Origin of the sequence: Flavobacterium sp. (genome assembly GCF_040402835.1) — a bacterium.
In the GTDB taxonomy this organism is placed as follows: Bacteria; Bacteroidota; Bacteroidia; order Flavobacteriales; family Flavobacteriaceae; genus Flavobacterium.
In genome coordinates this window covers 1-57,671 of the sequence record NZ_JBBALW010000015.1, presented here as the reverse complement: position 1 = coordinate 57,671, position 57,671 = coordinate 1, and the positions used below count along the sequence as shown (strand labels likewise).

At 33.4% G+C, this 57,671-nt stretch carries 55 protein-coding genes (1 of these 55 running past the window's edge); 36 read left to right on the top strand and 19 right to left on the bottom strand.

From position 1 onward, the window contains the following. The 3 genes in view from nusB to yajC are tightly spaced (at most 26 nt apart) and all read left to right on the top strand, a layout consistent with a single transcriptional unit that may run on beyond the window. Window positions 1-133: the end of a transcription antitermination factor NusB gene (gene nusB / locus AC9UEH_RS06840; protein WP_509530010.1), read on the top strand. The gene continues 779 nt to the left of window position 1, outside the view; only the last 133 of its 912 coding nucleotides appear in the window; the start codon falls outside the window, past its left edge; it ends in the stop codon at window positions 131-133. Window positions 134-147: 14 nt separating this feature from the next. Continuing rightward, window positions 148-627 carry a DUF1573 domain-containing protein gene (locus tag AC9UEH_RS06835; protein WP_509529969.1) on the top strand — a complete coding sequence of 160 codons (480 nt, stop codon included), beginning with the start codon at window positions 148-150 and terminating at the stop codon, window positions 625-627. Between the two features lie 26 nt (window positions 628-653). After that, entirely contained in the window at window positions 654-926 is a 273-nt protein-coding gene (yajC, locus tag AC9UEH_RS06830) for a preprotein translocase subunit YajC (RefSeq protein ID WP_509529966.1), read from the top strand. A 64-nt stretch (window positions 927-990) separates the two neighbouring features. Here the strand turns inward: yajC and pepT are convergent, their stop codons facing one another. From pepT to AC9UEH_RS06810, 4 genes are all read right to left on the bottom strand, one after another. Beyond that, window positions 991-2,256, bottom strand: a complete 1,266-nt coding sequence (pepT, locus tag AC9UEH_RS06825) for a peptidase T (RefSeq protein ID WP_509529964.1) — start codon at window positions 2,254-2,256, stop codon at window positions 991-993. A 139-nt stretch (window positions 2,257-2,395) separates the two neighbouring features. Further along, window positions 2,396-2,785 carry a peptide-methionine (R)-S-oxide reductase MsrB gene (gene msrB / locus AC9UEH_RS06820; protein ID WP_509529961.1) on the bottom strand — a complete coding sequence of 130 codons (390 nt, stop codon included), beginning with the start codon at window positions 2,783-2,785 and terminating at the stop codon, window positions 2,396-2,398. Continuing rightward, complete coding sequence (gene msrB / locus AC9UEH_RS06815) at window positions 2,785-3,255, bottom strand: peptide-methionine (R)-S-oxide reductase MsrB (RefSeq protein WP_509529958.1); 471 nt, start codon at window positions 3,253-3,255, stop codon at window positions 2,785-2,787. Before msrB (AC9UEH_RS06815) ends, msrB (AC9UEH_RS06820) begins: the two co-directional genes overlap by 1 nt. A gap of 11 nt (window positions 3,256-3,266) precedes the next feature. Next, complete coding sequence (locus tag AC9UEH_RS06810; RefSeq protein ID WP_509529956.1) at window positions 3,267-4,121, bottom strand: alpha/beta fold hydrolase; 855 nt, start codon at window positions 4,119-4,121, stop codon at window positions 3,267-3,269. A 192-nt stretch (window positions 4,122-4,313) separates the two neighbouring features. Here AC9UEH_RS06810 and AC9UEH_RS06805 point away from each other — a divergent pair, with 192 nt between their 5' ends. From AC9UEH_RS06805 to AC9UEH_RS06775, 7 genes are all read left to right on the top strand, one after another. Next, a complete protein-coding gene (locus AC9UEH_RS06805; RefSeq protein ID WP_509529953.1) occupies window positions 4,314-5,129 on the top strand; it encodes a M48 family metallopeptidase in 816 nt (271 codons plus the stop codon). A gap of 59 nt (window positions 5,130-5,188) precedes the next feature. Beyond that, window positions 5,189-6,511, top strand: coding sequence for an MFS transporter (locus tag AC9UEH_RS06800; protein ID WP_509529950.1), 1,323 nt, complete (start codon window positions 5,189-5,191; stop codon window positions 6,509-6,511). A 42-nt stretch (window positions 6,512-6,553) separates the two neighbouring features. After that, the gene (locus AC9UEH_RS06795; protein ID WP_509529947.1) at window positions 6,554-7,081 is read left to right on the top strand and encodes a lipocalin-like domain-containing protein; all 528 of its coding nucleotides are present in this window, start codon (window positions 6,554-6,556) and stop codon (window positions 7,079-7,081) included. 212 nt (window positions 7,082-7,293) lie between these two features. Beyond that, entirely contained in the window at window positions 7,294-9,744 is a 2,451-nt protein-coding gene (gene lon, locus AC9UEH_RS06790; protein ID WP_509529944.1) for an endopeptidase La, read from the top strand. An 84-nt stretch (window positions 9,745-9,828) separates the two neighbouring features. After that, a complete protein-coding gene (porQ, locus tag AC9UEH_RS06785) occupies window positions 9,829-10,851 on the top strand; it encodes a type IX secretion system protein PorQ (RefSeq protein WP_509529941.1) in 1,023 nt (340 codons plus the stop codon). A 3-nt stretch (window positions 10,852-10,854) separates the two neighbouring features. Continuing rightward, entirely contained in the window at window positions 10,855-11,538 is a 684-nt protein-coding gene (gene cmk / locus AC9UEH_RS06780) for a (d)CMP kinase (protein ID WP_509529938.1), read from the top strand. Window positions 11,539-11,631: 93 nt separating this feature from the next. Beyond that, window positions 11,632-12,951, top strand: a complete 1,320-nt coding sequence (locus AC9UEH_RS06775) for a nucleoside permease (RefSeq protein ID WP_509529935.1) — start codon at window positions 11,632-11,634, stop codon at window positions 12,949-12,951. A gap of 280 nt (window positions 12,952-13,231) precedes the next feature. Here the strand turns inward: AC9UEH_RS06775 and AC9UEH_RS06770 are convergent, their stop codons facing one another. Beyond that, a complete protein-coding gene (locus AC9UEH_RS06770; protein ID WP_509529932.1) occupies window positions 13,232-14,245 on the bottom strand; it encodes a glutamine synthetase beta-grasp domain-containing protein in 1,014 nt (337 codons plus the stop codon). A gap of 253 nt (window positions 14,246-14,498) precedes the next feature. Between AC9UEH_RS06770 and AC9UEH_RS06765 the strand changes: the two genes are divergently transcribed. The 5 genes from AC9UEH_RS06765 to AC9UEH_RS06745 all read left to right on the top strand — a co-directional run bounded on the left by AC9UEH_RS06765 (window position 14,499) and on the right by AC9UEH_RS06745 (window position 19,855). After that, window positions 14,499-16,688, top strand: coding sequence for a glutamine synthetase III family protein (locus tag AC9UEH_RS06765; RefSeq protein ID WP_509529929.1), 2,190 nt, complete (start codon window positions 14,499-14,501; stop codon window positions 16,686-16,688). Window positions 16,689-16,921: 233 nt separating this feature from the next. Continuing rightward, complete coding sequence (locus AC9UEH_RS06760; protein ID WP_509529926.1) at window positions 16,922-17,719, top strand: OmpA family protein; 798 nt, start codon at window positions 16,922-16,924, stop codon at window positions 17,717-17,719. Between the two features lie 80 nt (window positions 17,720-17,799). Further along, a complete protein-coding gene (locus AC9UEH_RS06755) occupies window positions 17,800-18,978 on the top strand; it encodes an AIR synthase related protein (protein WP_509529924.1) in 1,179 nt (392 codons plus the stop codon). Between the two features lie 61 nt (window positions 18,979-19,039). After that, window positions 19,040-19,393, top strand: coding sequence for a hypothetical protein (locus AC9UEH_RS06750; protein WP_509529922.1), 354 nt, complete (start codon window positions 19,040-19,042; stop codon window positions 19,391-19,393). Between the two features lie 24 nt (window positions 19,394-19,417). Next, window positions 19,418-19,855, top strand: coding sequence for a hypothetical protein (locus AC9UEH_RS06745; RefSeq protein ID WP_509529920.1), 438 nt, complete (start codon window positions 19,418-19,420; stop codon window positions 19,853-19,855). Window positions 19,856-19,926: 71 nt separating this feature from the next. Here AC9UEH_RS06745 and AC9UEH_RS06740 read toward each other — a convergent pair whose 3' ends face one another. The 7 genes from AC9UEH_RS06740 to AC9UEH_RS06710 all read right to left on the bottom strand — a co-directional run bounded on the left by AC9UEH_RS06740 (window position 19,927) and on the right by AC9UEH_RS06710 (window position 25,581). Beyond that, window positions 19,927-21,159, bottom strand: coding sequence for a peptidylprolyl isomerase (locus tag AC9UEH_RS06740; protein ID WP_509529918.1), 1,233 nt, complete (start codon window positions 21,157-21,159; stop codon window positions 19,927-19,929). Between the two features lie 74 nt (window positions 21,160-21,233). After that, entirely contained in the window at window positions 21,234-22,355 is a 1,122-nt protein-coding gene (locus AC9UEH_RS06735) for a peptidylprolyl isomerase (RefSeq protein WP_509529915.1), read from the bottom strand. A gap of 116 nt (window positions 22,356-22,471) precedes the next feature. Further along, on the bottom strand, window positions 22,472-23,035 hold the full coding sequence (gldI, locus tag AC9UEH_RS06730) for a gliding motility-associated peptidyl-prolyl isomerase GldI (RefSeq protein ID WP_509529913.1): 564 nt from the start codon (window positions 23,033-23,035) through the stop codon (window positions 22,472-22,474). Further along, window positions 23,022-24,041: a DHH family phosphoesterase gene (locus AC9UEH_RS06725; protein ID WP_509529910.1), complete on the bottom strand. Its 1,020-nt coding sequence runs from the start codon at window positions 24,039-24,041 to the stop codon at window positions 23,022-23,024. The genes gldI and AC9UEH_RS06725 overlap by 14 nt, the downstream gene beginning before the upstream one ends. A gap of 59 nt (window positions 24,042-24,100) precedes the next feature. After that, the gene (gene crcB, locus AC9UEH_RS06720) at window positions 24,101-24,472 is read right to left on the bottom strand and encodes a fluoride efflux transporter CrcB (RefSeq protein WP_509529908.1); all 372 of its coding nucleotides are present in this window, start codon (window positions 24,470-24,472) and stop codon (window positions 24,101-24,103) included. Window positions 24,473-24,479: 7 nt separating this feature from the next. Further along, entirely contained in the window at window positions 24,480-24,872 is a 393-nt protein-coding gene (locus AC9UEH_RS06715; RefSeq protein ID WP_509529906.1) for an ExbD/TolR family protein, read from the bottom strand. Between the two features lies 1 nt (window position 24,873). Continuing rightward, complete coding sequence (locus AC9UEH_RS06710; protein WP_509529904.1) at window positions 24,874-25,581, bottom strand: MotA/TolQ/ExbB proton channel family protein; 708 nt, start codon at window positions 25,579-25,581, stop codon at window positions 24,874-24,876. A 205-nt stretch (window positions 25,582-25,786) separates the two neighbouring features. Between AC9UEH_RS06710 and guaA the strand changes: the two genes are divergently transcribed. The 19 genes from guaA (at window position 25,787) to pafA (ending at window position 45,293) form a co-directional block, all read left to right on the top strand. After that, on the top strand, window positions 25,787-27,316 hold the full coding sequence (gene guaA / locus AC9UEH_RS06705) for a glutamine-hydrolyzing GMP synthase (RefSeq protein WP_509529902.1): 1,530 nt from the start codon (window positions 25,787-25,789) through the stop codon (window positions 27,314-27,316). A 32-nt stretch (window positions 27,317-27,348) separates the two neighbouring features. Further along, window positions 27,349-29,088, top strand: coding sequence for a LysM peptidoglycan-binding domain-containing protein (locus AC9UEH_RS06700; RefSeq protein WP_509529899.1), 1,740 nt, complete (start codon window positions 27,349-27,351; stop codon window positions 29,086-29,088). Continuing rightward, window positions 29,088-29,489, top strand: coding sequence for an OsmC family protein (locus AC9UEH_RS06695; RefSeq protein ID WP_509529897.1), 402 nt, complete (start codon window positions 29,088-29,090; stop codon window positions 29,487-29,489). The genes AC9UEH_RS06700 and AC9UEH_RS06695 overlap by 1 nt, the downstream gene beginning before the upstream one ends. A gap of 2 nt (window positions 29,490-29,491) precedes the next feature. Further along, the gene (locus tag AC9UEH_RS06690) at window positions 29,492-29,722 is read left to right on the top strand and encodes a DUF3820 family protein (protein WP_509530007.1); all 231 of its coding nucleotides are present in this window, start codon (window positions 29,492-29,494) and stop codon (window positions 29,720-29,722) included. Between the two features lie 57 nt (window positions 29,723-29,779). Then, the gene (locus AC9UEH_RS06685) at window positions 29,780-30,886 is read left to right on the top strand and encodes an AraC family transcriptional regulator (protein WP_509529895.1); all 1,107 of its coding nucleotides are present in this window, start codon (window positions 29,780-29,782) and stop codon (window positions 30,884-30,886) included. Window positions 30,887-31,000: 114 nt separating this feature from the next. Then, complete coding sequence (locus tag AC9UEH_RS06680; protein ID WP_509529892.1) at window positions 31,001-31,669, top strand: outer membrane beta-barrel protein; 669 nt, start codon at window positions 31,001-31,003, stop codon at window positions 31,667-31,669. Continuing rightward, window positions 31,666-32,142, top strand: coding sequence for a hypothetical protein (locus AC9UEH_RS06675; RefSeq protein WP_509529890.1), 477 nt, complete (start codon window positions 31,666-31,668; stop codon window positions 32,140-32,142). Before AC9UEH_RS06680 ends, AC9UEH_RS06675 begins: the two co-directional genes overlap by 4 nt. Before the next feature lie 22 nt (window positions 32,143-32,164). After that, window positions 32,165-32,635, top strand: a complete 471-nt coding sequence (locus tag AC9UEH_RS06670) for a hypothetical protein (protein ID WP_509529888.1) — start codon at window positions 32,165-32,167, stop codon at window positions 32,633-32,635. Between the two features lie 46 nt (window positions 32,636-32,681). Continuing rightward, window positions 32,682-33,287 (top strand): Riean_0653 family protein, encoded by a 606-nt coding sequence (locus AC9UEH_RS06665; protein WP_509529886.1) that lies wholly within the window; start codon window positions 32,682-32,684, stop codon window positions 33,285-33,287. A gap of 40 nt (window positions 33,288-33,327) precedes the next feature. Then, window positions 33,328-34,017, top strand: coding sequence for a hypothetical protein (locus AC9UEH_RS06660; RefSeq protein ID WP_509529884.1), 690 nt, complete (start codon window positions 33,328-33,330; stop codon window positions 34,015-34,017). 38 nt (window positions 34,018-34,055) lie between these two features. Then, the gene (locus tag AC9UEH_RS06655; RefSeq protein ID WP_509529881.1) at window positions 34,056-34,670 is read left to right on the top strand and encodes a Riean_0653 family protein; all 615 of its coding nucleotides are present in this window, start codon (window positions 34,056-34,058) and stop codon (window positions 34,668-34,670) included. Window positions 34,671-34,903: 233 nt separating this feature from the next. After that, a complete protein-coding gene (gene pyrG / locus AC9UEH_RS06650; protein ID WP_509529878.1) occupies window positions 34,904-36,517 on the top strand; it encodes a CTP synthase in 1,614 nt (537 codons plus the stop codon). 44 nt (window positions 36,518-36,561) lie between these two features. Next, window positions 36,562-38,463, top strand: a complete 1,902-nt coding sequence (yidC, locus tag AC9UEH_RS06645; RefSeq protein ID WP_509529876.1) for a membrane protein insertase YidC — start codon at window positions 36,562-36,564, stop codon at window positions 38,461-38,463. Between the two features lie 105 nt (window positions 38,464-38,568). Next, complete coding sequence (locus AC9UEH_RS06640; RefSeq protein ID WP_509529874.1) at window positions 38,569-39,285, top strand: toxin-antitoxin system YwqK family antitoxin; 717 nt, start codon at window positions 38,569-38,571, stop codon at window positions 39,283-39,285. A gap of 98 nt (window positions 39,286-39,383) precedes the next feature. Beyond that, the gene (gene mnmA / locus AC9UEH_RS06635) at window positions 39,384-40,571 is read left to right on the top strand and encodes a tRNA 2-thiouridine(34) synthase MnmA (protein WP_509529872.1); all 1,188 of its coding nucleotides are present in this window, start codon (window positions 39,384-39,386) and stop codon (window positions 40,569-40,571) included. Window positions 40,572-40,595: 24 nt separating this feature from the next. Further along, window positions 40,596-42,209 (top strand): S8 family serine peptidase, encoded by a 1,614-nt coding sequence (locus tag AC9UEH_RS06630; protein WP_509529870.1) that lies wholly within the window; start codon window positions 40,596-40,598, stop codon window positions 42,207-42,209. Window positions 42,210-42,242: 33 nt separating this feature from the next. Further along, window positions 42,243-43,181: an NAD(P)H-dependent flavin oxidoreductase gene (locus AC9UEH_RS06625; RefSeq protein ID WP_509529867.1), complete on the top strand. Its 939-nt coding sequence runs from the start codon at window positions 42,243-42,245 to the stop codon at window positions 43,179-43,181. A 43-nt stretch (window positions 43,182-43,224) separates the two neighbouring features. Then, on the top strand, window positions 43,225-43,662 hold the full coding sequence (locus AC9UEH_RS06620; protein ID WP_509529865.1) for a hypothetical protein: 438 nt from the start codon (window positions 43,225-43,227) through the stop codon (window positions 43,660-43,662). Between the two features lie 20 nt (window positions 43,663-43,682). Beyond that, entirely contained in the window at window positions 43,683-45,293 is a 1,611-nt protein-coding gene (pafA, locus tag AC9UEH_RS06615; protein WP_509529863.1) for an alkaline phosphatase PafA, read from the top strand. Window positions 45,294-45,365: 72 nt separating this feature from the next. Here pafA and lysA read toward each other — a convergent pair whose 3' ends face one another. From lysA to gltB, 3 genes are all read right to left on the bottom strand, one after another. Next, complete coding sequence (gene lysA / locus AC9UEH_RS06610; RefSeq protein WP_509529861.1) at window positions 45,366-46,568, bottom strand: diaminopimelate decarboxylase; 1,203 nt, start codon at window positions 46,566-46,568, stop codon at window positions 45,366-45,368. A gap of 104 nt (window positions 46,569-46,672) precedes the next feature. Beyond that, a complete protein-coding gene (locus tag AC9UEH_RS06605; protein ID WP_509529858.1) occupies window positions 46,673-48,127 on the bottom strand; it encodes a glutamate synthase subunit beta in 1,455 nt (484 codons plus the stop codon). Window positions 48,128-48,194: 67 nt separating this feature from the next. Beyond that, complete coding sequence (gltB, locus tag AC9UEH_RS06600; RefSeq protein ID WP_509529855.1) at window positions 48,195-52,715, bottom strand: glutamate synthase large subunit; 4,521 nt, start codon at window positions 52,713-52,715, stop codon at window positions 48,195-48,197. A 414-nt stretch (window positions 52,716-53,129) separates the two neighbouring features. Between gltB and sucC the strand changes: the two genes are divergently transcribed. After that, window positions 53,130-54,323 (top strand): ADP-forming succinate--CoA ligase subunit beta, encoded by a 1,194-nt coding sequence (gene sucC, locus AC9UEH_RS06595; RefSeq protein ID WP_509529853.1) that lies wholly within the window; start codon window positions 53,130-53,132, stop codon window positions 54,321-54,323. A gap of 55 nt (window positions 54,324-54,378) precedes the next feature. Here the strand turns inward: sucC and AC9UEH_RS06590 are convergent, their stop codons facing one another. Then, entirely contained in the window at window positions 54,379-54,810 is a 432-nt protein-coding gene (locus tag AC9UEH_RS06590; RefSeq protein ID WP_509530004.1) for a DUF1456 family protein, read from the bottom strand. Window positions 54,811-54,960: 150 nt separating this feature from the next. Here AC9UEH_RS06590 and AC9UEH_RS06585 point away from each other — a divergent pair, with 150 nt between their 5' ends. Beyond that, the gene (locus AC9UEH_RS06585; protein ID WP_509529851.1) at window positions 54,961-55,674 is read left to right on the top strand and encodes a class I SAM-dependent methyltransferase; all 714 of its coding nucleotides are present in this window, start codon (window positions 54,961-54,963) and stop codon (window positions 55,672-55,674) included. On the opposite strand, the gene AC9UEH_RS06580 is transcribed toward AC9UEH_RS06585, so the two are convergent. From AC9UEH_RS06580 to AC9UEH_RS06570, 3 genes are all read right to left on the bottom strand, one after another. Then, on the bottom strand, window positions 55,671-56,474 hold the full coding sequence (locus tag AC9UEH_RS06580; RefSeq protein ID WP_509529849.1) for an alpha/beta hydrolase: 804 nt from the start codon (window positions 56,472-56,474) through the stop codon (window positions 55,671-55,673). The two genes, AC9UEH_RS06585 and AC9UEH_RS06580, sit on opposite strands and share 4 nt — an antisense overlap. 411 nt (window positions 56,475-56,885) lie before the next feature. Beyond that, window positions 56,886-57,281, bottom strand: a complete 396-nt coding sequence (locus tag AC9UEH_RS06575) for a hypothetical protein (RefSeq protein WP_509529847.1) — start codon at window positions 57,279-57,281, stop codon at window positions 56,886-56,888. Window positions 57,282-57,445: 164 nt separating this feature from the next. Further along, a complete protein-coding gene (locus tag AC9UEH_RS06570; protein ID WP_509529844.1) occupies window positions 57,446-57,586 on the bottom strand; it encodes a T9SS type A sorting domain-containing protein in 141 nt (46 codons plus the stop codon). Between the last annotated feature and the right edge of the window lie 85 nt (window positions 57,587-57,671).

Genomic DNA, 57,671 nt, shown 5'->3' with positions numbered 1-57,671 from the left:
CGAATATTTAGAAATTGCAAAGGAGTATTCTACACCAAAAAGTAGTATTTTTATAAACGGAATTTTAGATAATTTGGTTAAAGAATTTGAGAATAGTAATAAATTGAATAAAATCGGGAGAGGTTTAATGTAAAAATTTATAAAATCATGAATAAAAAAGTTGTTTTAGTTGCTGTAATTGTATCCTTTATGTTTTTAGGATCTTGCAAAAAGAAAGAAGAAGTAAATTCAGAAATACAAAATTCTTCAATATCAAATTCGACTTCAATTGGTATTCCAGAGCAAGAAAAAAGAGTACTTCCTGCAGACGGTAAATATCCTGTGATGACATTTAAAGAAACAGAACATGATTTTGGGTCGATTGCTGCGGGTTCAAAAGTGAATTATTCATTCCAATTTAAAAACACCGGAGAAGCTGATTTAATTATTACTAGAGCGGTGGGTTCTTGCGGTTGCACCATTCCAGAATATCCAAAAACACCAATAAAAGCAGGGGAATCTGCAAAAATTGATGTGTCGTTCAATTCTACTGGCAAACATGGAATCCAACAAAAATCGGTTACCATTTCTACAAATACCAAAGCAGGAGTTGAGTCATTAATAATAAAAGCTTCAATAAAAGAGTAATTAACAATTTAAAAATAAAAATAATTATGGGACAAATACAACAATTCTTACCGTTTATTTTAATGTTCGTGGTTATCTATTTCTTTATGATTAGACCACAACAAAAAAGAGCGAAATTGGAAAAACAATTTGAAAGCGACTTGAAAGTAGGTGACAGAATCATTACAAAAAGTGGAATTCACGGAAAAATTTCTGAATTAAGCGAAACTACAATTGTTATTGAAACTATGTCTGGGAAATTGAAAATGGAGCGTTCTTCGTTATCAATGGAAATGAGTGCTTCTTTGAACAAGAAATAAGCTGATAATTTTATACTAAAAAGCCCCAAATTGGGGCTTTTTATGTTTTGTAAAAATCTAAAAATTATTTTTTTGCTTTTTCTTTACTGAAATCTGTGGTTGCTGTTAATTGGGCAATTTTAATAATTACATCAACTGCTTTTTGCATACTTTCAACTGGAACATATTCATATTTTCCGTGAAAATTGTGTCCCCCAGCAAATATATTCGGACACGGTAATCCCATATACGATAATTGAGAGCCGTCAGTTCCACCACGAATAGGCTTGATTAACGGTTTTATTCCTAATTCTCGCATCGCTTTTTCGGCAATATCAACAATATATTTTACAGGCGTAACCTTTTCCTTCATATTGAAATATTGGTCTTTTACTTCTGCAATGCAAATATCCACACCAAATTGTTTAGCGAATTTCTTGTTGATTTTTTTAGCAATGGCATGAATTACTTCTTTGCGTTTTTTGAATTTACTTGCGCTATGGTCTCTAATGATAAGTTCTAAAACAGTTTCTTCGATGCTCCCTTTCAAGTGGTGAACGTGGAAAAATCCTTCGTAACCTTTCGTTTCTTGTGGTGTTTCACCTTTTGGTAATTGGTTGATGAAATCATTAGCAATCAACATTGAATTAATCATTTTTCCTTTGGCATAACCAGGATGAACGCTTTTTCCTTTGAAAGTAATTTTTGCACCTGCAGCGTTAAAATTTTCATATTCTAATTCCCCAATCTGGCTTCCGTCCATTGTATATGCCCATTCGGCTCCAAATTTTGCCACGTCAAATTTATGAGCACCACGACCAATTTCTTCATCTGGTGTAAACCCAATTCTAATTTTTCCGTGTTTGATATCAGGATTTTTAACTAAGAATTCCATTGCCGTAACAATCTCTGTAATTCCCGCTTTGTCATCAGCACCAAGCAAAGTCAATCCATCAGTTGTGATTAATGTTTGTCCTTTATAGAGTAATAAATCTTTGAAATAATTTGGCGACAAAACGATATTTTGTTCTTTATTTAGAATGATATCTCCACCATCATAATTAGGAATTATTTGAGGATTTACATTTGCTCCCGTAAAATCTGGAGTAGTATCAAAATGAGATACAAACCCAATTATTGGAACTTCATGCTTAACATTACTTGGCAAAGTAGCCATTATATTGGCATTTTCATCAATGGTAACTTCTTCCAAACCAATTGCTTTTAATTCTTCAACCAATTTATTTGCTAAAACCCACTGCTTTTCTGTGCTTGGAGTAGTTGTAGAATTTGGATCTGATTCAGTGTCAATAATTACGTAACTAATGAAACGGTCTATAATATGTTGCATAATATTTCTTTTAATGAGTCGCAAATATACTGATTATTTAGGAATTCATTAAAAGTGTGTTATTAAAAGGAAGTATAGAATTTTTCAATTAAAATAAAATAATATAAAGATTTTAAATGTAAAAATTAATTGATTATTTCTACTTAATAAAATCTACAGACAACGAATTCACACAATAACGTTGCCCAGTTTTTGTTGGTCCATCATCGAAAACATGTCCTAAATGCCCGCCACAATTGGCACAAACAATTTCTGTACGAATCATTCCGTGGGTAGCATCTTTTATATACGTTACTTTTCCAGGTATCGATTCATCGAAGGAAGGCCAGCCGCAATGGCCGTCAAACTTAGAATTGCTTTCAAATAATGGTTCGCCGCAACCGCCACAACAATAGGTTCCTTTTTCGAAATGGAGGTTGTATTTTCCTGAATGTGGAAATTCTGTACCTTTTTGGCGAAGGATTTTAAAGCGTTCTAAACCCAATTGGTCTTTCCACTCTTGTTCCGATTTTTCTATTGATGCACTCATTATTTTGAAGGTATAAATTTAACAGATACAGAATTTGTACAAAAACGTTGCCCAGTTTTGGTAGGTCCGTCATCAAAAACATGACCTAAATGACCGCCACATTTTGCGCAATTGACTTCAGTTCGGGACATACCAAAACTTGAATCGGTTATATATGTTACAGAACCTTTTATGGCTTTATCAAAAGAAGGCCAGCCACAATCTGAATGGAATTTTGCATCGGAATAAAAAAGTAAATTTTTACAGGCGGCGCAAACGTAGATTCCTTTATCAAAAGTATTTACATATTTTCCTGAAAATGGGCGTTCTGTTCCTTTTTCACGAAGCACTTCAAATTGTTCGGGTGTTAATTCTTTTTTCCATTGCGCATCTGATTTCTGAATTTCAAGTTTTGCATTTTTTGTTTTATCTTGCCCTTGACAGGAAAAAAGTGTAAATGTTAGTAGTAAGGTAAATAGCTGGTTTTTCATTTAATTAGGAATTATATGTTAATAAATTCGACAGTTTTCTCAATAACAAAAGGATTTCCAAGAATTTTTCGGTGTCCCAAATGTTTTGTAATTAATAATTCTCCATTTTTTAAATTATCGTGAATGTTTATGGAAGTAGTCACAGGAACTTCATAATCGTTTTCATCGTGAATTACAAGTACAGGAATTTCAACTGTTTTGGCAGCACTATGAGCGGAATAATTTTCCATTGGCTCGTTATATTTTTTTTCAAAATGCTGTTGCAAATGGGAGCTAAATTCAGATTTAAGTTCCAATTTCGTCACAAAATCATCCAAAATATCTTTCACCTTATCGCCACTTCCAATGATTGTTAATCGGTTAATTTTCAATCCTTTTTTTATTGCATTAAGCAAAGTCATTCCACCTAAAGAATGTCCAACAGCAGCTTCAAAAGGTCCAAACTGCTTATCAATTTCTAATATTGAAGCAATAAATTCGGTCATAATTGTAGTATTTCCTGATGATTTTCCGTGCGCAGGAGCATCAAAACTAATGGTTGAAAACCCTTCTTTCACAAATGCTTCTGCAAATTTAACCAATTGTGTTCCACGTCCCGACCATCCGTGAACAAGCAATATCTTTTTCTCACTTTTACCATATTGGTACACTACAATTTCTTTGTTAACATCAGGAATTAATATTCTTTTTTGAATACTGTTTTTATCAATTTCCAACTCTCTTTTGGGAACTTTGTGTTTTATTGGGGTAGTAAATAATCTTGCCAAATATAAAGTGGTTAGTTTAATTGAAAAAAATTGAAGGATTTTTCCAATGTAAATAATGACTTTTGGAACTTTCAAATGTTGCTTTTTATTGGAATTCAATACTTTTAATTTAATTATATTTAATAATGCAATTTATGGTATTATTTTTATTTTAAGGTAGTACATCTATTAAATTATTCATAAAATAGTTTAGTAGTTTTATACAATATTAACTCAAGCATTTTAATTTTACAGCATTATAAGAAAAGATATATTCGTAACTTTGAATTTCTATTTTAAAATCAAATTACTATGAAAAAGGGCTTTGTCTTATTTGTTATTGCCATGTCTATTCTTAATTCATGCGCCAAAAATCCATTTACAGGTAAAAACACATTGAATTTTGTTTCCAATAGTGAATTGTTTCCAACTTCTTTTCAACAATACGGTACTTTTTTGAAAGATAATAAAGTGGTTGTTGGAACTACAGATGCTAAACGAGTTGAAACTGTTGGTCTGAAAATTAAAATGGCTGCCGAAAAATATTTAGATGCTAACGGATTTAAAGACTATTTAAAGGATTATTCTTGGGAATATAAATTAGTTGAAAGTAAAGAAGTCAATGCTTGGTGTTTGCCAGGTGGAAAAATAGTATTCTATTCTGCCATTTTGTCAATTTGTAAAGATGACGCTGGAATGGCAACCGTAATGGGGCACGAAGTAGCACACGCATTGGCAAATCATGGTGCGCAACGAATGAGTGCAGGGATATTACAACAAGCTGGAGCAGGGATTGTAGGAATTGCAACAGACTCAAAAAGCAGTCAAGAAAAACAAATTTGGATGACCGCTTACGGGGGAGTTACGCAATATGGAGCGATGCTGCCTTTTAGCAGAAGTCATGAAAGTGAAGCAGATAAAATCGGGTTAATTTTAATGGCAATTGCAGGTTATGATCCAACTACAGCAGTCGCTTTTTGGGAAAGAATGTCAGCAAATTCAGGAGGTAAAGCACAACCAGAATTTTTAAGCACCCACCCATCCGATGCAACCCGAATTGAAAAATTGAAAAGTTTAATCCCAGAAGCTAAAATTGAAGCTGCAAAATTTGGTGTTGTTTTTAAATAAAAAATACTATCTTCGGTGCTGTCTTTAAGACTATTATACCTAATACCTATCGATTATTTATGGCAAATCTTGAAAAAGGAAATTCAAAATTACTGAATGCTTGGGCTTTCTACGATTGGGCAAATTCCGTTTATAGCTTGGTAATTGCATCTGCAATTTTTCCTATTTTTTATGGCGCACTATTCAAAATCAGAGGCGTTTCCTATATTGATGTATTTGGAACAACTCTCAAAAGTACGGCGCTAATTAGTTTTGTAACGGCAGCTGCCTTTTTATTGGTCGCTTTTATTTCGCCATTGTTATCTGGTATCGCCGATTATGTTGGAAACAAAAAGAATTTTATGAAATTCTTCTGCTATTTGGGTGCACTTTCGTGTATTGCAATGTATTGGTTTTCATTGGAACATATTTATTATAGCCTAATCGCTTATTTCTTTGGATTAGTTGGTTTTTGGGGAAGTTTGGTTTTTTATAATTCCTATTTGCCCGACATTGCTTTTCCAGAACAACAAGATAGAATCAGTGCCAAAGGGTTTTCAATTGGATATATTGGAAGCGTTTTATTGTTAATCATTAACTTGGCAATGGTTATGAAACCTGAGTTTTTCGGAATAACGGGAACTGCGGGTGAAGCAAGTATGAAAGCCATGCGCTACTCGTTTGTGATGGTTGGAATTTGGTGGATTGGCTTCAGTCAATATACGTATTACTATTTACCTAAAGGAAATAAAGGTCATAAAGTTACAAAAGCAGTAGTTTTTAATGGATTTCACGAACTTAAAAAAGTTTGGTATTTGTTAGAACACAACGTTCAATTAAAACGATTTTTAGGTAGTTTCTTCGTTTATGGAATGGCGGTTCAAACAGTTATGATAATTGCAGTTTACTTTGGAGAGCAAGAAATTTCTTGGAAGTCCGACAGTGAAAAAACGACGGGTTTAATAATTAGTATATTAGTAATTCAATTGATTGCAATTTTGGGTGCCAATTTAACTTCAAAAGCATCAGAAAAATTTGGAAACATTACCACTTTAATATTATTAAATTGCATTTGGGCAGTTTTATGCGTGGTTGCATTTTTTGTAACTTCACCAATAGAATTTTATATGACAGCAGGTTTTGTCGGTTTGGTAATGGGAGGTGTTCAAGCCCTTTCTCGTTCTACCTATTCTAAGATGCTGCCCGTAACAGACGACACAGCTTCTTTTTTCAGTTTTTATGATGTTTCAGAAAAAATAGGAATTGTAATTGGAATGTGTCTTTATGGAATTATCGACCAAGTAACAGGTAGTCCAAGGTATTCAATTGTATTTTTAGGATTGTTTTTTGTTATGGGAATTATTTTATTATCGAGGGTTCCAAAAAAAATTATTAAAGCATAATAAATTAAATTATATTTACAAAAAATTAAATTATACTAAAAAATGAATTCAATAAAACTCTCTTTAGCAATACTATCTTGTTCCGCTTTAGTAACTTTTACCTCTTGTAACATTGAGCCTTTGGATAAAGATTTACTCGGAAACATTATAAATCCAGCAAGTGTAGCAGGATCCTACAGAATGACTGCTTTTAATACAGGAATCCCAACTGATTTAAATAACGATGGTGCCGCGTCAACTAATCAAATGCTAGAAACATCTTGTTTTAATGATAATATTTTGACTATAAATCCTAATGCCACTTTTACTTCAACTTCAAAAGGAGTAGATGTAAGTGCATCAGCAACTTTAGTTTGTTTATCTAATCCAAATATTACAGGTACTTGGGTGCTAAACGGAACGGTGTTAAAATTGATTTATATGAAAGGAAATGTAGAAATAACAGATTTGTATTCTGTATCTGGAAATACCTTGACACATAGTGTACCTCTTGGTCAAATAGTAAGTACTACCTCAACAAATGCAGCTGTATTTTTAAATTCTAGCTATTATTTTGTTTATACAAAATAACTTCTCTTTCAAATTAAAAAAAAGCTATCTTTCTAAGATGGCTTTTTTTTAATGAAACGGCACAAAGATTGCTTTAGTAATGTGGTAATTTAAATGTTTTAAATAAACAATTATTTTACAATTTTTTCTATAAATGGTTTCTTAACAGAAATTATAACCCTTTGAAATCTAGCTATTTATAATCATAATATCAAAACGACTTAATTTATACTATGTCAAATCCTAAAATAATTACTATTGACAATTTGTCACTTCAAGAATTTGATTCCGAAGCAGAATTAATTCCGCTTTTAACACCAGAAGACGAAGAAGAGATGAATAATGAAGAATTACCAGATTCATTAGCTATTCTACCTTTGCGGAACACTGTTTTGTACCCTGGAGTGGTAATTCCAATTACTGCTGGAAGAGATAAATCTATAAAGTTGATTAATGATGCCAATGCAGCAGGAAAAGACATTGGCGTAGTTTCTCAAATAAATGAAGAAGACGAAGATCCATCACAAAACGATATTCATTCCATTGGAACGGTTGCAAAAATACTTCGGGTTCTAAAAATGCCTGATGGTAATATTACCGTAATTTTACAAGGTAAAAAACGTTTTGAAATTGACACCGTTATTTCCCAAGCTCCATATATTACAGCAACCGTAAAAAATATCGTAGAAACACGTCCCGCCAAAAAAGACAAAGAGTTTACCGTTATTATTGATTCTATTAAAGAATTGGCAATCCAAATTATTAAGGAAAGTCCAAATATTCCAACCGAAGCGACTTTTGCAATTAAGAATATTGAAAGTAAATCATTCTTAATCAATTTTGTATCTTCCAATATGAATTTGTCTGTAAAAGAAAAACAAGAGCTCTTAAATATTAAAGATTTAAAAGAGAGAGCTTTAGAAACTTTACGATTCATGAACATTGAACTTCAAAAATTGGAGTTAAAAAATGATATTCAGTCGAAAGTTCGCTTTGATTTAGACCAACAACAACGAGAATATTTTTTGCACCAGCAAATGAAAACCATTCAGGAAGAATTGGGTGGCGCTTCTCAAGAAGAGGAAGTTGAGGAAATGATTGAAAAAGCAACACTCAAAAAATGGGATGAGGTTACAAAAAAACACTTCGAAAAAGAATTGACAAAAATGCGCCGCATGAACCCACAAGCGCCCGATTTTGGCATTCAAAGAAACTATTTAGAATTGTTTTTAGAGTTGCCTTGGAATGAATATTCTAAAGATAATTTCGATTTAAAAAGAGCACAAAAAATACTTGATCGCGACCATTTTGGTTTAGAAGATGTAAAGAAAAGAATGATAGAACATTTGGCAGTTTTGAAATTGCGAAATGATATGAAATCACCAATTATCTGTTTGACAGGACCTCCAGGAGTTGGTAAAACATCCATCGGAAAATCAGTTGCAGAAGCTTTAGGAAGAAAATATGTGAGAATTTCCCTTGGTGGTTTGCGTGATGAAGCAGAAATTCGTGGACATAGAAAAACCTATATCGGTGCGATGTCAGGACGTATTATTCAAAGTTTGAAAAAAGCGGGAACCTCAAATCCTGTTTTTGTATTGGATGAAATCGACAAATTAGCGATGGGAAATCAAGGCGATCCTTCTTCGGCATTATTGGAAGTTTTAGATCCCGAGCAAAACAACGCTTTCTATGATAATTTCCTTGAAATGGGATATGATTTATCAAAAGTAATGTTCATTGCAACGTCTAATAATATGGCAACTATTCAACCAGCATTGCGCGATAGAATGGAAATCATAAAAATGTCTGGCTATACAATTGAAGAAAAAACTGAAATTGCACGCCAACATTTATTTCCGCGTCAATTGAAGGAACACGGTTTGACTTTAAAAGATTTGACGATTGGAAAAAAACAATTGGAGAAAATTGTGGAAGGATATACCCGTGAATCTGGTGTTCGTGGATTAGAAGCTAAAATTGCTCAGGTTATCAGAAATGCTGCCAAATCCATTGCGATGGAAGAGGAGTACAACAAAAAAGTTACAGATTTGGATATCGTTCAAGTTTTGGGCGTTCCAAGATTAGAAAGAGATAAATATGAAAATAATGACGTTGCAGGCGTAGTAACTGGTTTGGCTTGGACAAGCGTTGGCGGTGATATTCTATTCATTGAGTCCTTGATTTCCAAAGGAAAAGGAATGATGACAATTACTGGAAATCTTGGAATAGTAATGAAAGAATCAGCAACTATTGCATTGGAATATATAAAATCAAACGCTGAAATTTTCGGAATTGACTCTGAAATGCTATCCAAGTACAATATTCATTTGCACGTTCCTGAAGGGGCAACACCAAAAGATGGTCCAAGTGCTGGAATTGCAATGTTAACGTCTTTAGTCTCTTTATTTACTCAAAAACGAGTTAAGAAAAGTCTTGCTATGACTGGTGAAATTACCCTAAGAGGTAAAGTTTTACCCGTTGGAGGAATTAAAGAAAAAATATTGGCAGCCAAAAGAGCCAACATTAAAGAAATTGTTTTGTGTCACGAAAACAAGAGTGATATTGATGAAATTAAACCTCAATATTTAGAGGGATTGACGTTTCATTACGTAAAAGAAATGAGCGAGGTTTTAGCAATTGCTTTAACCGACCAGAAAGTCAAAAACGCTAAAGTTTTATAATTCAAAAACGGCTAAGAAATTAGCCGTTTTTTTTATTAAAAATAATATCTTCGCATTTGCGTTATATAAGCAGAAAATTCAAACATGTTTAAAAACCAATTATATTTAAGCTTCCTTCTTTTTTGTTCCATAACTTACGGTCAAATAGGTGGGCAATCGGTATATCAGTTTTTAAATTTGGTAACTTCGCCACGTCAGGCGGCATTGGGAGGGAAAACAATTACAATTTATGATGACGATGTCAACCAAGCCAATTTTAATCCTGCAACAATAAATTCAGAAATGGACAATCATCTGGCTATGAATTATGGAAGTTATTTTGGAGAAGTAACCTATGGAACCGCTTCCTATGCTTATACATTTGATCGTCATTTGCAAACTTTTCAAGTGGGTGTAAATTATGTTAATTATGGAAAATTTCAAGGAACAGATGAAACTGGAAATGCCACTTCTGATTTTACAGGAAGTGAAATGGCACTGTCTTTAGGATATTCTTTTATGATTCCTAATGTTCCTGTTCACTTTGGTGCCAATGCAAAATTAATTTCATCCACCTTAGAAAGTTATAATTCTTTTGGTGGTGCCGTTGATTTGGGTGCGCTATTTATTGACGAACGAAACGATGTAAATTGGGCTTTGGTTGTCAGAAATATTGGCACACAATTTACTTCCTATTCTGGTACAAATGAAAAGTTACCAATGGAAGTATTGATAGGAGTTTCTCAAGAAGTTGAAAACGTGCCCATTCGTTGGCACTTAACATTAGAAAATTTACAACAGTGGAACATTGCTTTTTCAAATCCTGCACGTGCTATTGGTTCAATAGATGGCGGTTCGACACCTGAGAAAGTTTCGTTTTTTAATAATGCTTTACGTCATTTAATCATTGGCGTTGAATTATTTCCAAAGAAAAGTTTTAATGTTCGTTTGGGATATAATTTCAGAAGAGGCGAGGAGTTGAGTATTTTAGAGCAACGTAATTTCTCAGGAATTTCTGTTGGATTCGGATTAAAATTCAATAATCTAAAATTCAATTATTCGTATTCTCGTTATACATTAGCAGCGAATACAAGTTTATTTGGTTTAACTATTAACTTTCAAGAATAGATTTTGGATAAAAAAATTACTATTGCGATAGACGGTTTTTCGTCAACAGGAAAAAGTACTTTGGCAAAACAATTGGCAAAACATTTAGGCTATGTTTACGTCGATACTGGGGCAATGTATCGTGCCGTTGCTTATTTTGCAATGCAAAACGGATTTATAAAATCTGATTTTTTCGATAAAAACGGCTTGATTGAAAGTTTACCAAATATAAAATTACACTTCCAATTCAACCCTGAATTGGGATTTGCAGAAATGTTTTTGAACGATGTAAATATTGAGAAAAAAATTCGGACGATTGAAGTTTCTAATTACGTGAGTAAAGTGGCTGAAGTTTCCGAAGTTCGAGCCAAATTAGTTGAGCAACAACAGGAAATGGGAAAAAACAAAGGCATTGTGATGGACGGAAGAGACATTGCTACAGTGGTTTTTCCGGATGCCGAACTCAAGATTTTTATGACTGCAAGTGCGCAAACTCGGGCACAAAGACGCTTTGACGAATTGCAACAAAAAGGCGATGCTGTTTCTTTTGACGAAGTTTTAAAAAATGTTGAAGAGCGCGATTATATAGATACGCACAGAGACGATTCCCCATTATTAAAAGATAAAAATGCCATTGAAATTGATAATTCTTTCCTCACTCGAGAAGAACAATTTGATAAAGTTTTAGCTTTAGTGCATACCATTTAATATTTTTAGATAATAACTCCAATTATTATTTGAATATATTAATTTATTGTTAGATTTACATTTGAAAAAATTCTCAAATCTAAATTTAATTCTATGAATATTAAAAATCAGCTTACTTTAATGAACTTTTTCCAGCTCTTTGTGTGGGGTGCATGGCTCACTACATTAGCTAGTTATGGTTTTGGTTTTAAGAAATGGACTGGACAAGATTTTGGGATTGTTTTTTCTACACTTGGGATAGCTTCAATTATTATGCCTGCAATATCTGGTATTATTGCAGATAAATTCATGAATTTAGAAAAACTGTATGGTTTACATCATATTTTATACGGATTATCCTTACTTGTAATTCCTCACATAGATAATGCTTCTACATTTTTTTGGGTGATGTTGCTTGCAATGGTTTTTTATATGCCAACGCTTTCTTTGTCAAATGCACTTTCTTATACAATATTAAAGAATAATAATTACGATGTTGTAAAAGTATATCCACCAATTAGAGTTTTTGGAACTATTGGATTTATTGTGGCTATGTGGGTTACAAATTTGATAAGTGATCCTGAATCACCTCTAGAATTTGGTTTAAAAGTTGGAAATAAGCTGTCACAATTTACTGGAATGGCGATTCAATGCAATCAATTTTATATTGCAGCTTTATTTGCAATTTTATTAGGTATTTATTCAATGACTTTGCCTAAATGTCCTCCCAAAAATGAAATAGATACAGAAAATGCTACTTTAGCTGAAAAATTAGGGTTGCAAGGATTTAAATTGTTTAAGCAAACTAAATTAGCTACTTTTTTTGTTTTTAGTGTTTTTTTAGGTGCTGCTCTACAATTGACCAATATGTATGGAGAAACGTATATTAAAGATTTTAAAAATTTCCCAGAATTTGCCAATACTTTTGCAGTTCAATCTGCTAATATTGTTCTGTCCATTTCTCAAATTTCAGAAACCATTTTTATATTGGCAATCCCTTTTTTCTTGAAGAGATATGGAATTAAAAGGGTTATGCTTTTTAGTTTAATAGCCTGGGTTCTTCGGTTTGGTTTTTTTGCATATGGAGACCCAATTAATAGTTTGTGGATGATTTTAATGTCGAACATTGTTTATGGATTTGCCTTTGATTTTTTTAATATCTCTGGCTCATTATTCATTGAAACGACTACAGATTCTAAAATTCGTTCCTCTGCTCAAGGATTGTTTATGATGATGACCAATGGTTTTGGGGCAGTTTTAGGAAGTTTATCTAGTGGATATTTAATTGATAATTATTTCACACATAAAGGTATTAAAGATTGGCATAACATTTGGCTAACATTTGCAGTTTATGCCGCCGTAATAGCAGTTGCTTTCGCCATTTTCTTTAAGCACAAACACAATCCTGAAGAAATTACAGAAATCAATCATTAATCAAAAATACTCCTCTATAAACCCGATAGCCATAAAGGTATCGGGTTTTTCATTTCAATTTTTTTTTGGGCATGCCCCTTCGTAAAAACTTCGGGTCAGGTCGTTCGCTTCAATCTCTGTTCCACTTCGCTCCACAAAGGATTTCCGCTGCCACCCTGACCGAGTTTAGACAGATTGCCACGTTCCTCGCAATGACGTAAATGAGGGCGCGCCCAAATAAAAAAAGTGCCTTCATTTCTGAAAGCACTTTTGATTGTTGTAGTTGTTGTAGTAGTATTTATTATAATGCGGATTTAACGGTTTTTATGATTCTAGCAGCAATTTTGTAAGGATCGCCATTAGATGCTGGTCGTCTGTCTTCTAACCAACCTTTCCATCCTTTTTGAACGGTCATTAAAGGTATACGGATGGAACATCCTCTGTCTGAAACCCCGTAAGAGAAATCGTGAATCGATGCAGTTTCGTGTTTTCCTGTCAAACGTAAATCGTTATAAGCACCGTAAACCGCGATGTGTTCTGCTGTTACTGGGCGGAATGCTTCACATATTTTTTCGTAGGTTGCTTGGTCTCCACACGTTCTCAAAACCTCATTAGAGAAATTGGCGTGCATTCCTGAACCATTCCAATCGGTGTCTCCCAACGGTTTTGGGTGGTATTCTATATAATAACCGTATTTTTCGGTTAAACGATCTAATAAATAACGGGCAACCCAAATTTCGTCACCTGCTTTTTTAGCTCCTTGAGCAAACAATTGGAATTCCCATTGTCCGCAAGCAACTTCTTGATTAATTCCTTCAAAGTTAATTCCTGCGGCGATACATAAATCGGCATGTTCTTCAACTAAAGCTCTTCCGTGCGTGTTTTTTCCACCTACCGAACAGTAGTACATTCCTTGTGGTGCTGGGTAACCTCCAATTGGGAATCCTAAAGGCAATAAAGTTTTGGTATCCATAATGAAATATTCTTGCTCAAATCCGAACCAGAAATCTCCGTCATCGTCAATAGTTGCTCTGCCGTTAGAGGCATGTGGCGTACCATCTGCATTCATAACTTCGGTCATTACTAAATAGCCATTGATGCGAGTTGGGTCTGGGTAGATTGCAACAGGAACTAACAAACAGTCTGAAGATCCGCCTTCGGCTTGTTTTGTTGAGGAACCATCAAAAGACCAATTTCCGATTTCAGCTAAAGTTCCTTGAAAATTTGCATGTTCTTCAACTTTAGTTTTGCTTCTTAAATTTTGAGTTGGGTCATATCCGTCCAACCAAATGTACTCTAACTTTATTTTTGCCATTGTAATAGGAGTTAAATTTTAATTAAAATACAAAAATAAATTAAAAATTGTAAGCGCCCAAAATTAGGGGGTAGTTTTTATTAACGATGTGTTATTTTTAGTAAAATTTTATTTTTTAGGGGGGTAAAGCTCCAAAAAGTTATTTTTTAACGTCATAAATGAATAATTTGACAATTTATTAAAGTTAATGATTAGACATTTTTATATATTCGCATTTAAAAGCAATGATTTATTAAATTTAATATCAATTTTTATGGCAAATTTACGTTTTCAAGCATTATTTGAAGCTTCCAACAGAAGTCTAATCAAATTTGAAGAGACCGATAGAAAATCGACTATTTTCGGTTCTAATGTGTTCAATGACAAAGCAATGAAGCAGTTTTTAACTTCTGATGCGCACAAAGCCGTTAAAGATGCAGTTCAATTTGGTACAAAAATCGATAGAAAATTAGCCGATTATATTGCTATGGGAATGAAAGAATGGGCGTTGTCAAAAGGTGTAACTCATTATACGCATTGGTTTCAACCCCTTACAGGAACTACAGCCGAGAAGCACGATGCATTTTTTGAAACTTCCTACGATGGAAGTGATCCGGTTGAAAAATTTGGTGGTGCGCAATTGGTGCAACAAGAACCAGATGCTTCGAGTTTTCCAAATGGAGGAATCAGAAATACATTTGAAGCCCGTGGATATACCGCTTGGGATCCAACTTCACCTGCATTTATATATGGTACGACTTTGTGCATTCCTACCGTTTTCATTTCCTATACTGGAGAAGCATTAGATAATAAAATTCCTTTGTTGCGTGCCTTGTCTGCTATGGATGAGGCGGCTACAGATGTATGTAAATATTTTGATAAAAATGTAAAGAAAGTAAACGCCACTTTGGGTTGGGAGCAAGAATATTTCTTAATTGATAAATCATTGGCGAATTCTCGTCCCGATTTAATGATGACAGGACGAACATTAATTGGTCATACTTCTGCCAAAGGACAACAATTGGACGATCATTATTTTGGGTCAATTCCAACGCGGGCTTTAACTTTTATGAGAGATTTGGAACAAGAATGTATGTTGCTTGGAATCCCTGTAAAAACGCGTCACAATGAAGTGGCACCCAACCAATTTGAGTTGGCTCCCATTTTTGAAGAAACAAATTTGGCCGTAGATCACAATTGTTTGTTGATGGATGTTATGCATAAAGTGGGCGAGCGTCACGATTTGAAAGTATTGTTGCACGAAAAACCATTTAAGGGCGTAAACGGTTCCGGAAAACACAACAACTGGTCATTGGCAACGGATACAGGCGTAAATCTATTAAGTCCAAGCAAAACGCCAATGAGCAATTTACAGTTTTTGACTTTCTTTATCAATACTATAAAAGCAGTAAATGATTATGAGGCGTTATTGCGAGGTGCTATTGCAACTGCCAGTAACGATCACAGATTAGGTGCTAATGAAGCGCCACCAGCAATTATTTCTGTTTTTATTGGAGAACAATTAACGAAAGTATTGGCTGAATTAGAAGGGGTAACTTCCGGGAAATTATCACCAGAAGAGAAAACAGATTTAAAATTGAATGTTGTGGGTAAAATTCCAGATGTACTGTTGGATAATACCGACAGAAATAGAACGTCACCATTTGCCTTTACAGGCAATAAATTTGAGTTTAGAGCCGTTGGTTCTTCTGCAAATTGTTCTAATGCGATGACCACTTTGAATACGATTGTTGCCAAACAATTGAAAGATTTCAAAATTGAAGTCGATGGTTTGATTGAATCAAAAGGAATGAAGAAAGACGATGCTATTTTCAATATTTTGAGAGAATATATTAAAGTATCTAAGAAAATTCTTTTTGAAGGAGATGGTTACAGCGAAGCTTGGGAAATTGAAGCCGCAAAAAGAGGATTGAGTAATTCAAAAACTACTCCTGAAGCATTGAAAGCTAGAGCATCAAAGCAAGCATTGGATTTATTTTCAGAAATGGGAATTATGAATCACGTGGAAGCGGAAGCTAGATATGAAATTGAATTAGAAGAATATACCAAGAAAATTCAAATTGAAGGACGGGTTTTGGGAGATATTTCTCAAAATCATGTAATCCCAACTGCTATTCGGTATCAAAATACATTAATAGAAAATGTAAAAGGGCTGAAAGAAATTTTCGGTTCTGATTTCGAGAAAATTGCCAAAGAACAAATCCGTTTAATCAAAGAAATTTCTAAGCATATTGAAGGTATCAATACTAAAGTTGAGGAAATGACCGATGCACGTAGAAATGCAAATGTGCTTACCGACGCACTAGAAATGGCGGAAGCCTATTGCAATAAAGTAAAACCTTATTTTGAAATCATCAGAGACCACTGCGATAAATTAGAGCTTTTGGTTGACGATGAAATCTGGACATTGACAAAATACAGAGAATTGTTGTTTACGAAATAGTAGGCGAGAAGTATAAATTTTAAATGGGATTTGCATCAAAATGAATCCCGTTTTTTTATATTATAAAAATGTATTAACTTTGATAATGACTTAAGTAAGTCGAAAGTTTAAATGTCGTAAAGTGAAAAGTCTCGATAGAGTAAAAAACTATTTAGAATCAGCCAATTACAATAAATTACATTTTTAAATAAGACACTTTATTATACTTACTACCTATTAATTATTAAAATATAATGATGAAATTGAAACTTTTATTGGCATTGCTTCTTATCAACATTGGAACTTTAAAAGCACAAGAAAAACTTGAAGTATTCTTCGATTTTGATAAATACGAAATCAATATGGCTGCCAACCAAAAATTAGTGGATTGGGTTGCGGCTTCAAAAAACATTGAGGTACAGAAAATTTTTGGCTTTTGCGACTGGAAAGGCAGTAACAATTATAACGATACTTTGTCTTGGAAGCGCGTTCACTCGGTTTATGATTTCTTGAAAGACAGAAATGTAAAAATCAAAAGTGATTATGAAATTAAAGGTTTTGGAAAAGATTTTGAACAGTCAAAAATACAATCTGAAAATAGAAAAGTTACGGTAGTTTACGAAATTATCAAGGAAGCAATTCCTAAAACAAAAGAAGCTGTTTTACTAGAGGAGTTGAATATAGCTTTGAAAACAGCTAAAGTGGGCGATATTATCAAACTCAAAAACATCTATTTTTACAACAATTCACCAAGATTATTACCAAAATCAAAACCTATTTTATATGAATTGTTGTGCGTGATGAATGACAATCCAAAGCTAAAAATAGAAATACAAGGACACATTTGTTGCCAAACAGTTCCCGGACAATACGATGTTTCTTCAGCTAGAGCTAAAGCAGTTTGGGTTTTTCTTATTCAAAATAAAATCAATAGAAAGCGAATTACTTTCAAAGGTTTCGGAACCACAAAACCCGTTCATCCCATACCTGAACAATCTGAGCAAGAGGAAGAAGACAACCGCCGTGTGGAAATTATGATTGTGGAAAATTAAATATTTCTATATTTCCAACATTTGAAAATTTCACATCCGATAATTCCAATTATCTTTGCAAACAACTACACAACTAAAAAATGAGTTCAGATACAAGCAAACGGTATGCACTTCGTGGTGTTTCAGCATCCAAAGAAGACGTTCATAACGCAATAAAAAACATTGACAAGGGTTTGTTTCCACAAGCTTTTTGTAAAATTATCCCCGATTATTTAACGCAAGATGAAGAATATTGTCTCATAATGCACGCTGATGGAGCAGGAACAAAATCCTCATTGGCCTATATGTATTGGAAAGAAACAGGCGATATTTCTGTTTGGAAAGGCATTGCACAAGATGCATTAATAATGAATATTGATGATTTATTATGTATTGGTGCTACTGATAATATTTTATTATCTTCAACAATTGGGAGAAATAAAAACCTAATTACATCAGAAGTAATTTCGGCAATTATCAACGGAACGGAAGAATTAATTGCAGAATTGAAAACCTACGGCGTAACCATTCATTCCACAGGCGGAGAAACTGCAGATGTTGGCGATATTGTGCGCACCATCATAGTAGATTCAACGGTTACTGCCAGAATGAAACGCAGCGATGTGATTGATAATGCCAATATAAAAGCAGGTGATGTTATTGTAGGATTGGCTTCTTTTGGTCAATCGAGTTACGAAAAAAGCTACAATGGTGGAATGGGAAGCAACGGATTAACGTCGGCACGACACGATGTTTTTGGTAATTATTTGGCTCAAAAATATCCTGAAAGTTTTGACGCGGCAGTTCCTCAAGATTTGGTTTATTCTGGAAAAGTAAAGTTGACAGATGCTGTGAAAAATTCACCGATTGATGCGGGGAAATTAGTGCTGTCGCCAACAAGAACCTACGCCCCAATCATCAAGAAAATACTAGAAAAATACAATTCAGATTCCATTCACGGAATGGTGCATTGCAGTGGTGGCGCACAAACCAAGATATTGCATTTCGTAGAAAACCTACATATTATCAAAGATAATTTATTTCCGGTACCGCCTTTATTTCAGTTGATTCAAGAGCAATCTACAACCGATTGGAAGGAAATGTACCAAGTTTTCAATTGCGGTCACCGTATGGAATTGTATGTTCCTGAAGCCGTTGCCAATGACATTATTGCCATTTCAAAATCGTTTAATGTTGACGCCCAAATTGTTGGTAGAGTAGCAGCATCAGATACAAAAAAATTGACAATCACCAGTGAATATGGTGTTTTTGAATATTAATGATATCACTTTTCTCAATTACCTTTGAACCTTTGAACCTTTATCTTTTAATCTTTTTACCATGTACGAATTAGTTTTTTGGATTTACCAAGACGGAATTTACCTCAATCACCATTTAGTGTATGAATGCATCGTAGAAGAAGAATTGGTAGAAGGTTTAGAAGATTTACCAACAACCGTAATCCTAAACCGAATTAATACTTTGTTCTCAAAATGGGAACGAGTGGATGAAAACAGTTGGAAAAACAACAATGGTCCAGGCGCATTCCACGTTCGTACCACTTCTCAAAGCATAAAAATTGATTGCTACGGAACCGAAGGAAAAACGATGGATATTTTAGTCAATGCCCTCGAAGAATTCAGATGTCCTTTATATGACCCACAAGTACCAGAGCGGTATGATGGAGTGGAGTAGGCGTATTTAATAATAAATATTTTTATGAAAATAAACCCAAAAAACGGAATAGATCAACTTGTTTTCGGAATGAAACAAAACGATGTAATTGCTATTTATGGGAAACCAAATAGGAATTATAAAGATGAAGACGACAACGTGATTTTTTCCTATAATTCCCTTAAAATGCGTTTGACTTTCTATAAAGAGGAGGACTTTAGAATGGGTTATATCGTGGCTTCGAGTGCCGAAATGGAATTGTTTGGCAACAAAATTATCGGTAGAAAAATCAGTGATGTAAAATCAGAATTGGCTCAAAAAGGAATTGCAAAATTCACACAAGAAGAATTTGATACTTTTGAAAACTATTTCAATGAAGACCATTGGATTATCTTTCAAACAGAATTTGATGAAGTTGTAAAATTCGAAATCGGTGCTATCATCAATGATAAAGACGAATTTGACTGGAAATTCAAAAGTTAGGTTCAAAAAATCACAATAAAAAAAGGTGTTTCAGAGATTTCTGAAACACCTTTTTTGTGGTATAAACTTAATTATTTTTTAGCTTCTGTAGCAACTGGTGCTGGCATCGCTTCTAATAATTCCATTTCAAAAATGATATTAGCATTTGGTGGAATCACATTTCCTGCTCCTCTTTCGCCATATCCTAATTTTGAAGGGATGAAAACTACCGCTTTATCTCCAAAAGATAGTGCATTTAAACCTTCGATAAATCCAGGAATCAAGCCGTCTTTTTTACCGTATTGAAATGGAAAAGGTTGGTATCCGTTTTGAGAAGCTCTGTTTTGATCAAATTTTCCGTAGGTTTTATTTACTTCTTCATAGCTGCTATCAAATAAGGTTCCGTCTTCAAGATAACCAGCATAATGTATAAAAACATTTGCTCCGTCAGCAGGTTTTACACCAGCCCCTTTTTGAATAATTTTATATTCTAATCCTGTTTCAGATTTTATTGCTGTAGTCCTGATTGTTCCAAATTCAGCCACTTTTGTAGCTTTTACAGTTCCGTATTTTGCATCGTAAACTTTCTTTGCTTCAGCATCAATTGCCGCTTGTTTTGCTCTAGCCTCTGCTTGTGCTGCATTTTGTTTTGCATCGTCACCTGCTTTATTTGCGTAGTAATCAGAGAAAACTTTAGGCGCATCGAATTTTTTTGCTTCTGCACCAACTCTTGAAACGGTAACTTTTAGCATTACATCGTCTTGAACGATTGCATTCACAACATCCATTCCTGATACAACGTGACCAAAAATAGTGTGTTTTCCGTTTAACCAAGGTGTGTCTTTATGCGTAATAAAAAACTGACTGCTATTGGTTGCAGGACCTGAATTTGCCATAGCAAGAATTCCTCCTTTGTCAAATTTCATTTCAGGAATACATTCATCTTTGAAGCTATAGCCGCAACCTCCAGAACCATTTCCAGCTGGGTCACCACCTTGAATCATAAAATCTTTGATAACTCTGTGGAATTTTAAGCCATTATAAAAAGGTTTCCCTTTTTGTTTTTCGTCTGTTACAAATGTATTTGTACCTTCAATTAAAGAAACAAAATTGGCAACAGTAATTGGTGTTTTTTTGTATTCTAATACCACTACAATTTTTCCTTTTGTAGTTTCAAATTCTGCAAAAATCCCATCGTTTGCAGCTGGATTTAGTTTCTGAACTGTAGCTACTGGTTTTTTAGTGGCAACAACTTTTTTAGTTTTTTGAGAATAAATCGAAGTAGTTATTCCAAAGAACACTAAAAACAATACTTTAAATTTCATTTTATTTAGTTTAAAAGCTCCTTACTTATTTGCGTTATGCTGGGATTTCAGGTTTATTCCCAATTCGTTATTTATTATTTAGGCATATTTTCTAACAATTCAATTTCAAAAATGATATTGGCATTTGGTGGAATTACGCCGCCAGCACCAGCTTCTCCGTAACCCAAACGAGTTGGAATAAATAAAATTGCCTTGTCTCCAAAAGAGATATTTTCAATTCCTTCAATAAAACCAGGAATCATACCGTCTTTTTTACCCGCTTGAAAAGGAATTGGGGTATATTGTTTAGCGTCCGCTCTTCGTTGGTCAAATTTACCAAATGCATTTGCCACAGCTTCAATACTTGTATCAAATAAGGTTCCATCTTCTAAAAATCCTGCGTAATGAATGTAAATTGTTGCTCCATTTACTGGTTTTTTGCCACTTCCTTTTTTAGTAATTTTAAATTGCAAACCACTTTTTGTGGTAACAGAAGTTGCTTTCAAAGTCACAAAAGAGGCTACTTTAGCTTCAATAATTGGTTTGTATTTTTCGATGTAAATGGTATTATTTTCAGCATCAATTTTAGCTTGGTTTTTCAAATTTTCAGCTTCGTTTGCAAAGAAATTACTGAATACTTTAACGGCATCAAATTTCTTCGCTGCTTCTCCTTTTCTAATAATAGTTATGGATTTTATATCGTCATTTTGAACAATCGCATTCACGGTTTCCATTCCATTTTCAATAACGTGACCAAAAATAGTATGCAATCCATTTAGCCAAGGCGTTTCTTTGTGTGTAATGAAAAACTGGCTGCTATTGGTTCCAGGTCCTGAATTTGCCATTGCCAATAATCCACCTTGATCAAATTTTAAATCGGTAATTTCATCTTTAAATTTGTAACCTGTATCTCCGGTTCCATCTCCCAAAGGATCGCCACCTTGAATCATAAAATCAGGAATTACTCTGTGAAATTTTAAGTTGTTGTAAAAAGGTTTTCCCTTGAATTGTTCGTTTACATAACTGTTATTTCCTTCTGCTAATGTTACGAAATTGGCAACTGTTATTGGTGTTTTCTCGTATTCTAATTGTGCTACAATCGTTCCTTTATTGGTTACAATTTCAGCGTACAATCCGTCTTTTAAATTGCTATGGGCGTCTTTGCAAGAAATAAATGTTGCAATTATCATTAACAATAAAGGTATTCTTTTTTTCATTTTAATTACTATTTGTTTGATTATATGAAGCTTTGCTTCGTTTTTTTTTGCCACAGATTTCACAGATTTTCACAGATTTTTTTATGAATTTTAGAATATCTGATGCGTTATATTTATTATTTAATTATTTTTTCTTCAGGTTTAAAATCATTTAAAGTTACGGTGCAAATAATGGGTTCATTTGTTCCAATTCTTCGCTCGTCACCGTGATATCCGTAGGCTACGTGTGAAGGGAAAAGAAAGGTTATTTTTTCCTTTTTGTGCATTAATTTTATTCCGTGACGCAACCCAATCATTATCTTTTGCTCTTTGTCAACGTGATATTCTTGTGGTTTTAATTCAACATCAGAATAGATAATATTTCCTTTTAAATCTTTGATTTCATAATCAAAATAGGCAACATCACCTTTTTTAGGTCGTAAAGTGTCCAATTCATTTTTGCTTTCATAATAATACCAATATCCCTTTGTGGAAGCAATATAATTCATTTCTGGATTGCTTTTTATAATGGAATCAATCTTTGCTTCTTCGGTTGCAATGAGTTTTTTATTGCGCTCGGCAGATTCTTTCATAAAAGTTCCCGACGATTGTGAAATTGGTCTTCTCGCTTTTTGTTGACTACAACTCAAAAAAGTAAATACTCCAATAAATAGAAGTAGTAATTGCTTAAATAATTTCATTTAGTTTTAAATTTTGAGTTACCAAACCTTTAAATTTTTTGATAGTTTCTTCTAACGATAATTCCGATTTTCCCCCAGCAGCATTGATATGTCCGCCGCCGCTAAAGTTGTCTCTTGCAAATTGATTGACATCGAAATCGCCTTGTGAACGGAACGATATTTTTATGATTTTCTCTTCTTTATTTTCGATAAAAAGGGCTGTAAAAATAATACCTTTTATCGTTAATCCATAATTTACAATTCCTTCCGTATCGCCTTTAATGTGTTCAAAACTATCCAATTCTGCTTGAGACAGCGTGATATATGACGTATTAAATTCCGACATCACTTTCATATTTTGTAACGCTCTGCCCAATAATTGCAAACGATTGTAGGAATTATTATCGAATAATAAATTTGGAATCAAAGTGTTTTCAACGCCCAAATCTATCAAACTTGCTACAATTCGATGTGTTTTTCCTGTTGTTTTTGGAAATCGAAACGAACCAGAATCAGTTAGAATTCCAGTATAAATGCAAGTTGCAATTGTTTTGTCTAATAAATGAGTTTGATCTAATAATTCAATGAAATTGTAAACCATTTCACAAGTAGAACCAAATTGCGTATCAGAATAAGTAAATTCAGCATAATCATCTGGTTTTTGATGATGATCTATCATTATATAAGGTGCGGTCAGTTCTTTTAAAATAGTTTCCATTTCCCCAACACGATGCAGCGCATTGAAATCTAAAGTAAAAAGTAATGCAGCTTCTTGAAGAATTTTTGTGGTTTCGTCTTTGTGTTTTTCATACGTCAAAACGGTTTCAGAACCAGGAAGCCAGTCTAAAAATTCAGGAAATTCGTTTGGTGAAATTACAAGTACTTCGTGCTTTAATTTTAATAAAAAATGGTATAAACCCAAAGTAGAACCCATTGCGTCCCCATCAGGATTGCGATGCGGAATAATTACAATTTTTTTTGGTGTTGCTAAAAGCGACTTTATCGTTTGGATGTCAAAATTTTTCATAGACTGCGAAGTTACATTTTTTTCACAAAATAGAAACAATTTAACACGTTGTTACAAATTTATTTTGCAATAATTAGTCCCAACCAAACGGCAAATAATCCAGTGATTATGCTTAAGCCAATGTAAATAAAAGCCAAACCAGTATTATTGTTTTGTAGCAAATTGATATTTTCAAGTCCAAAAGTTGAAAATGTAGTATAGCCACCACAAAATCCAGTGATAAAAAACCACTTTAAATTGGAATGAACCAAGTCATTTTTTTCTAATAAACTGATAGCAATTCCAATCAGGAAACACCCCAAAACATTTGTAATTAAGGTGGCGAGAGGAAATACAGAAGCATAGTATTTTTGCACTAAAACAGCAGTTAAATATCTGAAAACACTTCCGATCCCACCTCCAAGTGCAATTAATAATAGGGTTCGTATCATTATGTATTTACTTAGAAGTTGCAATTACAAAGTTCAATTTCAATTTTACTCCCATTTGCATTAAATCGACTAAATCTTGTACTTTGTTGTCTGCGGGAACTCGAACCACAACTGTCTTGTCTTTTGTTCCTGAGGTTTTTTCTGCTAAAGTTTGTTCTAATTGATTGAACGGAACTTCTTGTTTGTCAATGTAGTACAATTTATCTTCCGTTACCGACAAACTGGTATGTTCTTTATTTGTAGTTTCATTTGTAGCTGCTTTTGGCAAGGTCAATTTTATCACATTTGGATTTGCTAAAGTGGAAATAATTAGAAAAAACAAAAACAAAAAGAACATTATATCACTTAATGACGATGTCGGAATTTCTGCGTGAAAGCGCTTGTTTCTTTTAATTGCCATATTACGGTTGTTGAATTACGTTAATGATTTCTAAAGTCTGTTTTTGTACTTTAAGAGAAAAACTATCAATCATCATATTGAATAAATGATAGGCAGAATAAGCCACTACGCCCACAACAAGACCAGCGCCACTACTAATCATTTTTTCATATAAACCCCCAGAAATAGTTTGAATATTCAAATTTCCTGTGTTTGATATTGTATGAAATATTTTTATAACCCCAGAAATTGTTCCGATAAAACCAAGAATTGGTGCAATTCCAGAAATCAATCCTAAATGTCCTAAACCTTTTTCCATTTCTGCAATTTCAACATTGGCAGTGCGTTCCATCACGGATTCAATTTCGCTAATGGGTCTTCCAATAATTGAAATTCCACTTTTCATAATATTTCCAGAAGCCTTATTTCCGCGACTACACATCATAATCGCATTGTCTAATTTGCCTGATTGTAATTGCATTTTTACATCGCTAATTAAATTCGCATCTTGTTTAGTCGCTTTTTTGATGGATAAATACCGTTCAATAATTACATAAATACAAAAGAACAGAAGCAAAATAATTGGAATAATCATAATTCCACCTTTCAGCAAAAAATCCAAATAGGAAACGCTTTCCGTCACACCAACATTCATTTCGGGATTTTCCGCAGTATTTGCAAGAGTATCAGTAATAGGATTGGCGGCTTGAAGCAAAAAGTTTAAAAACATAGCGATAATTTTAATTTAGTAAGTGTACAAATTTGCATATTTTTTTTAAATGCATCTACAAAAATAATTTATTTTTTGGGTTTTGCATTGATATTAAAAGTGTAACGATTTTTTTGTTGAAAAAGTATTTGAATTCTAATGAAAATAATTTGTAAAATATCAAATTTCCATTTTTCAGTTCCGATTTTTAAAAGTAATTTTGCGCATGCAACACAACGTACTTATTTTAGATTTCGGATCGCAATACACACAACTTATTGCAAGAAGAGTTCGCGAGTTAAACATATTCTGCGAAATTTTTCCTTACAATCACATTCCGAGTGATTTATCAAGTTATAAAGCGGTAATTCTTGGTGGAAGTCCATTCTCTGTTCGCGGAGAGGATGCGCCACATCCCGATTTATCTCAAATTAGAGGCAAATTACCTTTGCTTGCCGTTTGTTACGGAGCGCAATATTTAGCCCATTTTAGTGGTGGCGAAGTAGCGGCTTCCAACACGAGGGAATACGGTAGAGCCAATTTGTCTTTTATCAAAGAAAATGAAGTTTTTTTCGATGGAGTTTCTGAAAATTCCCAAGTTTGGATGAGCCATAGCGATAGCGTTAAAGCATTGCCAACCAATGGAATAAAATTAGCAAGCACGCACGATGTTGAATTTGCAGCTTATAAAATTGAAGGCGAAACTACCTATGCAATTCAATACCATCCAGAGGTTTTTCATTCTACAGATGGGAAACAAATGTTGGAGAATTTCTTAGTAAAAATTGCCGATGTTCCTCAAACGTTTACACCAAATGCTTTCGTTGAAGATATGGTTTCGGAATTAAAAGTAAAAGTTCAAAATGACAAAGTAGTTTTGGGACTTTCAGGCGGTGTAGATTCAACGGTGGCGGCAGTTTTATTGCACAAAGCCATTGGTAAAAACCTATATTGTATTTTCGTAAATAACGGATTGTTGCGAAAAAATGAATTTGAACAAGTTTTGGAACAATATAAAGGAATGGGTTTGAACGTTAAAGGAGTAGATGCCTCGGCACGCTTTTTGGACGTTTTGGCAGGAATTGAAGACCCAGAATTAAAAAGAAAAGCAATCGGTAGGGTTTTTATTGAAGTTTTTGATGATGAATCACACCGAATTGAAAATGTAAAATGGCTGGCTCAAGGAACTATTTATCCTGATGTTATCGAGTCGGTTTCTGTGAAAGGACCTTCGGCGACAATCAAATCTCATCACAATGTTGGAGGTTTACCAGATTATATGAAATTGAAAATCGTAGAACCACTTCGAATGTTGTTCAAAGATGAAGTGCGTAGAGTGGGAGCGACCTTAGGAATTGATGCGGCATTATTAGGAAGACATCCATTTCCAGGACCAGGATTGTCAATTCGTATTTTGGGCGATATTACACCTGAAAAAGTTCGTATCTTGCAAGAAGTTGATGCTGTTTTTATTGACGGTTTGAGATCTTGGGGATTGTATGACAAAGTTTGGCAAGCGGGCGCAATTTTACTTCCTGTGAACAGTGTAGGAGTAATGGGCGATGAGCGTACTTATGAAAAAGTGGTGGCACTTCGCGCGGTGGAATCAACCGATGGAATGACTGCAGATTGGGTACATTTACCGTACGATTTCTTGATGAAAGTTTCCAATGATATTATCAATAAAGTGCCGGGTGTAAACAGAGTTGTTTATGATATTAGCTCGAAACCACCAGCAACTATTGAGTGGGAATAGCAGTATTAAATTGAATTTTAAAAAGTATAGCTATGTTTAAAAGAGTAATTTACATTCTTGTTTTGGTTTTTACACTTTCTCTTTTTGGGCAGAATTATACCAAACATATTGTTCTCAAAGGGGAAACGATTACGCAAATTGCTCTGAAATATAAAGTTTCGCCTTTAGATATTTATAATTTAAATCCTGATGCTCAAAGCGGCGTTCAATTGAATTCGGTGCTGTTGATTCCTGTTTCAAAAGACAATCTAAAAATGCACGAAGTTATTGCAAAAGAAACGATTTATAGTATTTCAAAATTGTATTCAGTTTCGGTTGAAGATATAGAAGTTGCCAATAAGGACGCTTTAAAGGAAGGTTTGAAAATGGGACAAAGGCTTGTTATTCCAACAAAATCTGCATTAAAACCAGCAGTTAAAACCACTGTAAAAGTCTCGGATAAAATTATATATCACGAAGTTTTACCCAAGGAAACTAAATATGCTGTTGCCAATAAATATGGATTGAGTGTGGAACAATTGGAACAATTAAATCCTGAAATTGTTTCGGGTTTACCAATTGGTTTTAAGTTAATTGTGAGTGGATCAAAGGATAAATTCGTTTCAAAAGAACAACCAAAAGTAGCTTTAACACCTAAAAATATAAAAATTGAAGACGTTGCAAAATCGAACAAAATTCTTACCAAATTATCAAAAAGTAGCACTTCGCAAAATGCCAAAGAATTGGTTTTGTTATTGCCATTCAATATTTCAAAAATCGAAAATGACAGTTTGAATTCAGTTGCCTCCAAATTAAAAAAGGATAAATTTCTAAACATGACTTTGGACTTTTACTCCGGCGTTTTGATGGCAATTGATTCTGCAAAAGTGATGGGTTTGAATATCAATGTTCGGATTTTAGACTCCGAGGAAACCAAGAATTCTTCTGCTATTCCGGGATTAGTTCAACAAAACAATCTTCAAAATGCAGATGCAATTATCGGACCTTTTTATCAAACAAATGTTGAAAAATTAGCCGAATTAGTAAGTGCGAATAACGTCCCTGTAATTTCACCTTTATCAAAAGAAATTGGAAAATCGTTCACTAATTTATACCAATCGATGCCTTCAAATGACGATTCTAAGGCAGCAATGTTAGATTATATTTATAAAAAAAACGGAAATATAGTTGCCGTAATCGATGCTAAAAAAACCACTTTAAAAAATTTCTTTATCAAAAGTAAAAAAGGAATTAAAATGGTTGGTTTGAATGTTTTGGGAAGTGTTGTTAGCGATAGTTTGAAAAAGGTTTTCGTGAAAAACAAAGTTAATTATTTGATTTTAGATTCTCAAAAAACAAATGTGATTTTGGCTACAACCAATGCGATGTTGGCTTTAATGTCAGATTATCAAGTGCAATTGGTGATTTTAGAAGCCAATCCAACGTTGGATTTCGATGAAATTGATATGAGTCGTTTAACAAAATTAAAAATGTTATATCCTTCCATTATTCGTGAAAACCTTTCGCCGGAAGCTGAAATTTTTAGAAATAATTTCAAAAAAGCGAATAAAGTATTTCCAAACCAATTTGCAATTCGAGGATTTGACTTGACATTTGATACATTGTTGCGATTATCACAAGATAAAAATTTTCAAGAAACTTCGGAAAGTGTAGCTACAGAACAAATAGAAAACAAATTCAGTTATAGTAAAAATAGTTCGGATAGTTATAGCAATAAAGGGATTTACATTTTGTATTACGATACCGATTTAACCATAAAACAAGCAGAATAATGACTTCAAAAATCACTTATTTAGGAGAATTACGAACTTCGGCTATTCATATTCAGTCGGGATCAGAAATTTTAACCGATGCACCAACCGACAACCACGGAAAAGGAGAATCTTTCTCCCCTACGGATTTGTTGGCATTAGCATTAGGAAGTTGCATGATTTCTATAATGGCAATAAAGTCAAAGGATTTGAATGTAGATTTATTGGGTTCTACTGTCGAAGTAACTAAAATTATGCAAGTCGAACCAAGAAGAATTGGAGTTATCGAAATTGTCCTTAATATGACTATCGCTCCCGATGAAAAAACAAAAATCATTTTGGAAAGAGCCGCAATGAATTGTCCAGTTTTATTAAGTTTACATCCTGAAATTGATAAGAGAATTAGTTTTAATTGGAATTAATTTTGGACGAAAACCAACAAAAATTGATCACTTTAGCGCATACAAAAATGCCTTTCGGCAAATATGAAGGCTGGCATTTAATTGATTTGCCAGAATATTATGTGGTTTGGTATAGTAATAAAGGTTTCCCAAAAGGTCAATTAGGCGAACAATTGCAGTTGGTTTATGAGTTGAAATTAAACGGTTTGGAAGAATTAATTCGGAATATAAGAAAGAAATATCCGAAGCCGTAAATTGGGGGAAACAAGAGAAATGCTTTAAAAATTTATAAATCATATAAAAACCCAAAAATGATACACGAACTTTTTAAATATGCAATGATTTTGGGAATAATACTAGGATTTAGTTTTATTATCCAAACCAATTTATCTCCAAAGCGAAAAGATAAATCCATCATTTATCTTAACTTTTTTGTCCTTTTTTTCACACTGAATAATTTGCAAATTACTTTAGCGGATTATAATTACATTGATTTAAATTTCTTTGAGCGAAAACTTTTAATCCCATTTTACGTCTTAATAATTCCTGCTTTTTACACATTTGTGATTTATTATTTGAAAGCAGAAAAAGAAATTAAATCGTTCGTTATCATTTCGGCGGTTTTATTTTTTAATGAAATTCTAATTCGGATAGTTTTTGCAACCCAATATTATTATGATATTAATAATTATATTGTTGCTAAATATGCTCAAATTGAAGAAATTATCAATCTTTGCTACACTGTTTTCTTGTTTTTAAAGGTCGTTTATATCTTTCTAAATCAATCCAAACTGTACCAAGAAATAGCCACTTATGATAATATGAAATGGCTAAAAAAATTCCTTTTGTATGGTTTTGGAATACTATTATTATGGGTTGTAGCGATTACTTTTAATTTTAAAGAGGTTTTAAGTCCAAATATTCCAATTTATTATTCACTTCGATTATCCTCCACATTTTTAATTTTTTGGATAGCATACTATGGGTTTTTCAATTACAGTTTATTGACAGAACGGATAGAATTGAGAAAAGAAATTGCCAACGACAAATCCCCAAATGATATAATAATTAATGAATTTTCCAACGCAAACTTCCAGCTCATTCAAAATTGCATCCTTGAAAATAAATTGTATTTTGATCCTGATTTGTGTGTTGAAACAGTTGCTTTAAAATCGGAAATACCAATTAAAAAACTTCCAGCAATCATTTTTGAAGCGACTAATTATAGTTTTTCAGACTATATTAATTCCTTGCGTGTAGAAAAAGCAAAAAAATATTTAATCCATAAAAAGTATTCAAACTATACTATTGTTGCCATTGGTTTAGAATGTGGTTTCAACTCGAAGACCACGTTTTACAATGCTTTCAACAAATTTGTTAAAATGTCGCCCACCCAATACAAGCAAAAAGACAGTTAATCCAAACTGTCCCGTTTTTTCCAAATTTGTCCCGTTTTTTACCAAAAGGAAAAAACGGGACACTTTATTTCTGGGCTTGTATACATTTGTCAGATAATTCAAAAAACAATTATCATGAAAAAATCAATTTTAATTTTATTTATTTCAATGGGTGCGTTTTCACAACAAATCGATAATAAGATGAAAACCCACATTATCAATCCAAAAAACAATTGGTATTTTGGAGTAGAGTTAGGTAGAAACGAAATCAAATCGAACGATTTTATTGATAATTCAACCATCAATATTGGAGTTTCAGCTGAGTATTATTTTCATAAATATTGGAGTATTCAATCAAAAATACAATTTTACAAAACCGAGGTTGCCTATTCAACTCAATCAACTTTTCTTTCAAATGGAACAAAACCTTACCAAACCTTATTTTTTGACGGTAATATAGTATCCATCCCAATTACTGCTAAATGGGAATTTAAAATAAACAAAAATTTTAGGGGTTTTTTAAATTTTGGAACTGCTTATAATATTGAAACCGAATCGAATTATGTAATTCCTAACGTCGCAAATCCAAATTTATCCTATTTTCCAACGAATTATTTTAGCATCAATTTAGGATGGGGGTTGAATTATAATATATCTAAAAAAGCAGCAGTTTATTTCTCATATACAATAAATAGTGGCGGTTACAAAGGTCACACAGATGATTTTTTGAGTAGTTACGATAGAGTAGCAACTAATTTATTAATTAACATTGGAATGAAATATAACTTTAAAAAACAAAAATGATGAAAAACAAAATGAAATTTATTTTAGCTTTAATTTTTATAGTCAACTCTGTATTTTCTCAACAAAAAGGAATTTTAATGTCCAGTAAAATAGATGATGAAACCGAGTTCTACCGGGAAAACAAAAGAGTGAGGATTGAAACCAATGATGTAAAAAAGCATATCGGGAGAATACAAATTATTGATGAAAATACTATTTCAATCGACGATGAGAATATAGCTACTGACAATATAATAAAAATTAGGAGTATGTCGCTGTTTTCAGCAATCTTATCAACTTATATTATAATAACTGGCTCTGCGTTAGTGGTTGCTGGAGCAACTGCTGGTGGCTTTGCGGTAATAGTAATTCCTTTTGGTGTTGTTTGGGGTGGTGTAGGTGTTTTAATTCCAGCAATTGGTGAAAACCATATAAAATACAAATGGGTTTATAAAATAGTTACCGATTATAACCCCGACAGTGAAAATAAATGATTTACTAATTAAAAAGCAAATCATGAAAATCAAATTAAGAATCATCTTGGTATTATTATTTATTGCCAATACATCGTTTTCCCAACAAGGCATATCACTTTTTAATTCAAAAAAAGGTAATTTAGAATTTATAAAGGAAAACCACAGAATTAAGATTAAAACTGTTGATAGAAAGAATATTGCAGGACAATTTACAATAATTGACTCTACAACAATTAAAATAGAAGACCAAATAATCAATTTAGAACAGATTGTAAAAATCAGAAAAGCATCAGGCTTTTCAACATTTATTGAGCCAATATTAATAGCAAGTGCTATAATAGGTAGCTTAACCTATAATATAATTTATAAAAGTGGCGACCATGGATTCGGAGCAATATTAGCTGTTCCAACTGGACTACCAGCTCTAATTCTGCCTCTAACTACACACAATACTCACAAATCGAAAAAATGGGATTACAAAATCATAAGTAGTAATAAATCAAGATTTTAAACAATAAAATTTCATTACCAAAAAGTATTAATCTAAAAAATATAAAATGAAAAAACGATCACAATACTCAATAATAATTATTGCATTTTTTTTAACAAGTTGCTCAACTAAAGAAATTTTAGAAAATTTAGATGGTACAAATCAACCCCAACCTACAAATTTACCCACAATTACTACAAGTGGAAATAATACTTTTGGTTGTTTAATAAATAATGAGCTTTTTTTACCAAGAAAAATTCTCAGTTTTTCAGCACAACCTAGTGGGGATCCAATAACTGCAAGCTACATCTGGTCAAATAATTATGTAACAAATTTTGAAACTTACAAACTTAATATTTCTATTTCCAATCAGTTTACACACAAATACTTAAATATCAATTTTGAATCTAATAATTTATTAGTTGAAGGCACTACTTACGATTTTGGACAAAATATTTTTGGGAACTTTAATGCGTCACACTACGGTTTTTCAAATTTTGGATATTGTACAACAAATCAATCTATCGGCAAAATCAAAATTTTAAAATTTGATAGAGTAAAAAGGATATTATCCGCCACATTTTGGTTTGATGCATATGATGTTAACCAAAATAGCACTTCAAAAGTTGAGATTCACGACGGGCGTTTGGATTTGCAATTTACTGATTATTAAACAACAAATTTTTACTCATTCATTTAATCTTTACAAAAGTATGAAAAACACAATTTTATCATTACTCGTTACATTTTCCTTTTTAGGAATAGGGGGCTGCAGTAATCCAGACGGAGCAGCGGATAATTCTAACAAAGTTGCTTATTATAATTTTAAAGATTCTGACACTGAAAAACTTTTACCTTATCTACTAAATCAGCAAATAGTTTTTAAAAATCAATTAGGTGAGGAAAGGATTTTTCAGATATTTAGCGTTAGTAAATATTATAAAAATAGTTATACAGTAGGTATGGGATTTTTTACTTCATATGCAGCTAAATATTTTGATTATGATGAGAAAAAATTTTATTTTAATAATTCAATTTGTGGAGGTTTTGAGATAAACTTTTTACGATGGCCTAATGATACTGAATTAGCCAAATCAAATATAAAATATGAATATCCTTCTTCATTTTCAGGACATATTAATAATTTTCCCTATTGGAACGGAATACCAAATCCAAATTATTATTCCTCAACTATATCTATTTATTATCCGTCAAATAAAATTTCCATGACAAGTAACGGTATAATTTATAATAATGTTATAAAAATTGAATCAAATAATAATACTTCGTTAACTTCAAGTGACCCAAATTGTCCAAAAAATGTTAATATTATATATTATGACACAAAAAAGGGCATCATTGGCTTTGATGATTTGGATAATAAAAATTGGAGGTTACAATAAAATTCAATAAAAAATATTAAATTAATCTTTACAAAAGTATGAAAAACACAATTTTATCATTAGCAGCAATTGTATTGCTTTCAAGCTGTAGCAAAGATAATGGCACACCACAAGACCAGCTCCCGCCCGAAACCCAAACCGGTGCCAACACCTTTGGTTGTGTTATTAATAACCAAGTCTTTTACCCCCGTGATGGCACAAGTACACTCTTTAACCCAGGCGGAAAAGGGCTAAAATTTTGGGGTGATCCAAGTGATCCTAATGGTAATGGTAATTATAATGAAATAGAAATTAGGAATCTTCAAGATGCAAAACCAGCAAACTCAATGATAATACATTTGCAAGATTTAGACCAAATTGGGGTTGGCGACTATACATGGCATGACTCCAATTTTCAATCAAGCATAGATGGATTGATGCAAAATTATGTATATGCAAAAATATACAATCCATCAGTAAATGGATGGCAGTATTATGGTTCGTATGAGAACTCAGGGAAAGTTACTATTACAAAATATTTAAATAATAACACCATTGTTTCGGGAAATTTTACTGGTAAATTACGAATACTTAATGGCATTGAAGAAATAGATGTCTTAAATGGTAGATTTGATATAAATAAAGCAACACTACCAAACACAAAATTCCCATAAAAAAGGAGCGACTGCAATCGCTCCCAATAATTAAACAATAAAATTCAACAAAAATTAGTATCAATTTAATCTTTACAAAAATAGTCGAAGGAATTAGTAGCCATCTAACATAACACTTTCCGCCCAAGAAAAACCACAACTATTTTTTTATTTCTAACGATAAAAGTTGTCCTATTATCTAATTATTTTCGTACTTTTGCCAAGTTTTTTACACAACAACAACACATTATACAATGGCTCAAACGAAATATATTTTTGTTACTGGCGGCGTAACTTCTTCTTTAGGAAAGGGAATTATCGCAGCTTCTTTAGCAAAATTATTGCAAGCAAGAGGATATCGCACTACAATTCAAAAATTTGATCCGTATATCAATGTGGATCCAGGAACCCTAAACCCTTATGAACACGGAGAATGTTACGTTACAGATGACGGAGCAGAAACCGATTTGGACTTAGGTCATTACGAGCGTTTTTTGAATGTTCCCACTTCACAGGCCAATAATGTTACCACAGGAAGAGTCTATCTTTCGGTAATTGAAAAGGAACGAAGAGGAGAGTTTTTAGGAAAAACAGTTCAAGTTGTTCCTCATATTACCAATGAAATCAAAGAAAGAATGCAATTACTTGGTAATTCAGGTGATTTTGATATTGTAATCACTGAAATTGGTGGAACTGTTGGTGATATTGAATCCTTGCCATACATCGAATCGGTACGGCAATTGGTTTGGGAATTAGGTGAAAATAACGGACTTGTTATTCATTTAACATTGGTTCCTTATTTGGCTGCAGCCGGAGAATTAAAAACAAAACCAACACAACATTCCGTTAAAACATTGATGGAAAGTGGCATAAAAGCAGATATTTTAGTTTGTAGAACCGAGCACGAATTGTCTGAGGAATTAAGAAATAAATTGGCTTTGTTTTGCAATGTAAAACGCGAAGCAGTGATACAATCTATTGATGCTTCAACCATTTATGAAGTGCCAATTTTGATGCTTGAAGAAGGTCTTGATGTGGTGGCTTTGAAGAAATTAGATTTACCTATAAAATCAGTTCCAGATTTAAAAAACTGGAATACTTTTTTACGCAGATTAAAAAATCCAAAACATTCTGTAAATATTGGTTTAGTTGGGAAATATGTAGAATTACAAGATTCTTACAAGTCCATTTTAGAAGCATTTATTCACGCTGGAGCTGCAAATGAAACGAAAGTTAATGTGGTTTCCATTCATTCAGAATATTTGGATGCTTCCAATGCAAATGAAAAATTAAAAGATTTAGACGGAATTCTCGTGGCACCTGGTTTTGGAGGTCGTGGAATTGAAGGAAAAATAGAAACGGTTCGCTATGCAAGAGAAAATAATATTCCTTTTTTAGGGATTTGTTTGGGAATGCAAATGGCAGTAATAGAATATTCAAGAACTATTTTAGGATTGAAAGATGCCAATTCTACGGAGATGGATGAAGGCACTTCGAATCCAGTTATTGATTTGATGGAAGAGCAAAAAACCATTACTGATAAAGGAGGAACAATGCGTCTTGGAGCTTGGAAATGTGATATTAAAGAAAATACTTTGGCACACAAAATATACGGTAAAACCAGTATTTTAGAACGCCATCGCCATCGTTATGAATTCAATGGCGACTATCTTGAAGCATTAGAAAAAGCAGGATTAAAAGCTTCTGGAGTCAATCCAGATACAGGATTGGTGGAAATTGTAGAGATAGAAAACCATCCGTTTTTTATTGGAGTGCAATACCATCCAGAATACAAAAGCACGGTTGATAATCCACACCCACTTTTTGTGAGTTTTGTGGCAGCAACCGTTAAAGCGAAAAAAAAATAGTATTTTCGCTTAATAATAAATTAAATTAATAGTAATTCTATATAATGGAAGATAAGAAATTAGACCTCAATTCAATCATAGGCTTTGTTTTAATTTTTGGAATTTTGATTTGGATGATGTACCAAAACCAACCTTCAAAAGAACAAGTCGCTGCCGAAAAAGCAAAAAAAGAACTAGTTGCTACTGCTGAAAAATCAAAGCAAGTTGTTGCGAAAGAAGCTGTAATTGCTACTGTTGATACAACTGTAAGTGATACATTGCAAATGGCAAAACTTACAAAATCTTTAGGAAATTTTGCTTATTCTGCAACGTTATCCTCTGCAAAAGATACGGTTACAACAATTGAAAATGAATTCGTTCGCATCAAAATAGCGAATAAAGGAGGTTATATTGTTGAAGCAATTTTGAAAAATTTTGAAAAGTTCAAGAAAGGTTCAGGCGAATTAGTTGAATTGATTAAAGACAATAATTCAAATTTAAACATTCAATTAGTTACCAATGACAATCATACTTTAAACACAAAAGAGTTGTTTTTTGAACCAACTTTATCTAAAGTTGGTGCGAATCAAATTCTAACGATGCGTTTGAAAGCTGGTGCAAATGAATTTTTGGAATACCAATATACATTGAAACCAAACGATTATATGATTGGTTTTAATCTTCGTTCGCAAGGTTTAAATAAAGTCTTGAATACGTCTAAACCATTGGATTTAGAGTGGGATTTAAAAACTTTCAGAACTGAGAAAAGTATTTCCTATGAAAACAGATATACTTTGCTTAATTATGAATATGGTGATGAAAAATTCAATAATGTTGGTGAAGGAATTAATAAAGAAGAAACGCTAGATAATGTAAAATTCATCGCTTTCAAACAACATTTCTTTGCTACAATTTTATTAACCGACACGCCATTTGCGAAAGCGGTTTTAAAATCTAATAAATTAGTTGTCGATGAAAATAAAGATACTACATTTATTAAACAATTCAATGCTAACGTGCCTTTGGCGTTTGCAAACGGAGAAGTAAACTATAAAATGAGTTGGTATTTTGGACCTTCGGATTACAAAACTTTAAAGGCTTACAATAAAAATATTGAACAAATAATTCCATTAGGTTGGGGAATTTTTGGATGGATAAACAAATTTGTGTTCATCCCGTTATTTGGATTTTTAAGTTCTTATATTGCTTATGGAATTGCGATTATTATCTTTACAATTTTGATAAAAATTGCAATGTCGCCAATTACGTATAAGTCGTTTTTATCTCAAGCAAAAATGAAAGTACTGCGACCAGAAATTGCTGAATTGGGTGAAAAATACAAAAAAGAGCCAGCGAAAAAGCAACAAGAAACTATGAAATTATACAGTAAAGCGGGAGTAAATCCGATGGCTGGATGTATTCCTGCATTAATTCAGTTGCCTTTTATGTATGCCTCATTTCAGTTTTTTCCATCTGCATTTGAATTAAGACAAAAAAGTTTTCTTTGGGCAGACGATTTGTCCTCTTTTGATGAAGTTGTAAAATTACCGTTCCACATTCCTTTATATGGAAGTCACATCAGTTTGTTCCCAATATTGGCAGCAATTGCGATTTTCTTTTATATGAAAATGACTTCCGGTGACCAACAAATGGCGGCACCATCTCAAGAAGGGATGCCCGATATGGCAAAAATGATGAAAATAATGATTTATGTTTCTCCATTAATGATGTTGATTTTCTTCAATAGTTACGGAGCTGGTTTGAGTTTGTATAACTTTATATCCAATTTAATTACAATTGGAATTATGTTGGTTATCAAAAATTATATCGTTGACAATGATAAAATTCACGATCAAATTCAAGAAAACAAACTTAAAGAACCTAAAAAACAAGGTAAGTTCCAACGAAAAATGCAAGAAATTATGGAACAAGCCGAAGCTCAAAAGGCACAGCAAAAGAAAAAATAATTTTAAAAGCACCCTTAACGGGTGCTTTTTTAGTAAACGGCTTATTTTTTGATAAAATAAAAAGTATAATTTTGAGTTTATAAGTTTATAATTTATCCCTTAGTTATGAAACAATTATTGATGGTATTTGCATTTATTTTTACAACATCTATTTTTGCGCAATCTGATTTTAATAAATTAGATGAAAATGGCAAGAAAAATGGAGTTTGGAAAGGTGTTTATGAAGAATCCAAACGACCTCGATATGAAGGTACTTTTGAACACGGAAAGGAAATTGGTTTGTTTACTTTTTTTGACGACACTAAGACTTCATCGGTAATGGCAATCCGAGAATTTGATAGTAAAGACAATTCGGCATATACTATTTTTTACGACCAAAAGAAAAATAAAGTAAGCGAAGGGAAGGTGATTAATAAACTTCACGACGGTCCTTGGACGTATTATCATGAAGCGTCTAAAATTATTATGACTTTAGAAAATTACAAAAACGGAAAATTAGAAGGTGTAAAAACGATTAATTTTCCTTCTGGTAAAGTGGCAGAATTGACTAATTATAAAAACGGAATCAAGGAAGGAGCCTATAAAAAAACCGCTGAAAATGGAGTTTTACTTGAGGATTCATTTTATGTAAATGGCGAAATTAATGGCGTTTCTACTTTCAAAGGTACTGATGGTTTAGTGGTAGCTAAAGGAATGTTCAAGCAAGGTAAAAAAGTTGGAATTTGGTTGTTCTATGAAAATGGAAAATTAGTAAGTAAAGACAATTTCAATAAACCTCGTAAAAAATTCCAAAAACGAGAAGCAATTAAAAAAGAAGAATAGTTGAATTGAAATTCACTTGAATACTACCTTTAAAAAACTAAAATTTATGGTATCTTTACACACCTTTTTTAGGTTTTAAATCTTTCAAAAAAATACAAATGAAGCGTGTCGTAGTTGGACTTTCTGGTGGAGTTGATTCAAGTGTTGCAGCCTATTTGTTGCAGCAACAAGGATATGAAGTCATAGGACTTTTTATGAAAAATTGGCACGATGATTCTGTGACAATATCTAATGAATGTCCGTGGCTTGAAGACAGTAACGATGCACTTTTGGTTGCTGAAAAATTAGGAATTCCTTTTCAAACGGTTGATTTAAGCGAACAATACAAAGAAAAAATCGTTGATTATATGTTCAGCGAATATGAAAAAGGAAGAACCCCAAATCCTGATGTATTGTGCAATCGTGAAATAAAATTTGATGTTTTTATGAAAATCGCATTAAGTCTTGGTGCCGATTTTGTAGCAACGGGCCATTATTGCAGAAAAGGAGAAACCGAAGTTGATGGAAAAAAAGTATTTCAATTGCTTGCTGGCGCTGATAATAATAAAGATCAATCGTATTTTTTATGTCAATTATCGCAGGAACAATTAGTCAAATCATTATTTCCAATAGGGGAATTAACCAAACCGGAAGTTCGTGAAATTGCAACTCAAATGGAATTGGTTACAGCCGAAAAGAAAGATTCGCAAGGCTTATGTTTCATTGGAAAAGTGAGATTACCAGAGTTTTTACAACAAAAATTACAGCAAAAAGAAGGGTTAATAGTTCAAATTGATAAATCCGATTTGGTTTATAATAAGGAAGAAATACAATTTGAATCAATCGAAGAAGAATTAGCTGCTGAAGCTCGAAATATTCCGTACAATCCTGAAATGGGAAAAGTAGTTGGAAAGCATCAAGGTGCTCATTATTTTACAACTGGTCAACGCAAGGGATTGAATGTTGGCGGGACAAAAGAGCCTTTATTTATTATCGCTACGAATGTTGAAACCAATACAATTTATACCGGTTTGGGAAATGAACATCCTGGATTATTCAAAAAAGCATTGTTCGTTGAAAAATCTGAAATTCACTGGATTCGGGAAGATTTGGCTTTAGCCAATGGAGAAACTACTGCTATAATGGCTCGAATACGGTACCGACAACCTTTGCAAAAAGCAATTTTACACCAATTTGAAAGTGGAATGTACGTTCAATTTGAAGAGCCGCAATCCGCAATTACAGAAGGGCAATTTGTTGCTTGGTATTTGGAAGATGAATTAGTTGGTTCGGGAGTAATTTCTTAATTTAGTACTTTAAAAACTATTTAAATGAAAAAAAATATATTGATATTTGTCTTATTTATTTCCTTTTTTGGCTATTCGCAAGAAGATGCTTGGGTATATTTTAGAGACAAACCCAACAGTCAATATTATTTTACAAATGCTTTACAAATGCTTTCTCAACGTGCGTTGGACAGAAGAATTACACAAAATATCCCTTTGGATTTACTTGATATTCCAATACATCAAGCTTATATTGACCAAATTACCGCAACTGCTGGAATAACGGTTAAGGCGAAATCAAAATGGTCGAATTGTTTGCATATCCGTGGTTCACAAGTGGATATTCAAGCTTTGACTTTGCTTTCATTTGTAGATCACGTTTCATTTGCAAACCGCACTTTGAATGTGGGCGGGAGATTTTCCATTTCTACTACTTTTAATTCGGTGAATAAGGTTTTAGAAACCCAAGCTTCCTATAATTATGGCACTTCTGCAAATCAAATTCAGATGTTGAATGGTAATTTATTGCACCAACAAAATTATACAGGAACTGGAAAAATAATTGCTGTTTTAGATGCTGGTTTTCCGGGTGTAGATACAGCACAACCGTTTCAAAGATTGCGCGATAACAACCAAATTTTAGGCGGATATAATTTTGTTGATAGAAGTTCCAATTTCTATGCGATGAATAATCACGGAACTATGGTGCTTTCTACAATGGGAGGATTCGCTAATAATCAGTTGGTTGGAACAGCTCCTGACGCATCCTATTATTTATTTGTTACCGAAGATAGTTCGTCTGAAAATCCTTTAGAAGAATCACTTTGGGTTGAAGCAGCTGAAATGGCTGATAATTTAGGAGCGGATGTAATCAATACTTCATTGGGTTATTTTGGATATGATAATCCAAATTACAGTCACACGTATTCCGATATGAATGGAATTACTGCATTTATTTCTCGTGGTGCAAACATTGCTTTTAGTAGGGGAATGATAGTTGTGGTTTCTGCAGGAAATTCTGGAAGTACTGTAAACGTTCACATTGGAGCCCCAGCAGATGCGATTAATATTTTGACAGTTGGCGCTGTAGATTCGGCTCGAAATTATGCGAATTTCAGTTCAATCGGTCCCTCATTTGATGGAAGGGTTAAACCCGATGTTATGGCGCAAGGCTTATATGCAGTAGTTTCAAACCCAAGCGGAACAATCATAACAAATAGTGGGACTTCTTTTTCTGGGCCTATTATTGCAGGAATGGTTACTAGTTTTTGGCAGGCTTTTCCAACATTTACAAATGCTCAAATAGTACAATTAATAAAAGAATCTGCGGATCATTTTACAAATCCAAATCCTCAATATGGCTACGGAATTCCGAATTTTCAATTGGCTTTAACCAATGCTTTATCGAGTATGCAGTTTCATTCTGATTTAATTTCTGTCTTTCCAAATCCTGTGAAAGAGGTGGTTTCTTTTTCAATTCCAACAATTGGTTCATCCAAAGAAATCAGCATTTATAACAGTTTAGGTCAAATGGTAATTATTCAAAGTAGCTTAAATCAAATTCAAAATATATCTTTGCAATCCTTAGAAAGTGGCATTTATTTTTATAAAATTGCTATTGCAAATGGAACTAAAATTGGAAAAATAATCAAAGAATAAATTTTCAAATAATCACTCGATGCTTTTTATTAAATGAACAAAATCACACAACTTTTCAACATTAAATATCCAATTATTCAAGGTGGAATGATTTGGAATAGTGGTTACAAATTGGCGAGCGCCGTTAGTAATGCTGGTGGTTTAGGATTAATTGGCGCAGGGTCGATGTATCCTATAGTTTTGCGGGAACACATTCAAAAATGCAAAAAAGCAACGGACAAACCCTTTGGTGTAAATGTTCCGATGTTGTATCCAAATATTGAAGAAATTATAAATATAATTGTTGAAGAAGGGGTTAAAATTGTTTTTACATCAGCAGGAAATCCAAAAACTTGGACGTCATTTCTAAAAGAAAAAGGGATTACAGTCGTTCATGTGGTGAGCAGTTCTAAATTTGCATTAAAAGCACAAGAAGCTGGTGTTGATGCCGTTGTTGCTGAAGGTTTCGAAGCTGGAGGACATAATGGAAGGGAAGAAACGACCACATTGACATTAATTCCAATGGTAAAAGAGCAGCTAACAATTCCATTAATTGCTGCTGGCGGGATTGCGACAGGAAGAGGAATGTTGGCGGTAATGGTTTTAGGCGCAGATGGAGTGCAAGTGGGTTCAAGATTTGCGGCTTCTCTGGAATCTTCTTCTCACGAAAACTTCAAGAATACAATTATTAATGTGAAAGAAGGCGATACACAAGTAACTTTGAAAGAATTGGCACCCGTTCGTTTGATAAAAAATAAGTTTTATGACGACATTCAGGATTTGTACAAAAAAGCGCCAACACCAGAAGAATTAAAAACTTTATTGGGAAGAGCAAGGGCAAAAAAAGGAATGTTCGAAGGCGATTTAGTCGAGGGTGAATTAGAAATCGGTCAAATTGCAGGATTAATTCATGAAATTAAATCAGCAGCAGATATTATAAATGAAATGATTTTGGAGTTTGAAATGGCAAAAAAAGAAGTTCGAAATTTATAAAATAAACAAATAAAAGTTAGAAGAATTGAATAGAACTATAAATATGAAAACAATTAAAACACTACTCTTATTTATGTTTTTGAGTATAGGAATTCAAAAAACATTTAGTCAAACTTATAAATTTGAAGCAACAGGTTTTAGTGTTATGGAAAAAGACACGAAAGGCACTTGGGGAAGTTGGTCGGAATTACAACCCGTTAATATAATTATAACTTTAGACACCGATAAGAACCGAATTGTTGTTTATTCTAAAGAAATTCAGTTGTACGAAATTCAAAATTATGAAAAAAGACAAGAGAGTGAAACGGACGAAATTTATCCATTTGTTTGCAAAGATATTGATGGAGAACCGTTCACAATTTCAATTATAACAAGGAAAAATCAAGAGAACAGAAAGCAATTGTACATCAATCAAAGGAATGTAATTATTGTTTACAACATCGTTAATTTCCCTGATAAAGAAATAAAAGTTACAAAATAAGTTACAACAAAATGAAAGTTATGAAAAAAGTATTTCTGTTTTTTGCATTTGGATTAAGTTCTTTATTAAATGCGCAACAACGCCCTAAATTGGTAGTTGGAATAGTAGTCGATCAAATGAAAATGGAGTATTTGTACCGTTTTTCAGATGATTTTACCCCAAATGGATTCAAGCGATTAATGGGTAATGGTTATACATATCAAAACATGCATTTCAATTATATGCCAACTTATACTGGGCCAGGACACGCTTCTATTTATACTGGGACAACGCCTGCAACACATGGAATTGTTGGTAATGATTGGTTTAATAGATCTTTAGGAAAAGAGATGTATTGCACCGATGATGCCACTGTGAAAACAATTGGTGATGGTACTGTCGAGGAAGGAAAAATGTCTCCAAAAAACTTGTTAAGCACTACAATTACTGACGAATTACGTTTAGAAACCAATTTCAAAGGAAAGGTAATTGGGATAAGTTTAAAAGACAGAGGAGCAATTTTACCCGCTGGACATTTTGCAAATTGGGCATTCTGGTATAGTAAAACGGGTGCTTTTATTTCGAGTACATTTTATGGCGAAAAACTGCCAGAATGGGTAACGGAATTCAATGGAGAAAAACGATTTATGCCCTATATTAATAAAGGTTGGGATTTATTAAAACCTGCCGCAACTTATGATGAAAGTCTTGCTGACGACAATCCTTATGAGGGAAAATTATATAAAAGTGTAGCGCCAGTTTTTCCATATAATTTGAAAGATATGTATGATAAAAACGATGCTGGAGTTTTACGTTCCACTCCATTTGGAAATGACTTATTAGCTGAATTTGCAATGAAAGCTATCGAAAAAGAGGAACTTGGAAAGGATAATAGTACCGATTTTCTAACCGTAAGTTTTTCTTCAACAGATTATGTAGGGCATTTAATGGGACCTCGTTCTATGGAATTGCAAGATACTTATTTACGATTGGACCAAACAATTGCTGACTTTTTAACCTATTTGGATAAAACAGTTGGAAAAGACAATTATTTGCTTTTTTTAACTGCCGATCATGCCGGAGCAGAAAATGTATCGTACCTAAAAGACCATAAATATGCAGTAAATAATATAGATCCAAAAGAAATAGTGAAAGGTCTAAAAAAATATTCTCAAGATACTTTTGGGGATGATTTGGTATTAAATTATTCAAATTTTAATCTTTATTTTAACAAAGAAATCATCAAAAATAAAGGCTTAGAATTGTTAAAAGTAAAGCAATCTTTTAAAGACTATTTGATGACACAAGTTCAAATAAAAAGGGTGTATTCTGAAGAAGAAATTTTGGCATCAACAGGAAATGACTTTTACCTTAACTTTATTGCCAATGGATATGATCCAAGTCAAAATGGAGATTTGGTACTTCTTGACAAGCCAGGAAACATTGAATATAGTGGAACAGGAACATCGCACGGAACGCCTTATAGTTATGACACTCATGTGCCTGCGATTTTTTATGGTTGGCATATAAAACACGGAGAGACGCACGAGAGAAAAGTAATTACACAAATTGCACCAACGATCGCTCAATTAATAAAAATTCCTTTTCCTAATGGAACAGAAGCAAATGTGTTATTAGAAATATTAGAATAATACAAAATATTTATATAAAAAACCCCCAATTTTTAATATAAATTGGGGGTTTTAATTTTGTTGTTTTTGCTATTAACTTAGTAGAATTTGATTTTTCAATAAATCTTCAAAAGTTTCCCTTTCGCGAATTAAAATTCCTTTTCCATCTTTCCATAAAGCCTCTGCAGGCTTGTATCTGGAGTTATAATTGGAAGCCATTGAAAAACAATATGCACCAGCATTTCTAAAACATAAAAAATCGCCTTCTTTGATTTCAGCAATTCTACGGTTGTTGGCGAAGGTGTCGGTTTCACAAATATATCCTACCACAGTATAAAAACGTTCTTTCCCTTTTGGGTTTGAAATATTTTCAATATGGTGTTGCGAACCGTATAACATTGGACGAATCAAGTGATTGAAACCGCTATCAATTCCAGCAAAAACTGTGGATGTGGTTTGTTTTACAACATTTACTTTCGCTAAAAAGAAACCTGCCTCACTTACTAAAAATTTTCCTGGTTCAAATGCCAATGTTAATTCTCTTCCGTAAGCTGCCTCAAAAGCTAAGAATCTTTTTGATAATTTTTTTCCTAATTCTTCAATATTGGTTTCAATATCGCCTTTGTTGTAAGGAACTTTAAAACCACTTCCAAAATCTAAGAAGTCTAAAGCTTTGAAGTTATTGGCTGCTTCAAATAGAATTTCTGCAGCATAAAGAAACACTTCAATATCTAAAATATCAGAACCCGTATGCATGTGAATTCCGTTGATGTGCATTTTAGTATTTTCGACAATTCGAAGAATATGCGGCATTTGGTGGATAGAAATGCCAAATTTACTGTCGATATGACCCACAGAAATGTTGGAATTTCCACCTGCCATTACGTGTGGATTGATACGAATACAAACTGGAATTGTTGGGTGTTTTGTTCCAAAATGTTCTAAAACTGAAAGATTATCAATGTTAATTTGAACTCCAAGTGCTGCTGCTTCTTCAATTTCTTCAAATGAAACGCCGTTGGGTGTATAGATTATTTGATTTGGAGCAAAACCTGCATAAATTCCTAATTTCACTTCTTGAATCGAAACAGTATCTAAATTAGAACCAATAGATTTTAATAACTGAAGAACAGCAATATTTGACAATGCTTTAGCAGCATAATTAATCCGTAACCTTGGCACTTTTGCGAAGGCATTGGTTAATCTTTTGTATTGAGATTGGATTTTTTCAGCATCATAAACATATAATGGACTTCCAAATTCTTCTGCTAATTTTACTAATTCTTGTGGTTGCATTGCTGATTATTTTTGTGCAAATTTAGAGCTATATGTATTGCAAACAAAGCAAATTTACATTAATAACAAAAAATAACAAAATGTTGTATTCCTAACAAAATACATTACAAACTCGGCAAATCTCCATTACCTTTGGTAGGTAAATTGGTAGAACCCATCAAGTACAAATCGACAACTCTCGCAGCTTCACGACCTTCAGAAATTGCCCAAACAATTAAAGATTGACCGCGACGCATGTCACCAGCGGTAAAAATATGAGGTTTGTTTGTTTGATAATTGGTAGCTTTATAATTGTTTTTCATGTCAATTTCTAAACCCAATTTATCGCTTAATGTTTTTTCAGGGCCAGTAAATCCTAGAGCTAATAACGCCAATTCGCAAGGCCATATTTTCTCTGAACCTTCTTTTTCAATTAATTCAGGTCGTTGTCCAGAAACCATTTTCCAAGCAACTTCAACTGTTTTTAATCCAACCAATTCGCCCTTTTCATTTGCAATAAATTCTTTGGTATTGATGAGCCAATTTCTATCGCAACCTTCTTCATGTGATGAGGAGGTTTTTAATTGTAACGGCCAGAACGGCCAAGGTGTATTTACACTTCTTCCAACAGGTGGTTTTGGCATAATTTCAAAATTTGTAACTGATTTTGCTCCTTGTCGATTGGAAGTTCCAACACAATCTGAACCCGTATCACCGCCACCAATTACAATTACATTTTTATCTTTGGCTAAAATCTGATTTGGAATTGTTTCCCCGTATAAAGATTTCGTTTGCTGTGTTAAAAACGTCATCGCTTGCACAACTCCCTTGCTTTCAATTCCTTTTGTTGGCAAACTTCTACTCTCTGTTGCGCCTCCACATAATACAATAGTATCAAAGGCATTTAGTTCTTCAACGCTATAATTTACCCCAACATTTACGTTGACTTTAAATACAATTCCTTCGGCTTCTAGGACTTTTACTCGACGGTCGATAATTCCTTTTTCCAATTTGAAATTTGGAATCCCATAACGCAATAATCCACCTATGGCATTGTCTCTTTCAAAAACTGTAACTGTATGTCCCGCACGATTTAGTTGTTGTGCTGCAGCTAATCCGGCAGGTCCAGAACCAATAACAGCAACAGTTTTTCCAGTTCTTGTTGTTGGTATTTGAGGTTTAATCCAACCTTCTGCAAAACCTCTTTCGATGATATTTTTTTCGATATTTTCAATGGCAACAGGTTCATTAATAATTCCTAAAACGCATGATTTTTCACATGGAGCAGGGCAGAGGCGACCTGTAAATTCGGGAAAGTTATTGGTAGATTGCAATATTTCTAAAGCACCTTGCCATTCTTCCTGATGTACCATATCATTGAAATCGGGAATTAAATTTCCCAATGGACAAGAGCTATGACAAAACGGAATCCCACAATCCATGCACCGTGAACCTTGTTCTTTTATTTTTTCTTTGGATAATGGAATCGTAAATTCATTGTAATTTGAAACTCGTTCTACAACGGCAACATTACTTTCGTCGGTTCTTGTAAATTCTTTAAATCCTCCTATTTTTCCCATAATATTATAGTGTCAAATGTCTTATTGTCAAATATTGAGTTATAAGACGGGTATTAATTTTTTGCTACTAATTTGTTTCTTCCAACAATTCCTTAATTGATTCAAGAGCTGCTTTTTGCAATGCTTTTTTGTAATCTGTTGGCATTACTTTTACAAAATTATTTTGTTGGTTATCCCAATCTTCCAATATTCTTTTTGCCAATGGACTGTTTGTAAATAAAGAATGATTTTTTATTAACTTTCTTAATTTACTAATATCATCAAGTTCCAAAGTTTCAAAAGCTACCATTTCCATATTGCATAAAGTGGCATCAAATGTTTTATTTGGATCATAAACATAAGCAATTCCGCCACTCATTCCAGCAGCAAAATTCCTACCTGTTTTTCCTAAAACAACTACTGTTCCTCCTGTCATGTATTCACATCCGTGGTCTCCAATGCCTTCTACTACTGCAGTTGCGCCAGAATTTCTAACGGCAAAACGTTCTCCCGCCATCCCATTTATATAAGCCTGACCAGTAATTGCACCGTACAAGGCTACGTTTCCGATGATAATATTTTCTTCTGGTTTGAACGTTGCAGTAGGAGGAACCTTGATAATTAATTTACCTCCTGATAGCCCTTTTCCTAAATAATCATTACAATTTCCATGAATTTTAAACGACAATCCATTGGTTGCAAAAGCACCAAAACTTTGCCCTGCAGAACCTTCAAAATCAACTAAAATAGTATCTTCTGGTAATCCCTGAGCGCCATAAATTTTAGAAATTTCATTACTTAAAATGGCACCTACAGAACGATCGGTATTTTTAATTTTGAAATTCACACGCGTTTTTTCTTTTCTATAAATAGATGGAATGGCAGCTTTAATAATTTCAAAATCCAAAACGTTTTCTAATGCGTGGTCTTGACAAGAATCATTATAATTACTTACTTTATTAGCAATTTCTGGTTTGTATAATATTGCCGAAAGGTCTAAACCACTAGCTTTATAATGTTTAATTGCTTTATTGACATTCAATTTTTGAGATTGCCCAACCATTTCTTTCAAAGTTCTAAAACCCAATTGCGCCATGATAATTCTCAATTCTTCTGCAATAAAATACATGAAATTGATAATGTGTTCTGGTGTTCCTTTGAAATTTTTTCTCAATTCTGGATCTTGGGTCGCAATTCCCACAGGACACGTATTTAAGTGGCAAGCACGCATCATAATACAACCCGAAGCGACTAATGGTGCTGTGGCAAATCCAAATTCTTCGGCTCCTAATAAGGCAGCAATGGCAACATCTCGACCCGTTTTTAATTGTCCATCACATTCTAAAACGACTCTACCACGCAAATCATTTAATAATAAGGTTTGTTGGGCTTCCGCCAATCCTAATTCCCACGGAATCCCTGTGTGTTGCAACGATGTTAGTGGTGCGGCACCTGTTCCTCCGTCATAACCAGAAATTAAAATTACATCCGCTTTTGCTTTTGCAACACCAGCAGCGATAGTTCCAACGCCAACTTCAGAAACCAATTTAACATTGATACGCGCTTCTCGATTGGCATTTTTTAAATCAAAGATCAATTGTGATAAATCTTCAATAGAATAAATATCGTGGTGTGGAGGTGGAGAAATCAGTCCTACATAAGGAGTTGAATTTCTCACTTCTGCAATCCAAGGCACTACTTTATCTCCAGGTAATTGTCCGCCTTCGCCTGGTTTTGCACCTTGTGCCATTTTAATTTGTATCTCTTTGGCATTCGTCAAATAATTGATAGAAACACCAAATCTTCCCGATGCAACTTGCTTGATAGCGCTATTTCTGGAATCTCCGTTGAGGTCTTTTTGAAAACGTTTTGGATCTTCTCCGCCTTCTCCAGAATTACTTTTACCGCCAATTCTATTCATCGCAATAGCCAAATTCTCGTGTGCTTCTTGGCTAATTGAGCCATAAGACATCGCACCAGTTTTGAATTTTTTTACAATTTCAGTCCAAGGTTCAACTTCATCAATCGAAATCGGATCTAAGTTATTGAATTCAAATAAACCTCTAATAGTCATTAAATTCTCGCTTTGGTCGTTCACCATATCTGAATATTCCTTGTAACTTTCTGGACTATTTAATCGAACAGCTTGTTGTAATTTAGAAATGGTTGTTGGATTGAACATGTGTCTTTCTCCATTTCTTCGCCATCTGTAAATTCCACCAATTTCTAAAGGTAGTAAATTGGCTATTTTCGAATTTGGGAACGCATTTTGGTATCTTTTCTTGACTTCTTTTTCAATTTCCATTAATCCAATTCCTTCAATTCTAGAAGGTGTGTATGGGAAATATTTAGATGTGAATGTTTTATTTAAACCTAAGATTTCAAAAATTTGTGCAGCTCTATAAGAATGTAAAGTAGAAATTCCAATCTTATTCATGATTTTCAGAATGCCTTTTGCAATCGCTTTATTGTAATTTTTAATAGCATAATCAGCCTTAATTCCTGTGATAAAACCAGAATTAATCTGATTGTGAATTATTTCATTCACCATATAAGGATTAATTGCACTGGCACCATATCCGAATAATAATGCAAAATGATGTGGTTCACGAGGTTCTGCGGATTCAATTATGATTCCAAATTTTGAACGTGATTTTAATATATTTAAGGAATGATGAATATACGAACAGGCCAACAACATTGGAATTGGTGCTAATTTATCGGTAACACCTCTGTCGGATAGTATAACAATATTACAACCCTCAGAAACGGCTTTGAAAGTGGCTTGAATACATTTTTCTAATGCTCGTTCCAAGCCGTTTACTCCTTTTTCAATTTCATATAAGGTAGAAATAGTAACGGATTTAAAATCAGCGTGATTGATATTTTTAATTTTGTCTAAATCTTCATTAGAAATAACAGGATTTTGAATTTTTAGTTTTTTGCAATGTTTGGGTTCGATATCAAAAATATTAAAATCGCCACCAATTGCTAAACTTATATCGGTAATAATTTCTTCGCGAATTCCATCTAATGGAGGGTTGGTAACTTGAGCGAACAACTGCTTGAAGTAGTTGTATAATAATTGTGGTTGGTCTGATAAAACGGCTAATGGTGTGTCATTTCCCATTGAACTTAGTGCTTCTGCACCAGTTGCTCCCATTGGGTTTATTATAGTTTTTAAATCTTCAACAGTATATCCAAAGAGTCGTTGGCGTGTTTCAAAACCCATAATTTCTACAGGAATTTCATTTTCTGTATAAGGAATTTGAGCCAATTGCAAGAGGTTTTTATCCAACCATTTTTTGTAAGGTCGCTTGGTTACAATAGCATTTTTAATTTCTTCATCTTCAATAATCCGACCTTCATTCATGTCCACAAGGAACATTTTTCCGGGTTCCAATCTTCCGTGCTGAACTACATCTTCCGGTTTAATATCTAAAACCCCAATCTCAGACGACATAATAACGAAACCACTTTTTGTGAGCGTATAGCGTGAAGGACGCAAGCCATTTCTATCTAATAATGCACCAATTACATTTCCATCTGTAAAGGGAATTGAAGCGGGACCATCCCAAGGTTCCATAATGCAAGAATTGAATTCGTAGAATGCTTTTTTGTCTTCCGACATGCTTTGATGACGTTCCCAAGCTTCGGGAACCACCATCATCATTGCTTCGGGTAAAGATCGACCCGTCATTAACAATAATTCGATAACCATATCCATCGAAGCAGAATCTGATTTTCCTTCTAATATAATTGGGAATAATTTCTTAATATCATCTCCAAAAACATCACTTTTCATCAACTCTTCCCGTGAGCGCATTCGACTGATATTTCCTCGAAGCGTATTGATTTCGCCATTGTGACACATATACCTAAAAGGCTGCGCCAATTCCCATGACGGGAACGTATTGGTAGAAAATCGTTGGTGAACCAATGCCAATCGGGTAACCAAATCCGTATCAGACAAATCGGTATAATAACGGCTGATATCTTCAGGCATCAAAAGCCCTTTATAAATTATGGTGGTAGTTGAAAAACTACTAAAGTAATATTGATGGCTTTGTGATATTTTAGATTTTATAACGGCGTGTTCTGATATTTTTCTTGCAGCAAATAGTTTAGCGTTAAATTGAGGTTCTGTGAGTTCTAATCCATTTTTACCAACAAAAACCTGAAGTACAGTAGGTTCTTTTTCGGCAGCAATTTTTCCTAAATTTGAGGCATCTACAGGAACCTCACGCCAACCTAAAACAGTTAAATTTTGCTCTTTTATAGCAGTTTCAAAAGTAGTTTTACAATAAACAACTTGGTTTTTGCTTTTTGGTAAAAACAACATTCCTACACCATATTCTCTCGGTTCAGGAAGCTCAAAATCACATACTTTTTTGAAGAAATCATGAGGAATGTCAAATAGAATTCCTGCACCATCTCCCGTTCTTCCATCGGAACTTACAGCGCCTCGATGCTCTAATTTTATTAATATATCTAAGGCTTTATGAATAATATCATTCGACTTAATTCCGTTTAAATTGCAAATAAATCCTGCACCACAATTATCGTGTTCAAATTCTGGTAAATAGAGGCCCTGTGCTTTAACTTTCATGCTTGATAATTTTTCACTAAATTACTACATTCACTGATTATAATTTAATGAAAATAAAATATTTGATAATTTTTGCTATTCTATCAATTAAAAGTTTAAAAAATAACAATTACTTAATTTTGGACTTTTTATTTAACGATTTGACAACTTCCGTTATCGTTTACAAACCATTTTTTTGGTTAAAACACATGAATTATAGCAAATTAACTATTTTACTAAATCGTTATAGTGTCGTATAAATTATAATTAAACTGACAAAACTGTTTTTATTTCGCATTGAATTTAAGAATTTGATAATGTAAATTTGATTTTTATAATAATTAAATTCTTATTGTATTTATTAAGGAAAAACATTTCGCTTTTAACTTCATTTGTGCTATTTTTGCGCTACTTTAAAAAGTCAAAAATTTCATTATGGACATACACGAATACCAAGGAAAAGAAATATTAGCCAGTTATGGCGTAAAAATTCAACGAGGTTATGTTGCAAACAATCCGCAAGAGGCGGTTGCTGCAGCAAAACAGTTAACTACTGAAACTGGAACAGGATGGCACGTTATTAAAGCACAAGTTCATGCGGGTGGACGTGGAAAAGGTGGAGGAGTGAAACTTGCCAAGAATTTACAACAAGTGGAAGAAATTGCAGAACAAATTATTGGAATGCAATTAATCACACCTCAAACTTCTGCTGAAGGTAAAAAAGTACACAAAATTTTAGTTGCTGAAGATGTTTATTATCCTGGGGAATCTGAAACTTCTGAATTTTATATGTCAGTTTTATTAAATAGAAGTAAAGGTCGTAACATGATTATGTATTCTACTGAAGGTGGAATGGATATTGAAGAAGTTGCAGAACACACACCACATTTAATTTTTACTGAAGAAATTGATCCTACAGTTGGACTTCAAGGCTTCCAAGCAAGAAGAATTGCCTTTAATTTAGGTCTTTCTGGAAATGCTTTTAAAGAAATGACGCAATTTGTTGCAGCGCTTTACAATGCTTACATTGGTTGCGATGCTTCCATGTTTGAAATTAATCCAGTTTTAAAAACATCGGATAATAAAATTATTGCAGTAGATGCTAAAGTAAATTTAGATGATAATGCATTATACCGTCAGCCAGTTTATGCTGAATACCGTGATGTTCGCGAGGAAAATCCAATCGAAGTAGAAGCTAAAGCTGCAGGTTTAAACTATGTAGATTTAGATGGAACTGTAGGTTGTATGGTAAACGGCGCAGGTCTTGCAATGGCAACTATGGATTTAATTAAATATGCAGGTTTTGAACCGGCTAACTTCCTAGACGTTGGTGGAACTGCTGATGCAAAACGGGTAGAATTGGCTTTCAGAATTATCTTGAAAGATCCTAACGTAAAAGCAATTTTAATCAATATTTTTGGTGGAATTGTTCGTTGCGATAGAGTAGCTCAAGGTGTTGTAGATGCTTACAAAAACATGGGAGACGCTATTAAAGTGCCAATCATTGTTCGTTTACAAGGTACCAACGCCGTTATTGCAAAAGAATTAATTGACAATTCTGGAATGCCAATTTTATCGGCTGTAGAATTTCAAGAAGCTGCTGACCAAGTAAAAGCGGCGTTGTCATAAAATATTGGAAATACGATTTAACATTTGATAATATAAAAAAATCCTGAACGTGAGTTCAGGATTTTTTGTTTTTACCATTTTTAAAATAAACTTTTTCAACTACCTGAACTTTCGGTGTTGCTTTATTTGAAGTATGCTTTTTAAAGGGCTTTTTTGCCACTGGACTTTTTGCTGGACTTTGATCACCTCTAGATTTTTCTGAATCTTGAGCTCCCGAATTCACTTCCTTTTTATTTTTGTTCAAAACATCAGAAGGATTTTTAGGATTTTCTTTAGTTCCACGCAAATGCAAAACCAAAGCATTCAAGAAATTTCGCAACACCTGATCGCCACATTCCATATAATTTTCATGGTCTTCGGCACGGAAAAAAGCACCCAATTCTGATTTTGTAATTCTAAAATCTACCAATTCTAAAATTTCTACTATTTGATCGTCCCGAAGCATCAAGGCTACTCGAAGTTTTTTCAGGATATCGTTATTTGTCATTTTCATTGTAACTATTTTTTTGCAAATATAATTATAAAGGGGCTCTAATAGTAATTAATGAAGTAAATAATCGATTTCATTATTTTGATGTCAACAATTTATCCTAAATTAGCGCTTCAATAAAATAATGCTATTAAATTACAATTAAAGATGACTAGAATTCAAGTTTTAAACGCAATCATAAAAAAGAAAAATGTACAAAATTACCTTGAAATAGGGGTAAACCGAGGGAAATGTCTCTTTAATATTGTGGGTACAAAAAGACGTTTTGGTGTAGATCCCTTTTTTAATTTTAGTTTATGGAAAAAAGTAAGAGCCTGTATATTAAATCCTCACACCCTTAAAAATGATTATTTTGAGGTAACAAGTGATGCTTTTTTTGCAGAAAACAAGGCACTATTAGAAGCTAATATTCTTGATTTGGCTTTTATTGACGGACTTCATACCTTCGGACAGTCACTAAAAGACACTTTAAATACCCTGAAATATCTTGATAACAATGGAGTTATAGTTTTGCATGATTGCAATCCGTTAGATGAATTAGCAGCATATCAAGCCAATTCAATTGATGATGCTCGTGTAGCTTTAAAAAATCACAAGGATTGGAAAAATATTTGGAATGGTGATGTTTGGAAAACTATTGTTTACATTAAAATAAACCACCCAGAACTGTCTACTTTTGTTTTGAATACGGATCACGGTTTGGGTTTTGTGTTTAAAAAACCACAAGGTAAACTTCCAGAAGTGTATAATTCGATTGAAAACGTAGATACTTTAAACTATTCTTTTTTAGCACAACACAGAGAGGAATTGTTGGATTTGAAACCAGTATCTTACTTTAAAACATTTTTAAACACGCTTTAAATATTCAACCACGAATAGACTTTCACAAAGTTATCGCGCCATAATTTTTCATTATGTTGACCCCCTTTGATGATTCTTTTCCGAGTTAAATGTCTGCAACTGCACCGAATATCAGAAACTAAGATTTCCATTTTGTTTACGTCGGGAACCATGTCTTTGCTTTCATTGTCACCACACAAAAAGTACATTTTAGATGCTAAGGTTTTGGTTTTCGTAGTCAAATCAAAAATCTCGGGATTAATCCAAAATGCAGGCGAAAAAACGCCTGCTTTACCAAATACTTCCGGGTATTTCAGCAGCGCATAATAGGAAATCAAACCTCCCAAAGAACTTCCCATAATTACGGTATTCATTGTATTGGATTTTGTTCTATAGGTAGCATCTATCCTTGGTTTCAAGGTTTTTACAATAAACTCAAGGTAATTATCCCCATTTCCGCCACCATATTTTCCGTTTTTATAGGGAGTTAATTCGTCTATTCGTTTTTCATTTCCGTGTTCTATTCCCACCACAATCACTAGGGCGTTCAAACTGTCTAATTTTTCGTCAATGTTCCATTCGCCAGCATAAGCAGTTTTGGCATCAAATAAATTTTGTGCATTGTGCATATAAATTACAGGATATTTCTTTTTTGAAGTGGCATATTCCTTTGGCAAATACAACCAGATTTTCTTTGTGCAATGAAGTTGTGGCGCATCTATAGTAACATTAGACACATTTTTTGATGCTGTACTTTCCTGAGAAAACACTGTATTTGCTACAAATAATAAACTATAAAGGAACGCTATTTTACGAGTCATACATTGTTTTAGTTCTAGCCTCAAAGATACAAACGAATTTAATTCTAATTCTAAAACAGTAGGGATAATTGATATTAAATGTAACTAACTCGTTTTTATTTTTTTGAAGCAGAAGTTCTCTTTTTCACCATACGATTCCACCCGCTATTCGCTATATCTGTTGTGGCGAACCCTGCCACAACAGGATGTCGCTACTATCGGGGCTATGAAATTACATTTATATTTTCATAATTAAATGTTGATTTGGTAATTCGTTTATTTGGAAAATCTGAATTTAACCTTTGATTTGTCAATCTGAATTTATTTCAGATGCTATTATTTATTTTAAAACCTATTATTTTTTCTTGTCTTTGTGGGGACTAATTCGGGAGACTTCGCACAGCAATTCCGACTATTATTAATGTTCAGTTTTTAAAGAACACTTCGCAGAGCTGGGGTGTTTGGGTCGACTGGAGTTGTGATTGGTGTGGCTCTTTTTCCTTGTATTTTGCGGTTGAATGTTTTGGCGTTGTTTACTTTTTCTGGGCTTGCATCGGTGGATTCGAGTGCGTTTATCAATCGGGTTGATAGTGGATTGACATCGCTAAATTCGATAATTCTTTCGTTTACTCTGTTGTTAAAGGCGGTGTTGTCGGTAATTACATTCTCGATTTTTGTATCGCAGGATGTGTGTTTGGTTTGCATATTTGCCAATTGTAGCTTGGCTTTTGTAGGGTTGTATCTAGTTCCAAATCCTATTATGAATTGGATTAATAGGTTGAAGTTTGATACATTTTTTGCGTTTCCTGTTTCTGATGTTGATGCCATGATAGTTTATTTTTAAGTTGTTAATGATGACAAAAATAATGAATTATTTGTTTTGAAAAATATTTGACGAAAAAGTTTTATGAAAAAGAAAACTGGTTTTGAAGCCCCTCCCCAGCCCTCCCCGAAGGGGAGGGAGAAGAGCCTAAAACCAGTTTTTGCTTTTTTTATTCTACTGCTATTTGGTGGGTTTCTACTTGGTCATTGATGTATATTTTGAGTACATATATGCCTTTGTTTAAGCCAATGACTGAAAAAGTTGCTTTGTTATTAATGATTTCTACTTTGGTTTTGGGCTGTCCCATCATGTCGAATAGTTCGCCCCGCTACCGCACGAACAATGTCATTAAGTTAAGGATTTTTCACAAGCTATCTTTTTGATTTTTAGTTACT

Coding starts and splice junctions, on each gene's coding strand:
- AC9UEH_RS06775 (WP_509529935.1), top strand. CDS start 11,632: ATGAATATTAAAAATCAGCTTACTTTAATGAACTTTTTCCAGCTCTTT.
- AC9UEH_RS06640 (WP_509529874.1), top strand. CDS start 38,569: ATGAAACAATTATTGATGGTATTTGCATTTATTTTTACAACATCTATT.
- AC9UEH_RS06695 (WP_509529897.1), top strand. CDS start 29,088: ATGACTTCAAAAATCACTTATTTAGGAGAATTACGAACTTCGGCTATT.
- AC9UEH_RS06805 (WP_509529953.1), top strand. CDS start 4,314: ATGAAAAAGGGCTTTGTCTTATTTGTTATTGCCATGTCTATTCTTAAT.
- AC9UEH_RS06735 (WP_509529915.1), bottom strand. CDS start 22,355: ATGAAAAAAAGAATACCTTTATTGTTAATGATAATTGCAACATTTATT.
- AC9UEH_RS06745 (WP_509529920.1), top strand. CDS start 19,418: ATGAAAATAAACCCAAAAAACGGAATAGATCAACTTGTTTTCGGAATG.
- crcB (WP_509529908.1), bottom strand. CDS start 24,472: ATGATACGAACCCTATTATTAATTGCACTTGGAGGTGGGATCGGAAGT.
- pyrG (WP_509529878.1), top strand. CDS start 34,904: ATGGCTCAAACGAAATATATTTTTGTTACTGGCGGCGTAACTTCTTCT.
- msrB (WP_509529958.1), bottom strand. CDS start 3,255: ATGAAAAACCAGCTATTTACCTTACTACTAACATTTACACTTTTTTCC.
- sucC (WP_509529853.1), top strand. CDS start 53,130: ATGGACATACACGAATACCAAGGAAAAGAAATATTAGCCAGTTATGGC.
- AC9UEH_RS06710 (WP_509529904.1), bottom strand. CDS start 25,581: ATGTTTTTAAACTTTTTGCTTCAAGCCGCCAATCCTATTACTGATACT.
- pafA (WP_509529863.1), top strand. CDS start 43,683: ATGAAAAAAGTATTTCTGTTTTTTGCATTTGGATTAAGTTCTTTATTA.
- AC9UEH_RS06765 (WP_509529929.1), top strand. CDS start 14,499: ATGGCAAATTTACGTTTTCAAGCATTATTTGAAGCTTCCAACAGAAGT.
- AC9UEH_RS06760 (WP_509529926.1), top strand. CDS start 16,922: ATGATGAAATTGAAACTTTTATTGGCATTGCTTCTTATCAACATTGGA.
- yidC (WP_509529876.1), top strand. CDS start 36,562: ATGGAAGATAAGAAATTAGACCTCAATTCAATCATAGGCTTTGTTTTA.
- AC9UEH_RS06800 (WP_509529950.1), top strand. CDS start 5,189: ATGGCAAATCTTGAAAAAGGAAATTCAAAATTACTGAATGCTTGGGCT.
- lysA (WP_509529861.1), bottom strand. CDS start 46,568: ATGCAACCACAAGAATTAGTAAAATTAGCAGAAGAATTTGGAAGTCCA.
- AC9UEH_RS06750 (WP_509529922.1), top strand. CDS start 19,040: ATGTACGAATTAGTTTTTTGGATTTACCAAGACGGAATTTACCTCAAT.
- AC9UEH_RS06770 (WP_509529932.1), bottom strand. CDS start 14,245: ATGGCAAAAATAAAGTTAGAGTACATTTGGTTGGACGGATATGACCCA.
- AC9UEH_RS06680 (WP_509529892.1), top strand. CDS start 31,001: ATGAAAAAATCAATTTTAATTTTATTTATTTCAATGGGTGCGTTTTCA.
- AC9UEH_RS06675 (WP_509529890.1), top strand. CDS start 31,666: ATGATGAAAAACAAAATGAAATTTATTTTAGCTTTAATTTTTATAGTC.
- AC9UEH_RS06575 (WP_509529847.1), bottom strand. CDS start 57,281: ATGGCATCAACATCAGAAACAGGAAACGCAAAAAATGTATCAAACTTC.
- AC9UEH_RS06655 (WP_509529881.1), top strand. CDS start 34,056: ATGAAAAACACAATTTTATCATTAGCAGCAATTGTATTGCTTTCAAGC.
- gldI (WP_509529913.1), bottom strand. CDS start 23,035: ATGAAATTATTTAAGCAATTACTACTTCTATTTATTGGAGTATTTACT.
- AC9UEH_RS06625 (WP_509529867.1), top strand. CDS start 42,243: ATGAACAAAATCACACAACTTTTCAACATTAAATATCCAATTATTCAA.
- AC9UEH_RS06630 (WP_509529870.1), top strand. CDS start 40,596: ATGAAAAAAAATATATTGATATTTGTCTTATTTATTTCCTTTTTTGGC.
- AC9UEH_RS06620 (WP_509529865.1), top strand. CDS start 43,225: ATGAAAACAATTAAAACACTACTCTTATTTATGTTTTTGAGTATAGGA.
- AC9UEH_RS06580 (WP_509529849.1), bottom strand. CDS start 56,474: ATGACTCGTAAAATAGCGTTCCTTTATAGTTTATTATTTGTAGCAAAT.
- AC9UEH_RS06590 (WP_509530004.1), bottom strand. CDS start 54,810: ATGACAAATAACGATATCCTGAAAAAACTTCGAGTAGCCTTGATGCTT.
- AC9UEH_RS06700 (WP_509529899.1), top strand. CDS start 27,349: ATGTTTAAAAGAGTAATTTACATTCTTGTTTTGGTTTTTACACTTTCT.
- gltB (WP_509529855.1), bottom strand. CDS start 52,715: ATGAAAGTTAAAGCACAGGGCCTCTATTTACCAGAATTTGAACACGAT.
- AC9UEH_RS06605 (WP_509529858.1), bottom strand. CDS start 48,127: ATGGGAAAAATAGGAGGATTTAAAGAATTTACAAGAACCGACGAAAGT.
- lon (WP_509529944.1), top strand. CDS start 7,294: ATGTCAAATCCTAAAATAATTACTATTGACAATTTGTCACTTCAAGAA.
- AC9UEH_RS06570 (WP_509529844.1), bottom strand. CDS start 57,586: ATGATGGGACAGCCCAAAACCAAAGTAGAAATCATTAATAACAAAGCA.
- AC9UEH_RS06665 (WP_509529886.1), top strand. CDS start 32,682: ATGAAAAAACGATCACAATACTCAATAATAATTATTGCATTTTTTTTA.
- guaA (WP_509529902.1), top strand. CDS start 25,787: ATGCAACACAACGTACTTATTTTAGATTTCGGATCGCAATACACACAA.
- AC9UEH_RS06585 (WP_509529851.1), top strand. CDS start 54,961: ATGACTAGAATTCAAGTTTTAAACGCAATCATAAAAAAGAAAAATGTA.
- AC9UEH_RS06835 (WP_509529969.1), top strand. CDS start 148: ATGAATAAAAAAGTTGTTTTAGTTGCTGTAATTGTATCCTTTATGTTT.
- AC9UEH_RS06660 (WP_509529884.1), top strand. CDS start 33,328: ATGAAAAACACAATTTTATCATTACTCGTTACATTTTCCTTTTTAGGA.
- msrB (WP_509529961.1), bottom strand. CDS start 2,785: ATGAGTGCATCAATAGAAAAATCGGAACAAGAGTGGAAAGACCAATTG.
- porQ (WP_509529941.1), top strand. CDS start 9,829: ATGTTTAAAAACCAATTATATTTAAGCTTCCTTCTTTTTTGTTCCATA.
- AC9UEH_RS06670 (WP_509529888.1), top strand. CDS start 32,165: ATGAAAATCAAATTAAGAATCATCTTGGTATTATTATTTATTGCCAAT.
- AC9UEH_RS06795 (WP_509529947.1), top strand. CDS start 6,554: ATGAATTCAATAAAACTCTCTTTAGCAATACTATCTTGTTCCGCTTTA.
- AC9UEH_RS06755 (WP_509529924.1), top strand. CDS start 17,800: ATGAGTTCAGATACAAGCAAACGGTATGCACTTCGTGGTGTTTCAGCA.
- AC9UEH_RS06685 (WP_509529895.1), top strand. CDS start 29,780: ATGATACACGAACTTTTTAAATATGCAATGATTTTGGGAATAATACTA.
- pepT (WP_509529964.1), bottom strand. CDS start 2,256: ATGCAACATATTATAGACCGTTTCATTAGTTACGTAATTATTGACACT.
- AC9UEH_RS06725 (WP_509529910.1), bottom strand. CDS start 24,041: ATGAAAAATTTTGACATCCAAACGATAAAGTCGCTTTTAGCAACACCA.
- AC9UEH_RS06740 (WP_509529918.1), bottom strand. CDS start 21,159: ATGAAATTTAAAGTATTGTTTTTAGTGTTCTTTGGAATAACTACTTCG.
- AC9UEH_RS06715 (WP_509529906.1), bottom strand. CDS start 24,872: ATGGCAATTAAAAGAAACAAGCGCTTTCACGCAGAAATTCCGACATCG.
- mnmA (WP_509529872.1), top strand. CDS start 39,384: ATGAAGCGTGTCGTAGTTGGACTTTCTGGTGGAGTTGATTCAAGTGTT.
- yajC (WP_509529966.1), top strand. CDS start 654: ATGGGACAAATACAACAATTCTTACCGTTTATTTTAATGTTCGTGGTT.